Here is a 57,671-nt window from a genome sequence, read left to right as displayed (position 1 = left end):
GACCACCGCGATCGCGGCGATGAGGACGGCGAGGACCACGACGGTGCGCGGCCGGTCTCCGTCGACGATCGCCGTCACGACCCGGCCGGCGAGGACCGGGGTGGCGACCGCCAGGACGGCGCCCGCGACGCTGGTACCGAGGAACAGGAACAGCCAGCGGCGGTGCGGCCGGGCGAACCCGGCAATCCGGCGGACGGTGGCGCGCGAGAAGGGCCGCCGTTCCTGCCGGGAGTGCATCACCGAGTACAACGAGTTCCAGGCCGCGAACTCCATGCTCATGGCGCCACCACCGTGCTCATCGCTCCACCACCTTGTCCGGGCTGAGTTCCGCGCCGTCGCACGCATGGAAGCACGCCCCTGCGACAGTTCCGGGGCGCCCGCGTGGTCGCCGGCCGCCGCGGCGCCGCGGTGGCCGTTCCCTCCGGTCCGCGTGGCCGGGCACGGGCACCGACCGTAGGACCTGAACCTCACGTGAGGTCAAACATCGGGTCCGCGCCAACGCGAGCGGACGCGAGCGAGCATCGGCATCGGCGTCGGCTCGACCGCACAAAACGGACGTAATGCGGATGTGATGCGACCTTCGGCACTCGGTGGAAAAGATGATGGATCACAGCCCGCGGGCACGGAAGCGAAGGCCTGCGGAGGTCGGAGCAACCGAATGCGGCGAGATTCAGCGGGGGCTGGGCTCTGGCGGGGGAAACGACACCACGACGACCGGAGATCCAACAGCGGGCACAGACCCGGATTCAGGTGGGGGAACGAGGGAAGGGAAAACGGGGCGACGGGAGCCCGGCAGCGGATCCATGCGTCGCAGCACGGTCGGCGGGCGGAGGTGTGCCCGGTCGCCGTTGACCGGACGGACTTCCCTCACGCCAAGGAGTCTGCCCCGCTCAGGCGATGCGCACTGCTCGCCGGGACGTCACCGACGCGGCCCGCAGGGTCGCGACCGGATGATCCGCCATCCAGGCCACATCCGCCTCGGTGACCCGCATCCGGCGAGCCAGCTCGTCGGCGGTGGAACCGCCGTCGAGCGCCTGTCTGATCGCGGCCGCCCTGATACCGCGAAACGCGGAACGCTGCCGGCTCGCCGTCCACATCAGGGCGTCGGCGAGTGCCGCCCGTTCGACCGGGTCGGCCACTTGCAATACATCGTCACAGGTCACGGTGATAGATGGTTGCGCGCGCGGGAAGTCTTGGCAACACCTCGGGCAACAGTGATTCCCACGCAACAGCGCGCGCGACGAAGTACGTTCGCTCCATCTACGGTCAGTACACAAATGCAACCCAGGGTGCGCGGATTCTCGGTCTCGGTGTGCACCCGGGTACCGATCAGTTGTCGGTGGAGACCCCGAACCACGACACGACCTGCCCGCCGAACTTCAGGTCGCCGTCAATCTTGATCTTGCGGGTGAGATAGGCCTTGGCGGGGTTGGCCTGCCCGGTGACGATCCGGACCAGGCGGACGCGGTCCGTCCGGATGGTGACGGTGTGCCCGCCGGCCGGGGCGAGCTCACCGGGCGGATCGATGCCCAGGCCGCACTCCGCACCCCGCACGGTCAGCACATACGTGCGGGTCGCCCCGCCCGGGCCGCCGCCGAGCACGAACTGGACCAGAGCCTGCGCCTCGCCGTCAACGCCCTTGGCCTTCGCGGGCTCGTAGCTGTCCCGCATCCGGGCGAACAGCGCGTCGAGGACGGCGTCCCCGCCGGGGCCGTGCAGCAACTCCTCCGTCTGGGGCTCCGACAGCGAGCCCAGCTGGTCGACCAGCGTGGCCGGGTCGGCGTTCAGATCAACGGACAGGTCGGACATGGGTGCTCCCTGGTGCCGCGCCGATGCGGGTCGCCGGCAGATGCCGGTACGTCCCATAATGTCGCGCCCCTCGGACCACCCGCCCGAGACCCCGGGCAACCTCGGGCAACCTCGGATCACACCGACCGGATCATCGCTGCGCTCCGTGACGGCGCCCTCCCGGAGCTCGCCGCCCGGTCGGGCTACCGGTACACAGACCCGCAGGCTGCGCCATAATTTCTCCTGTTCAGGCCGATATGCACGATATGACCGGATCCTCGGGCGTCGTCACGGAGCGGAAGGGAGCGGGATGCCGGAGCCGGATCGCGTCCACCCGTCTCGTACCCGCGGTCGGCCCTTCCCGGCCCACCTGGCCGGCCCCGCGACGCGGCCTCGCAGCATGCCGAGCGAATCCCCGCGAACCGGCATGTGGTTACCTCTTACCAGCGCCGGCCGGGGTACAGGAGCGAGGGTGCCGTGAAAGTGGTGGCAGTCGTCAATTACAAGGGTGGGGTAGGAAAGACGACACTCACCGCGAACATCGGCGCGGACATCGCCCGCCTGGGAAAACGCGTCCTGATGATCGATCTGGATCCGCAGGCGAGCCTGACCTTCTCGTTCTACCGGCCTGACGAGTGGCGGGCGAATCTCGCCGACGACCGGACCGTCAAGGAGTGGTTCGAGGCCTGGCGCGGAGAGTCCTACGTGCCGCACCTGTCGCCGTTCATCACCTCTCCCCCGGTCGTCAACTCCTCCATTTCGTACAACGGCGGCGCACTCGGGCTGGTCGCGTCGCACCTCTCCCTCGGGGACGTCGAGATGAACCTGGCGGCGCGCCTGGGCGGAGCTCACGTCCAGCGGTCGACCCGGTACTACTTCGACGTCTACCAGCGGATCACCGCCGGCCTCGCGACGCTGCACCCGCAGGACTACGACCTGGTTCTCATCGACTGCCCGCCCAATTTCGGCGTCATCACCCGCACCGCGATCGCGGCCTGCGACCACCTGCTGATCCCGGCCCGGCCGGACGAGCTGTCGACGCTGGGCATCGAGCATCTACTCAGCCGCCTGCACCGCTTCACCTGGGAGTACAACCGGATCGCCGGGCTGCAGTCGGACCGCCACCCCGAGATCAAACGACTCGACCCACGGATCCTGGGCATCGTCTTCACCATGGTCCAGTACTACGGCGGCCGGCCGATCGCGGCCATGCAGCCGCACATCGACCTGGTCCGCAACCTCGACGTACCGGTTTTCGAGGCAATGGTCCGGGAGAGCAACACCTACTTCGCCGGCGCGGCCGGCACCCGCCTTCCGGTGGTCCTTTCCGAGCGCATTCCACGATCCCTCGCGCTGGAGCTGCGCGCACTCGTGGACGAGTTCCTCCGCCGGATCGGGGCGGCGAACCGTGGGTACTGAGGCCTCCGTGCGCGCCGTCCACGCCACCGGGGAGCCGGGCGACACGCCGCCGGCCCAGGCGCCGGCCGAGGGCGCGGCCAGCCCGGCGGCCGCCGCGTCCCTGCTTCTGGGTGCCCTCGCCGAGCTGCTCACCGGTCTCGACACCCAGCAGGTCACCGACCTCCTGGAGGGTCGGGCCCGCCTCGCGGTGGTGCCTGGGACGCCCGGCGGACCAGCAGGATCCGCCCGGCCGGAGCATGATCCGGTGCCGGCGGACCCGGTCCGCCCAGCGCTGCCTCCTCCCACCGGCACAGCCCGAGCCCAGCCGCCGGCGGGCTCCGCCGGCGGGCTCGCCACCGGGGTCCGCCGCCGCTCACGTGCGGCGGAGCGGGGCCCGGGCCGGAGCCGACCCGAACTGCCGTCCGGGCCTGCGCTGGAGGAACTGCGCCGTTCGCTGCGCGCGGCGCCGAGCCGCGGGGCCGCCGAGCAGATCCTCGACGGCCTGGGCCCGTTCACCGTGGTGGCCCTGCGTGAGCTGGCAGCCGGGCTGGGCGTCACCGGAGTCGGAAGCCGCGACCCCAGGCCCGCCGTCCGTCGCAAGATCGTGGACGGGACGGTCGGCCAGCGGCTGCGGACAGAGGCGATCTTCGGTGGAGGGTTCTGACCGCGGCTACCAGCCGGGCATCGTGATCCTGATCGCGGTCCGGCTCTCCTCCGGTCGCCGGCGCACCGCACGCATCGCCCGGGACGCGGCGGCGACCAGCGGCGCGGCGACCCGGTACCGGCGGTTCACCATGGCCCGCGCGGCACCGGTACGTTCCGGTAGCACCTCCGCCATCACCTCGATGGGGCTTTCCGACGACCGTCCCCTGGCGTCGCAGGGGGCGACTGTCGCGCGCGGCGAGTTCCGCAGCCGGCGGACCTTCCCGCTCCTCTCGTCAGTAAGTATCAGAAGTTCCGCTTCGTTCACCACGAACCACACCGGCGTCGAGACGGGGCGTCCGTCCTTGCGGAAGGTGGTCAGGGAGAGGTATTTCGACGTTTCGGTCCACGTGGGCAGTGTCACGACTGACGGCATGGCCGGAACCGTAGTGGTGGCCGGCCTCCGCGTCCCGGCCACTGACCGGTAGGCCCGGAAGGTCCCGCGCCGCTTCGGCCACTTGACAGCGATCGTTCCTTTGGCACAATCGGGCACCTCGAGAACATCTCCGCGCTGAGCTCATCCACACCGCGGCCTACCGGAACCGGATGTGTGGGAGTTCGGTCGAGTCACGCACCCGCGGTGCGGCCGGGTCCCGTGCCCGGTCCGCATGATGCCCGGCGGCGACCGGGTGACGCCCCGATAATCATCGATATCGTGTAAATATCCCGGCTCTCGGTCTGCGGAAGGACCCCCGCATTGTCCGGCCGGTCCCGATCGCGGTCACCGGGGGCGTTCAGCAAGCCCTGAGCGGCCGCACAATGTCCGATGCACCGGGCGTGTTCGCCGGCGCCCCGGACAACGACATCGCGGCGGCGCCGGCACGGCGCCGAGGGAAGGCACACCGATGGGACAGCAGAGCCGGAAGGAACGATCAGACAAAGGGTGCATCCGGATCAACGCACGGGACTTCCGGTGTCTGAGCTGGCTGTTGGAGATGGGCTCCGCCTACGAGGACGACCTGGCTGTCGTGCTCGACCCCGCCATGCGGACATCCCGTGACGCGGCTCGGGCGGTCGTGCGGCGCTGGCGGCAGGCCGATCTCGTCCAGGCGGACGGCCTGTTCGCCAACCGGGGCCGCATCGTGCGGCTCACCGAGGACGGCGCACGCCTGGTCGGCGAGGTCGACCGCGCCGCCGTGGCGCCGGTGACCGCCGCGGTGCACGCGGCTGAGACGGCCCGCACCCGCCTGCTGCTGGAACACCAGCCGCAGGCCGCGGGTTCACCGGTGGTCGGCTGGACCAGCGCTCACCGGTGGCGCGCGGAGAACCGCGCCGCGGTCAGCGCCGGTGCGTGCGTCCCGGATGGCGTCGCGCAGCTGGCGGACGGCTCATGCGCCGCCGTGCGGGTCGAACGGGTCTACCAGGGGACCACGTCGATGACCACCGCGGCCGCCGACCTGCTGCGGCGGTTCCCGCGGGCGATCTACGCCGTTCCGGGGATGAGCGGCGGCTTGGCGGACCTCGTCGAGGAGGCGCTGGCGCGGGCCGTCGGGCAGATCCGGGCGGGCGGGTCGGAGCCGGGTACGCCAGCGTTCGTCCACATCCCCGACCGCCTTGTCCCCGACCTGCCGGCCCTGGCCTTCCCCGCCGGGCAGGACAGCAGACGGGCCGGTCTGGCACCGGCGTGAACACGAGGCCGACATGAAAAGGCCGCCCGGGGTACGGGGGGATCCCCGGGCAGCTGGTACATGTTTGCACCCCTGAACCGCCGGACGCAATGGGATGCGCCCGCGGGATCGTCACACATGGTCCGGACCGGCTACCGGGACCGGGCGGGCCCGGAAGGGCTCACGCGGCCGCGGTAGCCGCGGCCAGCGGCAGGGCCACCCCCGGAAAGCGATGGATGAGGCTGGTCGACACTGTTCCCTCGGCGATCCCGTCGATCACGTCCAGCAGCGCCGCGGAGTACCGCGGGTCGAGGCGGCCGGCGCGGTGCAGACCGCGCAGGCGCAGCAGGCCCGGCAGGTGGGCTTCGATCGCAGGCTGGTCCGGCCGGGGCGCGCCGTCCAGCCAGGCGTCGAACCGCGCCTCGGTCATGACCTCCCAGACGACCGTGTCCGCGATCGCGCCGGTGGCATCGGTGACCGTGACCAGATGCGGGACGCGCACGAGCCCGGGCAGGCCGGTCAGGTCGGGGCGGGCGCCGGCGGTGATGACATACCCGGGCTGCCCGGCCTGCAGCAGGACAGCACGGAGATGGGACGCGAATGCGAGCGCCAGGGCGCTGCGTCCGGGCAGGCCGCTCTGCGCGTGCATGACAACGGCGTCCACACCGGGGCCGCGCACCCGGTCCGCGGCGGCACGGGCCAGCCAGCTCGGCTCCACCAGCTCGAAGCCCACCTGCGCCCGGCGGCGCTCGAGGACGGTGTCGACGCCGCCGGCGGACCACGCGCCCACCACCGCGGAGTCGGGAAGCCACCGGCAGATGATCAACCCGTCGGCCCTCGGCAGCGACAGGAGCGGAAGATCACCGGAGGTGAAGATCCGATCCGGGGTCTCGGTCGGCGTCGTCATGCGGCTCTCCGGTGCGCGTGCAGGGCGTGGCAGCGCTCGCGTCAGCCCCGGGCGGTCGAGGTCGGTTCGGTGCGGTGCGGGCGCCGGGCTCACCTTCCACGAGCGGGGCGGCGCACTCTGGCAGGAATCTGCCAGCATGCCGGAGTGCCGGTTCACACCATCAACCTCCAGACAGGGCCCACCGGCTCCGGAGAGCCGTGCCGGGTACAGGCGGACAAGGCGCCTGGCACTACGCCGGGCTCCCCTGGCAAAGGCCGGGACCGGACGCCGCTGTCCGGCCACGACCCGAAGCGGGTCGGACTACATCGAGCCCAGCTGGACGTCAGCGGGACCTCGTCGTAGCGCCGAACAGTCGGCTGGCCCGGTGCGATCCGGTAACCCGCTCGTCGGCGTTGGTGCGATGTGCCCGGCGAAAGCGCCGAGCTGTGACTGCATGCGGCCCCCTCGGGGACCGCGCCATCTGATGGCGGGGCGGTCAGACCGTTCCCTGTCAGATGAGCAGGTTGTCGAAATCCCCGTCCTTCGCGCCCAGGATCAGCGCCTCAATCTCGGCCCGCGTGTAGACGAGGGCGGGCCCGTCGGGATGCCTGGAGTTCCGGACGGCCACCGCGTCACCCGGCAGTCGCGCCATCTCGACGCAGTTGCCCTGTGAGTTGCTCCGCCGGCTCTTCTGCCACGTGACCCATTGCAGGGCCGTGGCCGGCATACCACTGTAGATCTTGGACAAGGTTGGTCTCCTGAAGTTTCTTTACGTCCGGAGCCAGGCGTTCGCTGCCGCGGGCTGGACCCCTTCCACCCTGGCCGCTCACGGCTCGTCCGCAGCTACGAAACCACCCGCCGCACTGGGGCTCGGCCGACGAGAGACCTCGTCCAACCTCCCTCCCAGGGGTGGGCTCGTGCGCTTGCACGGACTTCGGCTCACGATACAGCACGCGCGTGTGCACGTGCATCCGACCGGAGGCCATGTGCAAACGACATTCGACCGCCACACCCGGGTGCCGCCCACCGGCCCGCGCACGGTCCACCGAAGAACTCCGCACACCCACTATTCACACGCGAACCAAAAACATGACCGCTACCTGCCCGCCGCGCCACGCGCCCGCCCAGCACCCGTCCACCACGGGCAACCGGCCTTCACGCGCGTTCTCGTCACCGCACCCGCCCCCCGACGAGCAGGCCCCCGGCCCGGTAGATCACTGGTTGGGTTCGCGGTGACCTGACCGCCCGGCCGACAAAGGCCCGGGCCGGATGGCGCGACGCCGCACGCGGCCGCCCGGCCGCCCGGCTCCACGGCGGCCAGCTCCACGCCGGCCAGCTCCATGCGGCCATGGCAGAACGAGGCCGCACGACCCAGGCCCAGGCACGGCCCAGGCACAGGCGGAGCCGGAAGCGTGGCCTCGGGGTAGCCCGCGTGGCGGGCCAGCGGCCATGATCACCTGATCGTGCCGGTCCTCCGGATCGGGTGCCGGGGACGAACGGCTCCCCGGCGGCACCGTGCCACAGCCGTCCGCGGGGGCACCGAAAACCGGTCGACGGGTGCTCCGAGCTGCGTTCTCGCGGAATTCAGGGGCAGTACGGCGGTGGGTCGCACCCGCCCGCGAACCCGCCTTCCGGGCTGCGACGAAGGTCCCGTGACCCGGCAACACGCTCCCGGCGAAGCGGTACGGTCGACACGCTGTCCGATTCCGGCCCGCGCACACGGCGGCCGACGGGCCGGGCAAACAGCGGTGCCGCTCCTGCGGTGCCGCCGCCGAAGGACCTCGACGATGGCAGTGACGCGAATGAACAGCACACCGGGTGAACAACGGGGAACGTCGATGAGGGAGGGTGTGCCGCAGGCGGGCCGGCCCTGTTTCCGGTCCGTCGACGAGATCACCGACGCGCGGCCCAGGGCCGCACTGCGGCGGTGGGCAACCACTCGACCATGACGGTCCCTTCTGTCACAGTGACGTCCCGGTAACACCGATCGGGGCGAGGGGGTCCGGGCAGACAAGCACCTGGCTGCGCAGGCCGCTGGCGACGAAACGGTCCGCCGGGCGGCTCCCGGGCCGGAGGGAATCAGGGGCCGGGCGGGCTCTCCCCCGGCGCCGGCGCCCGCAGCGGATGACCCTCCCTGTCGCCGGCCCGTCGCGAGGCGCAATCAGCACCGTGCGCGGGGCGCATTGGCCGACCCGTATCCGGAGCGGCCTGATCCAGGCGGATCGCGGCCAATGGGAGTCGACAACGAACACGCTGCGTAAACCGTGTATACGTATCTGGTTCACCCGGCCGGAGCCGATCCCGTTGATGGGGCCAGGGAAGGCATGGGGTGAACCTGGGCCAAAGATCGAATGACATACTCTCCTATAGACCAATGACGAGGAGGCCGACAGTGATGACCACTCAACCGGGTGGCGGTCCGACAGTCCGTCGGATCCTGCTCGGTTCGCAGCTCCGTCGGCTTCGGGAGGAAAAGGGCATAAGCCGCGAAGATGCCGGTTACCACATCCGGGCCTCCGAATCGAAGATCAGCCGGATGGAGCTCGGCCGGGTGAGCTTCAAGGGGCGGGACGTCGAGGACCTCCTCACCCTCTACGGTGTGACGGACAGCGACGAACGCGAGCCCCTCCTCTCCCTCGTCCGGGAGGCCAACCGCCCGGGCTGGTGGCACGGCTACGGGGATGTACTGCCGAACTGGTTCCAGCCCTACATCGGGCTCGAGGAGGCGGCAGCGCTCATCCGGACCTATGAGCTCCAGTTCATTCCGGGCCTGCTGCAGACCGAGGACTACGCCCGGTCGGTCATCAACCTCGACAGCGGCGGGACGCCACCCGACGTCCTCGAGCGGCGCGTGAACGTCCGGATGAACCGGCAGAAGGTCCTGCACCGCGAGACACCCCTACGACTCTGGGTCGTGATCGACGAGGCCGCGCTGTGCCGGCCCATCGGTGGCCCCAAGGTCATGCGGGCGCAGCTCGAACACCTGATCGCGCTCTGCGCGCTCCCGAACCTGACGCTGCAGATCATGCCGTTCGCATTCGGCGGGCACGCGGCCGAGGGCGGCGCCTTCACCATCCTGCGGTTCCCGGAACAGGATCTGCCGGACGTCGTCTATCTGGAGCAGCTCACCGGCGCGGTCTATATGGACAAGCGGGAAGACGTGGATATCTACGCGCAGGCGATGAACCGGCTCACGGTTGACAGCCCGCAGCCGGCTTCCACTCCCGACCTCCTGAACCGCATCGTCGCCCAGCTCTGACCGACCCCGCCAGCACGGCTGGCTCGGCAAGCACGGCCGGCCCTGATCCGGCCACCCCGTGGTCGCCGGGCGGCACCAGCGCGCCGGTAAGACAGACAGCTCTTCCGCGCTTTCTCTGCAGCAGATCCGCAGGCCATTCCCGCCGGACCGGCCGGCGCCCCCGCCCAGGCCCGCTCGCCCGCGCCTGGTCCGGCGGCCCCCGACATCCCGCAGGGCCCGACCAGCCGTCGTGCGTCCCCCGCCGCGGTCGGCAGTGAGCGCCCATCCAGGCAGCTCCAAGCGCTCCATCAGGTGCACCCCGCCCCGCGAATGCAACTGCATATGCAATTGCACTCAACCCGCTGACCGAATTGCCAAATATCGCGCGAAAGGAACCTTGCGCAATACGGTGCGGCGTGACGCGGCTCTTGGTATGAATGCATCCCAGTCAGCCGCGTGCAGGATGGAGAGCCGGAGAATCATGGTCTCGGCACTCGTCGTGGTCTCCCTCGTTCTGACCGGACTCGTCGCGGGAACGATGACCGTCGGCCTGGTTGCCGTTCGGCCCGCCCTGCACTCCCTGCCCACCACCTCATATGTGCAGGTGAAGCAGGCCTTCGACATCAGCTACCCGAAGCTGATGAAGCCCCTGCAGATCGTCAGTCTGGTGGTCACCGCAGCTCTGGCCATCGCCGCGGGCGTCGACGGAGAGACCACCTGCGCCGTCCTCGCCGCGATCGCCACCGTCGCGGTGCTCACCAACATCATCGTCACCGTGCGCGGGGATCTCCCCATCAACAACGCGATGGCGACCTGGCAGCCGGCTGCCCCGCCCAGCGACTGGCAGGCCCAGCGGGCCCGCTGGGACTTCTTCAACACCATCCGGACGTCCGCCGCCGTCATCGCGCTGGTGCTGCTCGCCCTCGCGGCAACCACGGCCTGACCAGCACCGCCGCGACGTTGCCGCGGGCCGGCAGGCGCGAGGCTCCGGCGGGTACCAGGCCGCGGGCGGCGCCCGGCCGGAGGCGGCCTGAGGAGGGCGCGCGGCGGGACAGGCCGGACGGGAATGTGTGACGGCGGCCGGACGCTGCGAAAAGCAGGTGCCATCGCGCGGCGTCCGGGGCAGAATGCTCCCTCGGAGGCTCCCCCGGGAGTCCAGCCGCGCCGCGACGGCACCCGCCGCCACGGCCCGGGCAGGATGCGACCGGTCATGTACCTCCGGTTGTCACCCGGCCCGCCGGAGCACCCAGGAATCCGACGACCGCCCGGGAAAACACGCCGTCTGTGATCTCTCCAGCAGAATCGCCGCCACCGCGGCTGTCCGAGCTGCGCGGGCACCTGCCGCAGCTCATGGCACGCGACGCACACCGCCTGGCCAGGCGCCTCGACCGGGCCAGGGCGATGCGCGACGCCGCCTCCCGCGCCTCCTTGATCACCCGACTCGCCGCGGAGGTCGAGGCCGCCCAGGCACGGGTCGCGGCGCGGCAGGCCAGCGTGCCGGCCATCAGGTACCCGGAGGAGCTGCCGGTCAGCCAGCGCCGGGACGAGATCCTGGCCGCCATTCGCGACAACCAGGTCGTGATCATCGCCGGTGAGACCGGCTCGGGCAAGACGACGCAGCTGCCGAAGCTGTGCCTGGAACTGGGCCGGGGCGTGCTCGGCATGATCGGGCACACCCAGCCGCGCCGCATCGCCGCGCGGACGGTCGCCGAACGCATAGCGGAAGAGCTCGGCAGCCCCATCGCGGGCGGCGGCCAGGAGCCTTCCGGTCCGGCCGGCGGGCTGGTCGGCTACCAGATGCGGTTCACCGACCGGGTCGGGCCGACCACGCTCGTCAAGCTGATGACGGACGGCATCCTGCTCAACGAACTGACCGCCGACCGGCTGCTGCGCCAGTACGACACGCTCATCATCGACGAGGCGCACGAACGCAGCCTCAACATCGACTTCATCCTGGGCTACCTGCACGGGCTGCTGCCCCGCCGCCCGGACCTCAAGGTGATCATCACCTCGGCGACCATCGACCCGCACCGGTTCGCCCGGCACTTCCACGACGCACCGGTGATCGAGGTGTCGGGCCGCACCTACCCCGTCGAGATGCGCTACCGCCCGCTGACCGGCCCCGACTCGCCGGGTGGCTCCGCGGACGACGACCGACGCGGTGACCAGCGCGGCAACCAGCGGCGTGGCGACCAGCAGCGTGGCGACCAGCAGCGTGGCGGCGACCGGGGCGGCGACCGCGACAGCGAGCGGGACCAGGTCTCGGCGATCTGTACCGCGGTGGACGAACTGTGCGCCGAGGGCCCGGGCGACATCCTGGTGTTCCTCAGCGGCGAGCGGGAGATCCGCGACACCGCCGACGCGCTGGGCCGCCAGGACCGGCCGGCCACCGAGGTGGTCCCGCTGTACGCCCGGCTGTCGTCCGCGGAGCAGCACCGGGTGTTCACCCCGCACACCGGGCGCCGGATCGTGCTGGCGACGAACGTCGCGGAGACCTCGCTGACCGTTCCGGGCATCCGGTACGTGATCGACCCGGGGCTGGCCCGCGTCTCCCGGTACAGCCATCGGACGAAGGTCCAGCGGCTCCCGATCGAGCCGGTGTCCCAGGCCTCGGCGAACCAGCGGGCCGGGCGCTGCGGGCGGACGTCCGACGGCATCTGCATCCGGCTGTACGCCCAGGACGACTTCGACGCCCGGCCCGCGTTCACCGACCCGGAGATCCTGCGGACGAACCTCGCGTCGGTGATCCTCCAGATGGAGGCACTCGGTCTCGGTGAGATGGCGGACTTCCCGTTCCTCGACCCACCGGAGTCGCGGCAGATCGCCGACGGTGTGCGGCTGCTCGTCGAGCTGGGAGCCCTGGTCGAGGACGCCGAGCCGGGAAAGCGGCTCACCCCGACCGGCCGCAGCCTCGCCCAGCTGCCGGTCGACCCGCGGCTGGGCCGGATGGTGCTCGCCGCCGGGGAGCTGGGCTGCCTGTCCGAGGTCCTGGTGATCGCTTCGGCGCTCGCCATCCAGGACCCGCGCGAACGGCCGGTGGAGCAGCGCCCCGCGGCCGACCAGGCGCACGCGCGGTTCACCGACCCGACGTCCGACTTCCTGTCGATCCTGAACCTGTGGCGGCATCTGCGCAGCGCGCGGGAGGAACGGTCGTCCAACCAGTTCCGGCGGATGTGCCGCACCGAGTTCCTGAACTATCTGCGGATCCGGGAGTGGCAGGACGTCCACGGCCAGCTCCGCTCGATCGCCCGCGGGCTGGGGCTGGAGCCGAACGACAGCCCGGCGGACGCCCGGTCGGTGCACCAGGCGCTGCTCACCGGGCTGCTGTCGCACATCGGCCGGTACGAGCCGGAGAAGAAGGACTACCTGGGGGCACGGGGCGCCCGGTTCGCGATCTTCCCGGGCTCCGGGCTGGCGCGGCGGCGGGCGGCCCGGCCCGAGACGGCGGACGGCACCGGGGCGGCGGACGGCGGCGCCGGCACGGGCACCGGAGCCGACGGGGACCAGGGCGGCCGGCGCGGGCCGGGCATCCCGACCTGGGTGGTCGCCGCCGAGCTGGTCGAGACGTCCCGGCTGTGGGCCCGCACGGTGGCGCGCATCGAGCCCGACTGGGTGGAGCCGCTGGCCGAGCACCTGCTGCGGCGCACCTACAGCGAGCCGCACTGGTCGCGCCGGCAGGGCGCCGCGCTGGCCTACGAGAAGGTCACGCTGTACGGGGTCCCGCTGGTGACGGCACGGCTGGTGCAGTACGGCCGGATCGACCCGGTGGTGAGCCGGGAGCTGTTCATCCGGCACGCGCTGGTGGAGGGCGACTGGAACACCCGGCACGCGTTCTTCCAGACGAACCGCGAGCTGCTCGCCGACGTGGAGGAGCTGGAGCACCGTGCCCGGCGGCGCGACATCCTCGTCGACGACCAGACGCTCTACGAGTTCTACGACGAGCGGGTGCCGGCGGACGTCGTCTCCGGCCGCCATTTCGACTCCTGGTGGAAGGCGGCGCGGCGGACCGAGCCCGACCTGCTCGACTTCTCCGCCTCGATGCTGGTCAACGACCGCGCCGGCACGGTGCGCCAGCAGGACTACCCGGACGCCTGGGTTGCCGACGGGGTGGAGCTGCCGCTCACCTACCAGTTCACACCCGGGGACGCCGCGGACGGCGTGACCGTGCGGGTGCCGCTGCCTGCGCTCGGCGGGCTGCGCGCCGAGCCGTTCACCTGGCTGGTACCCGGGCTGCGCGAGGAACTGATCACCGCCATGATCCGCGGGCTGCCGAAGGTGGTGCGGCGCGGGTTCGTCCCGGCGCCGAACTACGCCCGGGCGGTGCTGGACCGCATCACCCCCGACGAGCGGCCGCTGGCGGACGCCGTCGCCGCCGAGCTGCACCGGATGAGCGGTTCCGCGCTGCCGACGGGGGTGTGGTCGCCGGCGCGCCTCGCCGAGGTGCTGCCACCGCACCTGCGGATCACCTTCCGCATCGTCGACGATCGCGGCGCGACGCTGGGCGAGGGCAAGGACCTCGCGGAGCTGCGGAACCGGCTGCGGCCGAAGACCCGGGCCGTGGTCTCCGCGGCGGCGGCCGGGGTGGAGCGCTCCGGCCTGCTCAGCTGGGACGTCGGAACGCTGCCGGCAGTGATCGAGCGGAGCCGGGGCGGGCATGTCGTACGGGCCCACCCGGCGCTGGTGGACGAGGGCGGCTCGGTGGCCGTCCGGGTCTTCGACGACCGGGACGAGGCCGACCGGGCCATGTGGGCGGGTACCCGCCGGCTCCTGCTGCTCGGTGTCCCCTCCCCCGTCCGGGGGATCATCGGGCGGCTGCCGAACGCGGCGAAGCTGGCCTTGAGCAACAACCCGCACCGCGACATCAGCGACCTGCTCGACGACTGTGTCGCCGCCGCCATGGACGTGCTCCTGCGCCGTGCGGGCGGTCCCGTGCGGGACGAGGCGGGGTTCCGGGTCCTGCTCGACACGGTGCGGGCGGAGCTGCCGGAGACCGCTCTGACGGTGGTCCGCGGCACCGAGCGGGTGCTCGCGCTGGCCCACCAGATCGACCGCGGCCTGCGCACGCTGACCAGCCCGGCTCTGCTGGCCACCGCCGCCGACCTGCGCGGGCAGCTCGACGAGCTGATCCACCGCGGTTTCGTGACCCGCACCGGGGTCGAGCGGCTGCCCGACCTGGAGCGCTACCTGACCGCGGCGCAGCGGCGGGTCGAACGGCTTCCCGGCGATGCCGCCCGTGACCGGCAGCTCACCACCCGGGTGGGCCATGTGCTGGCGGCGTTCCGCGAGCTGACCGACGAGCTGGGCCCGGAAGGATCGACGGCCGAGCCGGTGCGGGCGGTCCGGTGGATGATCGAGGAGCTGCGGGTGAGCCTGTTCGCGCAGGCCCTGCGCACGCCCTATCCGATCTCCGAGGAGCGGATCTACCGGGCGATCGACGGCCTGCGGCGCAGCTGAGACACGTCGGAGGCGCAGCCGGGGCACCCGCCCGGCGGTGAGACGCCCGGCCGGCGCGGCCTGTCCCTGGTGGGGCTACCGGCGTCTCCGGCCGGGCGCATTACGATGACCTCGGCAAGAAACCTGCGACCGAAGCAACGACGCATAAGTATCTGCCTGATCTATCTGATCTATCTGATTGTGGCCCGCTCGGGCCGCGCTCAGCTGTGTTGGCGTCGGTGGGACCCAGGTTCGCGCGGGGCCCGGGTGGGGGGGTGCGGTGGCGCCTGGCGGCAGGTATGTGATCATCCTCCTGGCCGCCCTGGGTCTGCCACTCGCGGCACTCGCCGCGGTACAGATGGCGCTGGGCTGGTCCACCGACCCCCACCCGGCCGCACGCTCCGCCGCACACCTGGTCGCCGCGGCGACGGCACCCCCGGGCGCGGCCACGAGCAGCCAGCAGGCCACAGCCGCCCCGGGGGCGGCTGATACGACGACCGCGGACCCGCCCGCCGCATCCGGATCGGTGCCCGGCGCCACGGACGAGAGCACCCTCACCTCCGAGCCCGGCTTCCCACCGGCGACCACTCCCCCGACAGGCGGCGGTGCCGCGAGCGGTGGCGCCACAGGCGGTGGCGCGGCGGATTCCGGCGGGCTCGGCGCGGCCGGGCCGGCAGGCAGCCACACCACGGAGATCACGCTGCGGTCGGGTCGCAGCTACGAGCTGCACACCACCGTCCGACCGGGCCAGCCGCGGCCCCTTGTGGTCCTCCTGCATGCCTATCGTCACGACGCGGCCGTCATGCGCGACATCAGCGGTGCCACCCCGTTCGCCGACGGGCACGGGTTCGCGCTGGCCTACGGCCATGCCGTGGGCGGGGCCTGGAACGCCGGCACCTGCTGCGCCGGGACGCACGGCGTGGACGACGTCGCCTACCTGCGCGACCTGGTGGCGGACGCGAGCCGGCGGACCTCGATCGACCCCGCCCGCGTCTACGTCTGGGGTTACTCCAACGGCGGGATGATGGCGGCGCGCGCCGTCTGCGAGGCACCGGACGTCTTCGCCGCAGCCGGGGTCGTCGCGGGCCACCTGCTCGTGCCCTGCGACCGGTCCCCCATCCGGATGATGCACATCCACGGAACCGAGGACACGACGGTGCCCTGGCGCGGCGGCTGGTCGGACTACGTCGACGTCTCGTTCCCCGACGCGCGCACCGAGTCCTCGCGGGTGACCAGCTCGTCAGTGGTGGTCGGCGTGCCCTGGCAGGGGGGGCACGAATGGCCCTGGTGGGCCGTCGGCCGACTCTGGGAGTTCTCCGCCGAGCAGCGGGCCGGCAGGCACGCGCTCGCCGGCACCCCCTGACCGGCCCGACCCACCACCCGAACGAACCACTGCGGGGCGCGGGTGGTGGCGGGTGAAACGCCCCGGCGGGTCTCGATCAGCCCGCTGCCACAGCCCCGCGAGGATCCCGCGTCACGGCCGCTCGCCGGTACTCGCCGCCCCCTCCGCGCGCCGTCGGGCGGCCCGCAGCCGCTCGGCGGCGTCCTCCGGGGTGATGTCCCGCTGCATGCCGGCGAACATGTCATACCCGACCACATGCTTGCGCACGGTGGACGACCGCAGCAACGGCGGATGGAAGTGCGCGTGCACCTGCCAGTGCTCCCCCTCCGGCTCAGCGCCGTCAGCGCGGTCGGCGCCATCGGCGCAGTCAGCGCCCGGGTGCGGGCCGGGCGCGGCGTGCCAGCCCATCGAGTAGGGGAAGGGCGTGTCGAACAGGGTGTCGTAGGTGCGGAGCAGGGTGCGCAACACCACCGTCAGCGCGTCGCGTTCGGCGTCGGTCAGCTGGTGCAGCAGCGGCACCGGGCGGCGCGGCAGCACCAGCGTCTCGAACGGCCAGAGCGCCCAGTACGGGACGACGACGACCCAGTGTTCGTTCGCCACGACCACCCGGCCGGGCCCAGCGGCACCAGCAGCACCGGCACCGGCACCGGCACCGGCGGGACTGGTAGCGGTGTCGAGGTCGGATTCCAGGGCCGCGTAGTCGACCAGCAGCGACGTCCCGTGTGAGCGCCGGTACTCGCGCTGGGACCGGTCCTCGGCGGCCGGCAGGTCGGGGAGGAAGGAGGAGGCCCAGATCTGGCCGTGGGGGTGCGGGTTGGAGGCGCCCATCGCCGCCCCGCGGTTCTCGAAGATCTGCACCCAGGTCCAGGTCCGGGCCAGCTCACGCTCCTGGTCGGCCCAGGTGTCGACCACCGCCCGGACCCGGTCGAGCGGCAGGCTGGCCAGTGTGTCGTCGTGGCGGGGATCGAAGCAGATGACACGGCACGTCCCCGTCCCCGGCTGGGCCCGCAGCAGGGCCGCGACCCGCGCGTCCGGATCATCACCCGCCCAGCCCACACCGTCCACCGCCGCCGGGGCGCCGGGGCGCAGCGCCGGAAAGTCGTTGTCGAAGACATAAACACCGTCATAGTCCGGATTAGTGATTCCGGAGGCACGCACGTTTCCCGGGCAGAGATGACATTCCCGGTCGTATGCGCCGTGCGTGGTGGTTACCTTTTCCTCACCGCCGCGCCATGGGCGCGCGACCCGCCCCGCCGACACCAGGACCCAGCGGCCGGTCAGCGGGTCGAAACGCCGGTGGGCGCCTTCCTCGGCCGGAAGTGTGAAGGCCCCGGGTGCCTCGACCTCGCCGGGCTGGCCCGCCACCTGCTCGACCACCTGCTCCGGCATCTGACCCGAATACCGGTCAGAGAAATCATCCGCAGCCGGGCCGTCAGCTGGTCGGGAGAACGAGGCCGCCACGGTCAGATCGTAGCGAGGCGGATTTCCCCGTTTCGCCGGGGATGGCCACCGGCCCACAGCACAACCGTCAGGACGTCTCACCGTGCCTGTGCTATCACTCGGTGCGACAGCCGCGCCACAGGTGGGCACGCCGGCTGCGAGGAGGTGCCGAGCATGGATCGACGGGCGCTGCTGCGCCTGGCCGCCACCGGTGTCGGAACCGCCGTCCTGTGCGGTACGAGCTGGCAGTCGGCGGTGGCGACCACCGCCCAGCCGGGCCGGGGCCCGTATGGCCCGTTGCGGGCCCCCGACTCCAACGGGGTCGCGCTGCCGGCGGGCTTCTCCAGCCGGGTGGTCGCGCGATCCCGCGAGATCGTGCCCGGCACCGGCCTGTCCTGGCATGACGCACCGGACGGTGGAGCCTGCTTCCCCGCCGGCAACGGCTGGATCTACGTCTCGAACTCCGAGACCATGCTGAACGGCGGCGCCTCGGCGCTGCGGTTCGACGCCGCTGGCACGATCATCTCCGCCAGCCGGATCCTGCGGCGCACGAACGCGAACTGCGCGGGCGGGGCGACACCGTGGGGCACCTGGCTGTCCTGCGAGGAGTACGCGTTCGGGCGGGTGCACGAGACCTGGCCGGACGGCAGCCGGCCGGCGGTGGCACGTCCCGCGATGGGCCGGTTCACTCACGAGGCGGCGGCCTGCGACCCCGACCGCCAGGTCGTCTATCTCACCGAGGATCGGCGCGACGGCTGCTTCTACCGGTTCCGCCCGACCCGGTGGGGCGACCTGTCCGACGGCACGCTGGAGGTGCTGCGGGCCCCCGCGGACGCCGTCTCCGGACCGGTGACCTGGGCCCTGGTGCCGGACCCGGACGGTTTTCCCCGCGCGACCCGGCGTCAGGCCGACGGCGCCCGCACCTTCAACGGCGGTGAGGGCTGCTACTACACGGCGGGCCGCTGCCTGTTCACGACGAAGGGCGACAACCGGATCTGGGCCTACGACGCTGTCGGCGAGCAGATCGCACTCCTTCATGATCCCGAGGCGGTCCCGCGCGGCGGCCTGACCATGGCGGGAGCCGACAACATCACCGGCTCGGCCCTGGGTGACCTGTTCGTGGCGGAGGACCGCCCGGGCCCCGCGCTGAACCTGATCACTCCGGACGGGACGTTCTCCCGCTTCCTGCAGCTGCCGGGCCACCGGGAATCCGAGATCACCGGCCCGGCGTTCAGCCCGGACGGCCGCCGCCTCTACGTCAGCTCGCAGCGTGGTACCCAGGGGCGTAGCCGGGCGGGGGTCACCTTCGAGATCACCGGCCCGTTCCGCCGACACCTGTAGTTGACGTGAGATTCAGGTTCGCTACCGTCGAACGATGAACGCCACGGACGTCCTGTCCCTCGGAGATGTGGTGCGCCGCAGCGGGTTCAGCGCCTCAGCCCTGCGCTTCTACGAACGGGAGGGGCTGCTGAGCGCAAGCCGCACGAGCGGCGGCCAGCGCCGCTACGCCCGTCATGTGCTCCGCCGGCTGGCCTTCATCCGAGCGGCCCGCAACATCGGGCTGAGCCTGGAGGAGATCCGCGAGGCGCTGCGCAGCCTGCCCGCCGAGCGGACCCCCACCCGGGCCGACTGGACGTCGATCTCCCGCGCCTGGCGGACCCGGCTGGACGAGCGGATCGAGGCGCTGGAGAAACTGCGCGACGGGCTCGACTCCTGCATCGGGTGCGGCTGCCTGTCCCTGCGGCGCTGCCACATCTCCAACCCGGGCGACCGGGCCGCGTCGTACGGCCCCGGCGCCGTCGTCCTGCCGGCCACACTGCGACGCATCCCGGAACGCCCCTGACGCAAGGGCCTACGCTTCCGTCGCATCTCACCCACGCCGTGCGGTAGTCACATGTCGCAGACACCGCACAGCGATGCATGAGGAGGAGTCGATGGTCGACGCGCACGGTGCGTATCCGGGGAACGGTGACAGCCGTCCGTACCCCGGCTCGGGGGAACCGCTGGCGCAACGCCGCGGACGCACCGGCCCACCACTCACCAGGCCCACGGACACCGGTCCGGGCGGCATCGCCGATCTGGCCGCGCTGGGCGTCATCGGCCCGCCGCCCACGCGGGCGGAGCGACGCCGCCGCCCCACCATCGTCGGCATCGGCGGGGCCACCCGGCCGGAGTCGACCACCCTGCGGGCGCTGGAGACGGTCCTGGGCTCGATGGCGGCCGCGGGCGCGGAGACCGTCCTGCTCGGCTCCGCCGACATCGACCTGCCGATGTACGTCCCGGGGCAGCGGGAGCGCACTCCGGCGGCCCGCCGGCTCCTCAGCGAGGTGGGCCGGGCGGACGGGGTCGTCATCGCCACTCCGGGCTACCACGGCGGTATGTCCGGTCTGGTGAAGAACGCCCTGGACTACCTGGAGGATCTTCGGGGAGCGCCCCGCCCCTACCTGGACGGCCGCGTGGTCGGCCTGATCGTCTGCGCGGACGGGCCGCAGACCGCCGGCACCACCCTCACAGCCCTGCGGTCCACGATCCACGCCCTGCGCGGCTGGCCGACTCCCCTCGGCGTCTCGATCGACACGTCCAGCGCCCCCTTCGGCCCGAACGGTGAGGTGCTCGACCGGCGGGCAGCGAGCCATCTGGAGACGCTCACCGATCAGGTCATGGGCTTCGCCTACGCCTGGTCGCAGGTGATCTGACCAGGCGCGACCGACTCCGTCGACGCAGTGCGCGCAAGGGTGCGCACGGCGCCGGCGCCGGCCGACGGACCGGCGCCGCGGTTGCGCAGCGGAGAGTCATTCCGGCGTCACACCAGCGAAGTACCGGATCACCCTGCCATCAGGGCCCGGCACCGACGGTCTACCGTGACGGGGCCGCAGGGCCTCGCGGGCGGGCAGTCACCGTCGCGCCGCCCGGTCGGCCCGTCGGCCCGCCAGGGGCTTGAGGCGCATCAGGAGGGACGAACCGGTGAGACGACGTCTGGGTCTGCGGCTCGGAGCCGCCTGCATCGGCGCCGTCACGGCGCTCGCCGCGTGCGGCGGGGGGAGCGACGAGCCGTCCGGTGGTTCCGCCACGAGCTCGGGCGACCCGACCAAGTTGATGATCATCGCTGCCGAGGGCGGCGTCGGCGTCGGGCATCCCGAGATGGTCGCCGCGGTCCGGGCCGCCGCCCGCGCGGTCAACGAGCGTGGCGGTATCAAGGGCCATCCGGTCGAGATCGTGCACTGCAACGAGCGGAACGACCCGGCGGCGGCCAAGGAGTGCGCCCAGCAGGCGGTCGACGAGAACGTCCTGGCCGTGGTCTCCGCAGTGTCCACCTCGGGCGGGATCATGCCGATCCTCGAGCAGGCGGGCATTCCCGCCATCGGGTCGGCCGGCATCGCCGTGGACCAGTCCGAGCTCAGCTCGGACGTCAGTTTCATGATCAGTCCGCTGACGTTCTACCCGACCGTCTGCCCGTCGCTGCTGCGCAGGGCCGGCGCGTCGAAGATCGGCCTGGTGGGTTACGACCTGGCGGCCAGCGACCGGCTGATCACGATGGCACAGGCCGGCGGGCGGGCGGCGGGCACACCGCTGTCCCCCGAGCTCCGCGTCCCGATCACCTCCAGCGACCTGACCCCGACGATCGCCCAGCTCACCCGGGCGAACGCCGACGGCGCCGTGCTCGTCGTGTTCGACCAGGCCGCCTATGCCGTGATCGGCGGCGGCGGCGGGGCGGGCCTGCGCACCTGCCACGCGGCGGGCACCCTGTCGGAGGAGTACCTCGATCGGCTCGGCCCAGCCGCCGACAACCTGGTCGTGGCCAGCGTGTTCCCCGAGTTCAGCCAGCGCGGCGAGTTCCCCGAGCTTGCCCGGATGCTGTCCGAGCTGGACGCCGAGGAGGCCGCCGGGAACACCGACGCGCGCGCCGAGATCCGTTCGTCGACGTCCTCCACCGCGGCCTGGCTGTCCGTCCAGATCGCGGAGAAGGTGGGCAACGCCGTGCCGGGCGAGCTGACGTCCCGCGCCCTGCTCGACCAGCTGCGCGGAACCAGCGGGCTCGACCTCGGCCTGATCCCGCCGCTGGACTTCACGAAGCCGAGCGCGTTTCCCGGTGTCTCCCGGGTGTTCAACACGACGATGCGCGGCGCCCGCTGGGACAGCGCCACCCACGGCTGGTTGCCGCTCGGGCCGGAGACCTACGAGGCGCTCTCGCTCCTCACCCGCGGCGCGTCCTGACCGACGGGCGCACGCTGGTCAGGCGAGGGGCAGGTAGGCGCCGACGAGCACGTCCGGATCGGCCCGCGCCTGCTCCGCCGGGCCGGACCAGGCGACCTGCCCGTGCCGCAGGACGATGACCCGGTCGGCGACGGCGAGCGCGCTGCGGACATGCTGCTCCACGAGGAGCACGGCCAGGCCACCGTCGGCCGCTGCCCGGACGACGCCCAGCAGCCGTTCGGCGATCTGGGGCGCGAGGCCGAGTGACAGCTCGTCGGCCAGCAGCGCGGCCGGCCGGCGAGCCAGAGCCCGGGCCAGGGCGACCATCTGCTGCTGACCGCCGGACAGCAGCCCGGCCCGCCGGTCCAGATGCCCGGCCAGTTCGGGGAAGGTCTCCAGGGCCAGGTCGGCGTCGGCCGCCCCCAGCCGCAGGTTCTCGCGGACGGTGAGTTCCATGATCACGGACCGGTCCTCGGGAACGAGGGCCAGGCCGGCGCGGGCCCGCTGGTGCAGCGGCGCGGTCGTCACCCGGCCGGCCCAGCGGACGACCCCGGTGCGCGGCCGCAGCGCCCCGCTCAGCGCGAGCAGCGTCGTCGTCTTGCCGGCTCCGTTCGGCCCGAGCAGCGTCACGATCTCGCCCGGGCACAGGTCCAGGTCGAGGTCACGCACTGCGGGCCCGCCCTCGCCGTAGCCGGCCGACAGCCCGCGCGCTGTCAGCACCGGCACCGGCACCCCGGGCCCGGGGCCCGCCGGCGTCGCCCCCGTTCCAGGAGCCGCCCTGGTCTGCCTGGGCATGGCCTGACGGGAGGCCGGTACGGCCGCCTCCGGCGTCGGTACGGTCGCGGCGCGGGCCTGCCGCCGCCACGGTGCCGGGCTCACTGCCGTGTCCTGCCCACCGCGGCGGCGACGGGTGCGGACGTCCCCAGGTAGGCGCTGCGCACCCGCGGGTCGACCCGGATCTGACCGGGGGTGCCGCGTGCGATCACCTCGCCACCGTCGAGAACCACGATCTGGTCACAGATCCGCATCACCACCTCCATGTCGTGTTCGTTCAGCAGGATCCCCAGGTTCCAGTGGTCCGCGAGCCGGCGCAGCAGGGCCGCGACCCCGGCGCTCTCCGTCTCGTCGAGTCCCGCGCACGGCTCGTCCAGGAGGAGGACGGACGGGCAGGTCGCCACGGCGCGGGCGATCGCCAGCAGCCGGCGGCGGCCGTACGACAGCTCCGAGACGGTGCGCAGCAGGTCCTCCCGCAGCCCGAACGCCTCCACCGCGGCGGCCGCCGCGGCCGGCAGCGGTCGGGATCGCGGGAACACCAGATCGCCGAGGTAGGCACGGGCGTCGCGCGGGTCGCAGGCGGCCTGGATGTTCTCCAGGACGGTCAGGTCCTCGAAGAGCTCGAGGTTCTGGAACGACCTGCTGATGCCGGCGCGGGCCCGCAGGTGCGGCGGCAGCCGGTCGAGGCGGGTCTCGCCGAGCATCAGGGAGCTCGACACGGATGACGTGTAGCCGGTGATCGCGTCGATGACCGTGGTCTTTCCGGCACCGTTCGGCCCGATGACCCCGACGATCTGGCCGGGCTCCACCCGCAGGTCCACCGAGCGGATCGCCTCCACGGCGCCGAACCGCACCGAAAGCCCCCAGACGGACAGGGTCGCCGGGCGCGCCGGATACGCGACCGCGCCCACCTGCCGCAGTGGGCCCGTCGCCGGCCCAGCCGGCAGGTCGGCCCCCCGCGCCGGCACAGCAGGCGCAACAGGTGCGGCCGGTGCGGCCGGTGCGGCCGGGCCGAGCAGGCGGGAGACCCGCACGCCGTCGGCGGCCAGCCGTCGCTCGACGGCCCGGGGGAAATGGCGATCGAGGACCCGCCGGGCGTTGCGGGCGTTCTCCGGCGCCATGCCGCCACCCGACCGGGACAGGACCACGACGAGGACCAGGCCGCCGATCAGCGGCACGTACCGATCGAGGTCGGCGAGCCAGTCGATGACCCGTCCGCCCAGCGCGAGGGCGACGCCCGCGAAGACGGCGGCGCACAGCCAGGGCAGCAGCCGGCCGATCCGGTGGGCCGCGCCCCGCCGCGCGGACCCGCCCGCCGCTGCGGCGCTCGCGAGGTGCGGCTGCTCCCGCGGCGCGGCCGCCCGGCCGACCACCAGCCCCACCAGCGCGGCCACCGCGGCGAGGAGCACCCGCAGCACAGCGCCCACCCGCTCCAGCAGGCTGCCCGCCCAGGCCCCGAACCTGGTCGCCAGCGCCTCCGCGGCCATCGTCGCGCCGGCGAAGGCACCACTGATCCAGCCGACACCCCCGACCACCGCGTAGGCGATCAGCAGGATCGAGGCGAACGGGGAGAACAGACCGGCGCCGTAGTCGATGTTGCCGCGCTCACCGAAGGCGTAGAACGCGTAGAGCACTCCCCCGAAGCCCGCGATCGCCGCGGACAGCGCGAAGGCGTAGATCTTGGCCCCGACCACGCTGATGCCGAGTGCCGCCGCGGCCCGCTCGTTGGTACGGACCGCGATCAGCCGCCGCCCCGCCCGCCCTCGCCGCAGGTTGGCCACGATCAGGCCGAGCAGGACGAACGAGAGCAGCGACAGGGTCGCGAAACCGCGGGGGTGCGCCACCTTGTCCAGGCTGATGCCGAAGAGGGTGGTGTCGCCGACCTCCGTCCCCTCCAGCCGGGCGAGATCACCGAACAGGTCACCGAACGGGCTCGGCGGGGCCGGCGAGTGGTAGCCGCGCTGGAACAGCAGGGCGTCCACCGCGGCCCCCAGGCCGAGTGTGACCACCGCGAGCTGCAGCCCGCGGGTGCGCAGCGCGGGCAGCGCGAACAGCACCCCGACGACGGCGGTGCCGGCGACGCCCACCACGAGCGCCGCCTCGAGCGGCCAGCCCTGGATGGCGACGAGCCGCCCGGCGATGAGCGCGGCCGTGCCGGAGAAGGCGAGTTGCGCCAGCGAGAGCTGGCCGGTGAAGCCGACCAGCACCACCACCGAGATGATGATCGTCGCCCAGATCGCGTTCGCGTTCAGCGCGTTCACCCACGCTGCCGGCAGCAGCCACCAGAGCGCCGCCAGGGCGGCGGCGACGGTGATGCCGAGCGCCCGCCAGTGCACCCGCCCGCTGCCCAGCGACGGGTGCCGGTCGGCGACATGGCCGCGGTCCGGGATGCCGCGCCCGCGCACCGCCAGGTAGAACACGATCACCGCCAGCGGAACCGCGCGGTCCAGGCCCCGCCAGGCGGGATGGTCGGCGATCAGGTTGACCTGGATCTCCAGCTCGACCACGGCGAGTGCCAGGGCGGCGCCGAGCACCACCGGCAGCGACCGGAACCGGGCGACCAGCGCGACCGCCAGCCCCGGGACGATCAGCAGCATCAGCCCACCGGCCGACAGCGGGTTCTGCAGCGGCGCCAGCAGGACCCCGCCGAGCCCGGCGAGCGCCGAACCGGCCAGCCAGGCCCAGCTCGCGACGGTGTCGGGCGACCAGCCGAGCGTGGCCGCGGCACGCGCGTTCTCCGTCACCGCCGTGGCCGCGAGCCCGAGCGTGGTGAACCGGAACACCGCCCACAGCCCGGCCACGACCGCCGCCACCACCGCGAGGCGGACGAAGACGTCCAGGCCGACCGCGGTGTCGAACAGCGTCACCTTGGACGTCGGCAGAACCGTCGGCGAGTTCCGGACCTCCCCGCCGTACATCAGGGTGAGCGAGGACTGGATGACGATGAGCAGGCCCAGGGTGGCCATGAGCCGCAGCACCGCCGTCGCCTGCCGCATCGGGCGCAGGACCAGGTGGTGGAAGACCAGGCCGATCGCCATCGTCGACCCGACGGCGAGCACGGCCGCCAGGGCGACCGGCAGGCCCCAGGTGGTGTGCGCGCCGTGGAAGGCGTAGGCCGACCAGGCCAGCAGCGCACCCTGTGCCATGTTCAGGACGCCGGCGCCGCGCTGCACCGCCACCACGCCGGTGGCGACGAGCGCGTAGAGCGCACCGGTGCCCAGGCTCAACAGGGCGTAGCCCATGATTTCGTCCACGGCGCCCACCTCACGTCGCACCGTGGCCGGTGCCTGGCTGTGCTCGGGAAGGACCGCGGACGTCTCCCCGGCGGCCCGCGGCGCAACGCGGACCCCTCTGCTCACCGCCGAGAGCTGATCACGGTGATCTGTGGGAACGTACGGTCACGAACACGGGTGGAGCAAGCAAACCATCCACAACGTCGACACTGACTACCAGGTAAAACGAGTCAATTGGTCGAACGGGTCATCGGATCTGCGGTCAGCTGCGGGGTCAGCGCGGAGTCCCGAAAACCTGCGTCCAGTAGACGCCGTACTCCCCGCCCTCCGCCCGGCCGACGCCCAGCTGGCGCACCTCGGGCCGCAGGACGTTCGCCCGGTGGCCGGGGCTGTCCATCCAGCCCGCGACGACCTCGCGGGCGGTCCGCTGGCCGGCGGCGATGTTCTCGGCGACCACCGCGTAGGCGTAGCCACAGGCAACGACACGGTTGGCCACACCGACACCTTCCGGCGTCTCATGGGCGAAGAAGCCACGGGCGGCCATGTCGGCGCTGTGCCGCGCGGCGGCCGCGGCCAGGCGCGGCTCGGCGGACAGCGGCGCCAGTCCGAAGCGGGCCCGCTCGGCGTTGGTGAGCTCCAGAACCTCCAGGAGGACGTCGCCGGCGGGCCCCGGCGCGGGCACCATGCGGCCCGGAGCCGGGGCTGGTGTCGACGCCCGAGGAACCGCCGGCGCCGGCGGTTCCTCGACCTCGATACCGAAGTCGCGGGCCAGCCCGGCCAGCCCGTCGGCATAGCCCTGGCCCAGCGCCCGGATCTTCCACCGCCCGCCGCGGCGGTAGCACTCGGCGATCTGCAGGGCGGTCTGCGTGTCCAGGCGGGGCGGGCGCAGGGTCGCCACCGGGCGGCCGGCGGCGCGCACGGTCGCGAGCGGCGGTGGCAGCCTCCCGAAGGAGCTGGCGCCGTCCGCCGGGCTGGCCACGAGGACGACCCGCTCGGCACCCGGGCGCAGCCGGGCCAGGTTCAGGTCGATGACACGGGCCTCGGGGGTGTCCCGCAGGGTGACACCGGCGGCGTTCGGCTGGTTGTAGAAGATCATGTCACGGTCGCCGGAGACGCGCCCATCGGCCCCGAGTACCAGGGCGGACAGGTCGAACGGTCCCGGCAGCGACAACGAGAGCTCGCTGCCGGCCAGGTCGGTGTTGGCCCCGGACACCAGCTCCACCATCGCGGCCTCCGCGCTCGCGCGGCCACCGCGTCACCACCCTGTCACCGGCGGGCCGCTGCGCCGGAGGCTTCACCAGCTGACAACGAGCAGCACGCACAGAGGTTCCGCGAGGGCCGCCAGGGCGAGCCGGCCCAGCCGGCCCGGCGGACGTCTAGTAGACCTCACCGCGCAGGACGATCAGCTCGGGGGCCCGCAGCACCCGCACGTCGAGCCGCGGGTCGGCCGGGTACACGACGAGGTCGGCCGACTCGCCCTCCGCCAGTCCCGGCCGGCCGAGCCAGCGGCGGGCGTCCCAGCAGGCGGCGCCCAGGGCGGCCTGCGGCGGCATCCCGGCCGCGACCAGCTCGGCGACCTCGTCGGCCACCAGCCCGTGCGGCAGTGAGCCGCCGGCGTCCGTCCCGACGTAGATCGGGATGCCGGCCTCGAACGCGGTGGCGACGGTGTCGTACCGGCGCGCGTGCAGGTCGCGCATGTGGCGGGCGTAGGTGGGGAACTTCGCCTCCGCGCCGGCGGCGATCTCCTCGAAGGTCGCGATGTTCACCAGGGTGGGAACGATGGCGATCTCCCGCTGGGCGAAGAGCCCGACAGTCACGTCGGTGAGACCGGTGGCGTGCTCGACGCAGTCGATACCGGCGTGGGCGAGGTCGGCCAGCGAGCTCTCCGCGAAGCAGTGGGCCGTGACCCGGGCGCCGAGGGCGTGAGCGGTGTCGATGGCCGCACGTGCCGCGTCGGCCGGCCAGCACGGGGCGAGGTCGCCCGTCGCCCGGTCGATCCAGTCGCCGACGAGCTTGACCCAGCCGTCGCCCCGGCGGGCCTGCTCGGCGACCTGGGCGGTCAGCTCGTCGGGCTCCACCTCGGCCGCGTACCCGCGCAGGTACCGCTTCGGGCGGGCGATGTGCCGGCCGGCGCGGATCAGGCGGGGCAGGTCCGCCCGCTCGTCGATCCACCGGGTGTCGGACGGCGACCCGGCGTCACGCAGCAGCAGGGCACCGGTGCCGCGGTCGGCCAGGATCTGCTCCTCGGCCGTCCGCGTGTCGGTCGCGCCGGTGGAGACGAGACCGACGTGGCAGTGCGCGTCGACGAGACCGGGGATCACCCAGCCCGTGACCGTCCGGACCTCGCGGGCGGCGGCACCGGTCGGGGCGGTGAAGGTCACCCGCCCGCCGACCACCCAGACCTCGCCCCGGACGTCGTCCGGCCCGACCAGGACCCGCCCGGTGATCCGCAGCGTCGGCGTGCCCGCCGTCGCGGTATCCGTCGTGGATGTGTCGGTCATGCGCGGGTCGGTCATGCGCGGGTCCGTCGTCGCGTACCTGTCGTCGGCGTGCTCGTCACGACGTCCATCATTCACCCGTGCAGCGTTCCGGACACGCGCGTCGGTCGGCGCCGCCGCCGGCGCCGACCGCGCGCCACCGGCGGTGCCCTGGATGCCGTGTACGCGATGTATGCCGTGGATGCCGGCAGGGGCGGCGCCTTAGATGTCGAGCTGCGATTCGATGGAGCGCAGACGGTGACGCGCCATGGCGAGGTTGGCGCGACCCTTGTCCAGGACCAGGTAGAGGAACAGGCCCCGCCCGGTGTGACTCTGCAGCAGGCGAACCAGGTGGTACTGCCGCCCCAGGGTGATCAGGATGTCCTCGATGGTGTCGGCCAGCCCCAGGCTTTCCATCGTGCGGATCTTCGCCCGGATGACTTCGGTGTTACCGGCCGCAGCCACTTCCAGATCGAAAGAGGGGTTGCTGCCCAGGGTTCCCAGGGTCATTCCGCTGGTGAAGTCCACCAGCGCGACACCAGTCGCGCCGTCGATCTCCATCGCTTCCTTGAGAGCAAGGTCGACGCTGTTCACAGTTCCTCCTGCACGAATGTGCGGAGCGTTCGGAGCAGCATGCTCCGATAGCTCCGGCAGATTTTTCGGCCGCGCGGGCGCGACGTCTTCTGGTCGCTCGAACCAGGAGCTCTCGGCACGCCTACGCATCTCGGACCAGAGTCCCATGCGGTCCGCACGGTCACCGAGCACCGTCACGACCACCCACCCACTCCCCGCGGGGCGCCGTGAAGCCCACCGGAAAACCGCTGGTCAGCGATGCTCCCGGTCTGCTGGTGGCGCAGGTCGTGGACAGGCGGCCCCAGCCGCCGGCCGCGGTGAGCCGAATCCCCCGGGCGGCAGGCCGCCAGTGTCCGGCGGGTCGCCGGGCGCCGGTGACCCGCCGGACGGGGAGATCGCGAAATAATATTCCGCACAGCACAGCACAGCACGAACGACATCGCGCCAACCCCCGTTTCGGCGCCGGCACCTGCCCGGGAAACACCGCATCGCGACACGCGCGGCACCGCTCCCCCGCAGCCACCGGACAAAAATCCTTGCTCCAGCCCTATTTCACCGCCGCCAGCACTACTGAGCACCGACCACGGACAATAGGGCCGCTCGGGCCACGCTAACCAGGAAAATACCTCTCGTCAGTGTGACGTAAATCATATGCCCTTTTTGTCGTACTCGAAGTGACCCTCCGAACAGCGCGGAGTCACTCGGGGACGAGATCGGTTCCGGGCGGGAGGGTGCCGGCGGCGGCGGTGCTCTTCAAATAGGCGCGGAGACTGCGGCGGAGTTCCTTGGCGGCCTGCGGCGGCTCGACGTCACGCCGGTGCGCGAGACCGATCGTCCGGTGCAGGCCGGGCGGCACGAAGCCGGTGCTTCGCAGGCGCTGGCGCCGGGCGACCATGCTCGGGATCACCGCCGCGCCCAGACCCGCCTCGACGAATCCCACCACCGCGTCCATCTCGCCGCCCTCGATAGCGAAGGTCGGCTCGAAACCGGCCATCCGACAGGCGCCGACGGTGAACTCGCGCAGGTCGTAGCCCCGTCTGAACATCACCATGGGGCGGTTCCGGAGGTCTGTCACCCGCAGCTGACCATCCCGCGCCGGCGGCGGGGAGTTCTCCGAGGTGACGAGGACGAGGTCCTCCCGCAGCAGCGGCATGGTCGCCAGCGCCGGATCGGTGCTGTGCAGGGGAAGGATGATGAGCGCCAGATCGAGGTGCCCCTGCGCGAGGTCGCGGACGAGATCGCGGGAGCCCCCCTCCTCGACGACGAGGTGGATGCCCGGGTACTCCCGGTGGAAGGCGTACAGCACCTCAGGGAGGAACCCGGTACACAGGCTGGGCGTCGCCCCCAGCCGCACAGTTCCCCGGCGCAGGTCGAGCAGCTCCTGCACCTGCCGGCGGGCCGTCTCGGTGTCGGCGAGGATCCGACGTGCCAGCGGCAGCAGAGTCTCCCCTGCCGGAGTGAGTGTGATGTTGCCCCTCATTCGGTTGAAGAGGGGACTACCCAGCTCCTGTTCCAGTGCACGGATCTGTTGCGAGAGGGAGGGCTGCGCCACGTGCTCGCGCTCGGCCGCATGGGTGAAGTGCCTGGTCTCGGCGACGGCGACAAAGTACGCAAGCTGATGAAGCTGCACACCTTAGGGTAACTGACGATAGGCGCAGCCTATCGAGCTGAGGCCCAGCATGTCTTGGACCGATGAGGAAGTTGTCCCTAGGGTTCGCAGCGTGGCTGTAACGAACGACGCGCGGCCTACGTCCCCCGTAGGCATCTTCTGGCGGTCCACCATCGGCAAGAAGGCTGTGATGGCCGTCACCGGGGGGGTGATGCTGCTTTATCTCCTCGTCCATATGCTCGGCAACCTGAAGATCTTCTACGGCCGCGAGAGCTTCGACGAGTACGCGCACTGGCTGCGCACGATCGGGGTCCCCGCGCTCCACGGAGCCTGGTTCCTGTGGATCATGCGGGCCCTGCTGCTCGTCGCGATCGTGCTGCACGCCACCACGGCGTACCAGCTCAGCCGACGGGATCTGAAGGCCCGGCCGCAGAAGTACGCTCACCGGCAGCGACTCGAGGCGAGCTACGCCGTCAACACGATGCGTTACGGCGGCATCATCATCGCCCTTTTCGTCATCTACCACCTCCTGGACTTCACGACCCTGACGGTGAACCGGCACGGAGTCGAAGGCGCCGCCTACGACAACATCGTGTCCAGCTTCTCCGTGTGGTGGGTCACACTTTTCTACATCATCGCGATGCTGGCGCTCGGTTTGCACATTCACCATGGCTTCTGGAGCGCTGCTCGCACCCTCGGCGTGCACAGCGCGGCTCGGGAGAAGAACCTGAAGATCGCCGCGACCGTTCTGGCGGTCCTCATCTCGGCGGGCTTCGTGACCGTTCCCATCGCCGTGCTGGCCGGATTGGTGGACTGAGATGCCCGAGACGAATTCCCTCGGCTCTGGCGGAAGCGCCTACTGGACCGTCGGCGACGACATCGCCGACACCGCAGCGCCGGACGGCCCCATCGAGACCCGCTGGGACCGCCGCAAGTTCTCCGCCAAGCTGGTCAACCCCGCCAACCGCCGCAAGCACACCGTCATCGTGGTCGGCACCGGCCTCGCCGGCGGTGCCGCCGGCGCGACACTGGCCGAGCAGGGCTACAACGTCATCCAGTTCTGCTTCCAGGACTCGCCCCGGCGCGCGCACTCGATCGCCGCGCAGGGCGGCATCAACGCGGCGAAGAACTACCGCAACGACGGCGACTCCGTCTACCGGCTGTTCTACGACACGGTCAAGGGCGGCGACTTCCGCGCCCGGGAGTCGAACGTCTACCGGCTCGCCCAGATCTCGACGCAGATCATCGACCAGTGCGTCGCGCAGGGTGTGCCGTTCGCCCGCGAGTACTCCGGCCTGCTCGACACCCGCTCCTTCGGCGGTGTGCAGGTCCAGCGGACGTTCTACGCGCGGGGCCAGACAGGGCAGCAGCTGCTGATCGGCGCCTACCAGGCGCTGTCGCGCCAGATCGACGCCGGCAACGTGGAGATCCACCCCCGGACCGAGATGCTCGACCTGATCGTCATCGACGGGCGGGCCCGCGGCATCGTCGCCCGTGACCTGGTCACCGGCAAGATCACCCCGTATCTGGCGGACGCGGTCGTGCTCGCCACCGGCGGCTACGGCAACGTCTTCTTCCTCTCCACCAACGCCAAGGGCTCCAACACCACGGCGACGTGGCGGGCCCACCGGCGCGGGGCGCACTTCGCGAACCCCTGCTACACGCAGATCCACCCGACCTGCATCCCCCGCTCCGGGGAGTACCAGGGCAAGCTCACGCTGATGAGCGAGTCGCTGCGCAACGACGGCCGTATCTGGGTGCCCAAGAAGAAGGGCGACACCCGCTCGCCGGACCAGATCCCCGAGGCCGAGCGCGACTACTACCTGGAGCGCATCTACCCGGCCTTCGGCAACCTCGTCCCGCGTGACATCGCGTCACGCGCGGCGAAGTACCAGTGCGACGACGGCCGCGGCGTCGGCCCGGGTGGGCTCGGTGTGTACCTCGACTTCGCCGACGCCATCAAGCGCATGGGCGAGGACAAGGTCCGCGAGAAGTACGGCAACCTGTTCGAGATGTACGACCGGATCACCGGTGAGGACCCGTACAAGGTCCCGATGCGGATCTACCCGGCCGTCCACTACACGATGGGCGGGCTGTGGGTCGACTACGACCTGCAGAGCAGCATCCCCGGGATGTTCGTCATCGGCGAGGCCAACTTCTCCGACCACGGCGCGAACCGCCTCGGTGCCAGCGCCCTCATGCAGGGCCTGGCCGACGGCTACTTCGTCCTGCCGCCCATGCTCGGCAACTACATCGCCAGCACCAAGCTGGGCTCGGTCAGCCTGGACGACCCCGCGGTGACGTCGGTGGTCGGCGAGGTCACCGGCCGACTCGGCCGGCTGCTGGAGATCAACGGCGACCGCACGCCCGACTCGTTCCACCGCGAGCTCGGCGAGCTCATCTGGGACGAGTGCGGCATGGGCCGCACCGACGCGGGCCTGCGCAAGGCGCTCGCCCGCATCCCGGAGCTGCGCGAGGAGTTCTGGCGGCGGGTGAAGGTGCCGGGCGACTCCGGCGAGCTGAACCAGTCGCTGGAGAAGGCGAACCGGATCGCGGACTTCCTCGAGTTCGGCGAGCTGCTGTGCATCGACGCCCTGCACCGTGCCGAGTCCTGCGGCGGTCACTTCCGTGAGGAGAGCCAGACCCCGGACGGCGAGGCGCTGCGCGACGACGAGCACTTCGCGTACGCGGCGGCGTGGGAGTACACCGGCGGGGCCCCGGTGCTGCACCGGGAGCCGCTCCAGTTCGACTACGTCCACCTGGCCCAGCGCAACTACTCGTGACCCCGATGGCCGGCCGCCGCCCGCACGCCCCCACCCCGGGGGCTCCGCGGCGGCGGCCGGCTCCGGGGGCACTGTCCGCCGGGGAGCCACCCGCCGGGGAGCCACCTGCCGCCCGCCGGGGAGTCGGCCGGTTCCCCGGCAGCCCCGCTCCCGTACTCCCGCCATCCGCTTTCCCAGCGCCGCATGCGGCGGCGCGAGCACGGACGTCCGCGCGCCGCGCGACGAGCCCACAGCACTCGAAGGAGCCCCGACCGTGAACCTCACCCTTCGGATCTGGCGGCAGCGCGGCCCGGAGGACCGCGGTGCCATGGTCACCTACGAGCTGGCGGACGTCAGCCCGGACATGTCCTTCCTCGAGATGCTCGACGTGCTCAACGAACGGCTGATCCTCGAGGGCGAGGACCCGGTGGCGTTCGACCACGACTGCCGCGAGGGCATCTGCGGCATGTGCGGGGTGGTCATCAACGGCCAGGCACACGGCCCCCGCGACCGGACCACCACCTGCCAGCTGCACATGCGCGAGTTCACCGACGGCGAGACGATCGACATCGAGCCGTGGCGCGCGGCGGCCTTCCCGGTCGTACGCGACCTGGTCGTCGACCGCTCCGGCTTCGACCGGATCATCGGCTCCGGCGGCTACATCTCCGTGGTCACCGGCAGCGCGCCGGAGGCGCACGCCACTCCCGTCCCCAAGGACATCGCCGACGCCGCGTTCGACAACGCGACCTGCATCGGCTGCGGGGCCTGCGTCGCGGCCTGCCCGAACGGCTCGGCGATGCTGTTCACCTCGGCCAAGGTCACCCACCTCAACCTGCTGCCGCAGGGCGCCCCGGAGCGCGAGACCCGGGTGCGCGACATGGTCGGGGCGATGGACGACGAGGGCTTCGGTGGCTGCACCAACACCGGCGAGTGCACCGTTGCCTGCCCCAAGGGCATCCCGCTGACGAGCATCGGCAACCTCAACCGCGAGTACTTGCGGTCCCTCACCCGGCGGTAGCCCGTCTCTCCCGCCCGGGCGCCCCCGCCCGGGCGGGCCCCGAGGTGCCCGGCGGACGGCCGGTTCGCGGCTCTGGGGGCTGAACCCGCCCGGGCGGGGGAACATGTCGGGGCGTGGACTCCGTGGACCCTCGTCCCGCAACCGGCTCGTCCGCTCGCCCGTCCGACCGGCCCTGGACGCGGCCCGACCGGCCCTCGGGGCAGCCCGGCCCTGACCAGGTGGCCGTCATCGGCGGCGGCATGGTCGGCCTGTGCACCGCCTGGTACCTCCAGGAACACGGGGTGGGCGTCACCGTCTTCGAACGGGACCAGGTGACCTCCGGCCCGGTCGGGGCCGGGGCCGGGGCCTCCTGGGGCAGCGCCGGCTGGCTCACACCGGGGCTGGCCACCCCGCTGCCCGAACCGGCGGTGCTGGGCTACGGCCTGCGGATGGTGCTGCGCCCGGACTCCCCGGTCTACCTGCCGCCCGCCGCCGATCCGCGGCTCGCCCGGTTCCTCGCCGGCTTCGTCCGGCACAGCACCCACCGGCGGTGGCGCGAGGCGATGCGGGCGCTCGCCCCCCTCACCCGCCGCAGCCTGGACGCCTTCGACGAGCTCGCGAACGGCGGGGTCGCCGCCCCCACCCGGGCCGCCGCTCCGTTCCTGGCCTGCTACCGCGACCGGCGCGGCGCCGACGCACTGCTCGCCGAACTCGACGAGGTGCGTACCTGCGGGCAGCCGGTCGACGCCGAGGTCCTGGACCCGCTGGCGGCCCGGGACCTCGCGCCGCTGCTCTCCGAGCAGATCACCCACGTCGTCCAGGTGCACGGCCAGCGGTACTGCGACCCCGGCCGGTTCGTCGCCGCGCTCGCCGACGCGGTCCGCGAGCGCGGCGGTCTCATCCGCGAGGGTGCCGCCGTCGACAAAGTGATCGACCTGGGTTCACGGGTGGTGCTCACGATGGCCGACCACACCAGCCCGCCCGCGCCGTTCGACGCCGTGGTGCTGGCGACCGGAGCCTGGCTGCCCCGCCTGGCCGCCCGGTTCGGGGTGCGCACGACCGTGCAGGCCGGCCGCGGCTACAGCTTCAGCGTCCCGGTGAAGGAGCCGCCCGCCGGCCCGCTCTACTTCCCGGCGTCCCGGGTGGCCTGCACGCCGATCGGCACCGGGCTGCGGATCGCCGGGATGATGGAGTTCCGCCGCCCCGACGCGCCGCCCGACCCACGGCGGATCGACGCGATCGCCGCCGCGGCCCGTGAACTGCTGCGCGGCGTCGACCTGCACGCCCGCACCCTGGAGTGGGTGGGCCCGCGGCCGTGCACGCCGGACGGGCTGCCCCTCATCGGGCCGACCGCCTCCGCACGGGTGCACGTCGCCGGCGGCCACGGGATGTGGGGCATCACGCTGGGTCCCGTCACCGGGCGGCTGGTCGCCTCCGCGCTGGTCAGCGGGCACACACCGGCGGAGCTCGCGCCGTTCGACCCGCTGCGCCGCTCGGCCGCCTGACAGCGCTCGGCCGCCTGACGGACGGCCACCTGCCGACATGGCCACATCGCCCCATGGCGACGGGCCGTCCGCGTGGGTACGCGGACGGCCCGTGCCTTTCATGGGTGGCGCCGGATCACCGTGTCGTCACGGCTCCGGATCTCCTGACCACGGTTCGCGGCGAGGTGTGTACCCCAGCCACGACGCCGGACGCTCTCGTCGTCCGCCGGGTCGGACGCCCACCCCGGGTGTGGTCCGCACGGATGTCCGGACCAGTGGCTACGGCTGACCAGTGAGGTCAGCCCTGCGCCCGGCCGGCGAGCCGGCGGCGACGGGCGGCGACGCGGAGCAGGACACCGCCACCGAGCAGGGCGATGGCGATGGAGGCCATGGCACCGGTCTCCACACCGGTGAAGGGCAGCGCGCCGGCACCGGCACCCGCGCCGGCACCACCGACACCGGCACCGGCACCGGCACCGCCGACGCCGACACCGACCACGCCACCGGCGATGATGCAGTCACCGTCGCGGTCGCGGTCGCGGTCCTTGTCACCGAACAGGTCGTCCTTGTCGTCCTTGTCGTCGAACCTGTCGTCACCGTCAGCCAGCGCAGTGGGGACCGGCGCGGCCAGACCCCGCTGCTCGCCGAACCTGTCGTCCTTCACGGTGTCGACGCGGTCCTTGTCCTTGTCGATGCCGTCCCGGTCCTTGTCGAAGTTGTCCTTGTCCTTGTCGAAGCCGTCACCGAAGCAGGACCCGTCCCGGCCGTCCCGGTCCTTGTCGTGCTTGTCGTGCTTGTCGTCCCAGTTACCCCAGTTGCCGATCCAGCTGGCGATCAGGCCCGGGTCGATCGGCAGGCCGGTGATTCCGCCCTGGCCGATCCCGATGACGGTGATGGTGGCGGTGACGACCCGCGACCCGAAGGGTCCCTGGGCCGGCGTGATGGCGCTGGCGAGCCTGCCCGGGACCTCCGGAGCCGGGTTGGTCGCACCATCGGCCGGCAGCGCACCGGTGGTTGGCACGTCGGTCACAGGCGCCTCGACCGCCGGCACGTCGACCGCGGGGCCGCCCACGGCCGGGAGCGACGGGTCGGCGACGACGGCGTCGCGCTCCGGCACCTCCGGCACGACCGGCACGACCGGCACAGCCTCGTCGGCGACCTTGTCGTCGAAGAGCCCGCCTTCCTCACCGGTCTTGTCCGCGAACCAGTCGCCCTCCTCGGGCAGACCCGTGTCCTGCGCGGTGCTCGTCGTGCCCGGGGCACCGGCCACACCTGTGGCGACCAGCGTCTGGATGCCCACGGTGGTCGGGACGACCGGCGCGCTGAACCGGCCGGCGCCGTCCGCGCTGACGGTGCCCTGCCCGACACCGCCGAGCTCGATCGTCACGGTGGATCCGGGGAGGAATCCGCACCCTCCGAAGACGGTGGCTTCCCCCAAAAGCAGCAGTGATTTGGTGACGCTTCCTTCCCCGCTCGCGCCCGAGCAGCCCACCGGAGGGTAGGGCACGGGCTTGTCATCAAAGGCCGCCGCCGGGGAAGCCGGCAGCGCCGCGAGCGCCAGCCCGCCGCCCGCCACCAGCGCGACGCCGAGAGTTCGGAACTTCATTCAGACACTCTCCCTGCGGGTGATCCGTATAACCAGTCGGATGATTGCTACGGGCAGAGTACAGAGAGTCACTCTGAGTGTCTACAACCTTCAGTCACCATCACCTAACTCTACGCGACCATGGGTGCTGGATAGACAGACCCTCTATCACGAGGTGCTCCGGGAATGTTAGAGGCTGACTACGGAGAGTTAGATACGGACCGGACGACGGCTCCAGAACCCGGAGCCGCAACGTCCGCGTCTGCCCGCGGTCCACTGTCAGATATGTCGAGAGGACAGGGCGCCCCAACTCCGCCCCTACCGCCATCGAGACCGGCTCGCCATCGAGTTCGGCGTCCACGAGCGCACTTCCGCGGCCGGTGTAGACCGACAGCCACAGCCGGTTCTGGGCCTGTTCATTCCGCCAGCCGGGGATGTCGACGTCTCCGCGGTTACGGACGTAGTCGCTCAGACCCTCCGGTGCTGCGTTCACCAGCGTCACGGTGATCGTCGCCGTCCCGGAACCGTCCGGCCGACGCTGCATCCGGTAGTCGGTGCGGCGGCGCATCCAGTAGTCGAGCTTGCTCGCCGTCGCGTTCTGCGTCACCACACCCAGGAACGGGCCGGGCACGTCCAGCAGCGCGCCGCCGAGTGCGGTCGACGAAAGAACACGCTGCTCATCGGCGTGGTTGCTTGACACCTGAAGCCGCCCTTCCCTTGTCGCCCGCGCCAGCGCCCGCATCAGGTCCGCGGTATCCCCCGCGGAACCGCCCCCGGTGACCACTGACTGGTACACGGCTTCGCCGACCGAGGCGAAGAAGGCGTCCCGCGCGCCGACGTCGGCGATCTCCGCATACACCCGGGACTCGACCAGCTCGGCCAGCTCCCCGGCGTCGACGGAACGGCCGTCCGGCAGAACCGCCGGGCCGGTCGCGGCCAGCAGGTAGGACAGCGTCGTCGGGTCCAGGCTGATCGTCCCGTCGACGCCCCGCCCCGCCCCGGCCCGGTAGAGCGCGGAGTAGAGGCGGCCCGCCGTCGGGTAGTCCGGCGTCAGATTGGCGTTCGCCCACACCCGTGCCGGCCAGAACGAGCCGTAGCGCGCGGCGAACTCCGGGGACAGGTTCGCCGCCGGCCGGGTCTGCGTCGCGGTGCCGGGCAGCGCGTCGTTGCCGGAGATGTCGTCGAGTTCCAGCTGGCCGTCATCCGCCGTCAGCACGCCGAACCCGCCGATGATGCCGCCGTTCGCGCGCGACTCCGACGGGTTCTGCACCACCAGGAGGTAGCGGCGGGGCCCGCCCGCACCGAGCATGTCCGGCCCGAGACGGGTGGCGAGGACCAGGGTGTCCAGGACGCCGTGCAGGCGCTCGCCGGTGGCGACGGCCTCCTGCTGCGCCGCGCCGACCCCCAGACGGCGGCCGAGCGCGCCGCACGGCGACGCCCGTCGGGCCGACGCCTCGAACGCAGCGACCGCCGCGCGCGCCTGCTCGGCCGGCCCACGGGCGGCGGCCAGCGCGGCCACGTTGACCGCGGTTCCCGTACGCAGGGTTGCCGGGGAAAGCTGGTCACTCAGTTCGGCGACCGACGGCAGTGCGCCGCTCGCCACCCCGTCCAGCGCCGTGGCCAGCTCCGCGCTGGTGCGCAGCGGACAGCCCGCGAACGGCAGGTGGCCCGCCATCGACCAGATCGGATCGGAGGTCAGCGACCGGGCCGAGCTCGTCGCGGCGGCGATGTCGTCCATGGTCCGGCGCAGGTCCGACGGCTCGGGCACGTCCCCGCGCGAGACCGCTGCCTGCAGCTGCGCGATCTGCGCCCGGGCCCCCTCCAGTTCGGACCGGGCCAGCAGCCCGCGCACGGCGATCCATGCAGCGACCGCCACCAGGATGACGACCACCGCCCCGCCGACCGTGACGAGGCGCCGGCCGCGAATACGCCCGGGTAGCTGGCCTGCGCGCGCCTGGGTTGGCAGCTTCCTGGCCGGCGACGCCGCGCCCTGCGGTGCCCCGGCCTGCTGCGCCGGAGCACCGCGATCAACGTCCGTTCCCCCCGTGGTCCGCTCCGTCACCGGCCCGCGGGACGGTCCGGGTGATCGGCCCCGCCGTAGCTCAGCGGGGCCGTGGGATCATCCGGCTGCCGTTGGGAGGCGATCTCGATGACCGGCAGGTCCCCGGTGCGTTCCGGGTCCTTGCCGCCCGCACTGCTGGTGCCCTCGGCGCGGGCGGCAGCCGCCTCGCGGACGGTGGCCGGCGTCCCGTCCACCGGGCTGTTGACCGGCCGCGGCCGCGCACCGCTCCCGTCGGCCAGCCGGCCGCCCGCCTCCGCAGCGCCCCGGGTCGCCGCCTTGCGCGAGGCGGCCCGCACGTCGGACGTCGAGCCCCCGCCGGATGCGGTGACGGCGCCCGAGCCCGCCGCCGGGCCGGTGGCGACGGAGGCCGTGGCGACTGGCCGGGTGGTGACCAGCGTTCCGCTGATCGGGGGAGAACTGTCCCTGGCGCCGGCCGGCGTGCCGGCCGTGGCGGTTCGAGTGCTGCCAGACTTCCCCTTCCCCTTCCCGGACCCGGCCGCGCTGCGGCCGGCGACGGGGCGCAGGCCCCGGTCGCCCGCCGCTGGCTGCGCTGAGCCGCCGCGCTCTGACCGCGTGTGCTGCGGGTGCGGGGCGTAGGTGCCGTACTTGCCGTAGTAGTGGGCGTTCGCGCCCTTCGTCGGCATCATGGTGAGGACGGTCCCGAGCAGCTTGGCGTCCACGGCCCGCAGGTTCTCGGTGGCACGGCGCAGCTGCTCGCGCCGGGTCCGCCCGGAACGCGCGACGAGCAGCACTCCGTCCATCCGGGTCGACAGGACGGCGGCGTCGGTCACCGGCAGCAGCGGCGGCGCGTCGACGAGGATGATGTCGAACCGGCTGTCGAGCACCTGGAGCAGCTCGGCCATGTGGCGCGACCCGAGCAGCTCGCTGGGGTTCGGCGGGACGGGGCCGCTCGGCAGGATCTCGATCCGCCCGTCACCGACCCGGCCCTCCCCCCAGTGCTGGAGGACGTCGTCCAGGTCGGCGGCGCCGATGAGCACCGAGGTCAGCCCAGCCGCGGACTCGATCCCCAGATAGTCGCCGAAGGAGGGCCGCCGCAGGTCTCCCTCGACCAGGCAGACCCGGGCACCGCCCTGGGCGAGGGTGATGGCGAGGTTGCAGGCGGTGGTGGTCTTGCCCTCCTCGGACACCGAGCTGGTGACGAGAATCGAGCGCGGGCCGCCGTCGACATCCACGAACTGCAGGTTGGTGCGCAGCTGCCGGAACGCCTCGGCGCGCCGCGAGTGCGGGCTGAGGTGGACGATCAGCGGACGCCGCACGGCGGCGGAATCGTAGGCGATCATGCCGATGGTCGCGAGACCGGTGACGCTGTTCGCGTCGGCGTCACCGCCGACGCTGGTGTCCAGCCGGTACCGGACGAACGCAGCGGCGATGCTCATCAGCAGGCCGAGCAGGACGCCGAGCGCGATGTTGCGGACGGGCTGCGGCGAGATCGGCGTGGTGGGCAGCTTGGCGTCCTCCCAGACCCGCACTCGCACCGATGGCGGCTCGTCCTCGGCCGGCCGCTCGATCTGGTCGACCGCGCTGGAGAAGACCTCGCCGATCCCGTCGGCGATCTCCTGGGCGCGCCGCGGATCGGCGTCGCGTACGACGGCACGCAGCAGGACGGTCTCCGGCACCGCCTGGGCCTCGATCCGGCTGCGCAGCGCCGCCGGGCTCTCGTCCAGCTGCAGCTTGTCGATCACGGCGGCCGCGACGCGCTCACTGGCGACGAGACTGGCGTAGGACGTCACACGCTGCTGGGACAGCAGGCCGCCCTGGTACGCCGAGGCCGCGCCGGCGGCGTCGGCGTCCGAGGCGGACACAAGCATCGTGACGGACGCCGCGTAGATCTTCGTCTGCCGCCAGCTTGCCGTCGCCGCAAGGAGACCACCCAGCAGCGCACAGGTCAGCACCAGCAACCAGCTTCGACGCAGGACGCGCACGTAGTCGCGCAGTTCCATTCGCCGACCACCCTCCCGGGACCTTCTCCCGACCACTCACCGTGACACTCGACATACTCAACGTACCGCACTCGTAGTCGGTCATTTACTCACAGTGGAAATTACTCTTTGGACTCATGTGGAGACGTAGAGTAGACGGACCACGTCACGGTCTGTGGATGACAGCGGTCGCCCAGCGCGTGTCGCGGCTCAATCTCCGCCAGCGGGTCGGGCTGCAGATCACCTTGGACGTCTGCGCGCTGGCATTCGGGCTCATCGCGGCGCAGGTCGGGCGGTTCGACTTCGATCCGGGCGCACTCGCCGACCTGGGATTCTGGGTCATTCTGTTTCTCGCCGTATGCCTGTTGCACTTCTCGGGCACGGCGCTGCACCTTTACCTGGGGCGTTACCGGTTCGGCGGCTTCGACGAGGTTCTGGGGATTCTCATCTCGGTCGTCGTCACCGTCGCCGGCGTTCTGGTCGTCATCCTGGCCTTCGGCCAGCCGCGGGCGGTGCCGCTCAGCGTGCCGGTACTGGGCGGCGCGGTCACTCTGGTCCTGATGTTCGGCGTCCGCTACCTGTGGCGGCTGCTCGAGGAGCGGCTGCGCCGCCCGACCCTGGAGGCCGCCGAGCCACTGATCGTGTTCGGGGCCGGCGACGGCGGGCAGCGGGTGATCAGCGCGATGCTGCGCACCCCGGACAGCCCCTACCTGCCGGTCGCGCTGCTCGACGACGACCCGGGCACCTGGAACCTGCAGCTGTCCGGAGTCCGGGTCCGCGGCGGACGGGACGCCATCGCGGGCGTCGCCGCGTCGACCGGCGCGCGCACGTTGCTGGTCGCCATCCCCAGCGCGGACGGCTCGCTGCTCCGCGAGATCAGCGCGCTGGCCGAACCCGCCGGGCTCGCCGTGAAGGTGCTCCCCCGGGTCATGGATCTCGCCGACGGGACGGTCGGGGTCGCCGACATCCGCGATCTCGACCTTGCCGACCTGCTCGGACGCCGCCAGGTACGGACCGACATGACAGCCGCCCGGGTCTACCTGGCCGGCCGCCGGATTCTGGTGACCGGTGCGGGTGGCTCGATCGGCTCCGAGCTGTGCCGGCAGATCCACTCCTTCGGCCCGGCAGAGCTGATCATGCTCGACCGGGACGAGTCCGCGCTGCGGGCCGTCCAGCTCTCCCTGCACGGCCGGGCGATGCTCGACGACGACACGATCGTGCTCGCCGACATCCGCGATGCCCGGGCGATGGCCGAGCTGTTCGCGCAGCGCCGGCCGGAGGTCGTGTTCCACGCCGCCGCGCTCAAGCACCTGCCGCTGTTGGAGCGCTTCCCCGGCGAGTCCGTGAAGACGAACCTGTGGGGAACGCTGAACGTCCTGGAGGCCGCGGTCGCCTGCGGGGTCGAGCGGCTCGTCAACATCTCCACCGACAAGGCCGCCAACCCGGGCAGTGTGCTCGGCTACTCGAAGCGGATCACCGAGCGGCTCACCGCCCATGTCGCCGCGACCGCACCCGGTGTGCTGGTCAGCGTCCGCTTCGGCAACGTGCTCGGCAGCAACGGCTCGGTGTTGACGGTCTTCGCCGGGCAGCTGGCCGCCGGCGGGCCACTCACTGTCACCGATCCACGGGTCACCCGGTACTTCATGACCATCCAGGAGGCGGTGCAGCTCGTCCTGCAGGCCGGGGCGCTCGGCTCCGCCGGTGAGGCTCTCGTCCTCGACATGGGCGAACCGGTGCGCATCGCGGATGTCGCCCGGCGTCTCGCGGCACGGGCGCCCACACCAATCGACATCGTCTACACCGGCCTCGGCGCCGGCGAGAAGCTGCACGAGGTGCTCCTCGGCGCGGACGAGCTCGACAATCGGCCGCGGCACCCGCTGATCTCCCAGGTCCCGGTGCCCCCGCTGGACCCGGTGGCCGCCCGCGCACTCGACCCGTACGCCGAACCGACGGTGATCCGCACGGCGCTGCACCGGCTGACCCGGTCCACCCCGCCGGCGCCGGTCGTGCCCGCCACGCCTGCCGTGCCCGCGCCCGTCGTGCCGAGCCAGGGCGGCCCGGCGCCGGACGACGTCCGTACCGGATGACCGGCAGGAGTCAGCGGCGCGCGTCGACGGCCCGGCCCGGCTCGGCGGTCACCCATTCCGACTACACAGAGTGTCCGATTGAACGGGGAGGGTCGTCGCTCTACGGTCGCCCGGTGCCAGCCGACCGACGCCAGCTCGTCATCGTGGGAGCCGGCGGCCATGGCCGCGAGCTCCTGGACCTCGTGGAGGCGATCAATGCCGCCGCCGGCGGGGCCGCCTACCGCTTCCTGGGCTTCCTCGACGACGGCCAGGTCGATCCCGAACCCCTGGCCCGGCGCGGGTCCGCCGTCCTCGGCGGCCTCGATCTGCTCGCCGGCCTGGAGGCCGACTACCTGATCGGGGTCGGCGCCGCCGCCTCCCGGGAACGGATCGACCGCTACGCCAGCGCGTACGGGCGCCGCCCGGCGACGCTCGTGCATCCCCGCGCCTACCTCGGCGGGGACGTCAAGCTCGGGCCGGGCACCGTCGTCTGCGCGCTCGCGAGCCTCACCACCAACATCGAGACGGGCCGGCACGTGCTGGTGAACATCGGTGCGGGGGTGGCCCACGACTGCCGTCTCGGCGACTACGCGACAGTCGCCCCCGGAGCCCGGATCGGTGGCGCTGTCGAGGTCGGGCAAGGGGCCTGGGTGGGCATGCAGGCGAGTGTCGTCCGCAGCACCCGGATCGGCGCCGGCGCTGTGGTGGGCGCCGGCGCGGTCGTCACCGGCGACGTCGCCCCCGGGCTCGTCGTGGCCGGTGTGCCGGCCCGCCCGATCGACCGGTCGGGGGCCGACGCCCCCCGCCCGCCGGTCGTCACACCCCGAATGCGCGAACCCGAGCCGAGGGCCCAGCGCCCGGACCTATGATCGGCAGGTGCACCGCTGGTTCGACCTCGCAGGCACCGACAACACCCGTGACCTGGGCGGCATCCCCACCGTCGACGGCGGGCTGACGCGGCCCGGCGTGCTGCTGCGCAGCGACACGCTGCAGGAGCTCACCACGGCGGACGTCACCCGACTGCGCCAGGCCTTCGGGCTGCGCACCGTCCTCGACCTGCGGGCCGAGGAGGAGGCGGGGCGGGAGGGCCGCGGGCCGCTGGAGCACGAGCCGGTCGATTACCACAACCTGTCGTTTCTCCCCGCGGCGCAGTGGGTCATGCCGGACGACCCGCGCTACCCGACGATCGTCACGGACCTGGAGTCACGCGACCGCGTCGAGCACTACCTGGACTACCTGCGGCTCGCCGGTGGCGCGGCGGCCCGGGCCGTCCACCTGCTCGCCCAGCCGGACACCGGGCCGGCGCTGTTCCACTGCGCCGCCGGCAAGGACCGTACCGGGGTGCTCGCCGCGCTCGTCCTGGGCATCGTCGGGGTCGACCGGGAGGAGATCGTCGAGGACTACGCCCTCACCAACGAGCGCATCGCCCTGGTCGACGCCCGACTGGTCCGCCTCCCCTCCTACAACCGGCCGAACAACCCGCTCACGGTGGACAAGATGCTCTGCCGCCGGGAGGTCATGCACGGGTTCCTGGACGGCGTGGACCGCATCTGGGGGGGTCCGGCGGCCTGGGCACGGTCCGCGGGCGTCTCTGCCGACGACCTGCGCTCCCTGCGGGCCCGGCTGCTCGCGTGACCCGGCGTGTGCCCGCCCCGGCGATCCTGGCCCTGGTCTGTGTACTCGGCCTGATCTCCGGGTGCTCGCACATCTTCGACCGGGCGTTCGAGAACGTCCCGGACGAGCTCGTGCCGCTGTTCCAGGCAGCGGCCGCGACCCACGGGGTACTCAGCGCGGCACAGCTCGCCGCCCAGGCCCGGGTCGAGAGCAGCTTCGACCCGTCCGCCGTCTCCCCCGCGGGCGCCCGCGGGCTGATGCAGTTCCTCCCCACCACCTGGGCGCAGTTCGGCGTCGACGGGAACGGTGACGGCCGGGCCGACCCGCTGGAGCCACGCGACGCCATCCCGTCCGCCGCGCGGTACGAGGCACACCTTGCCAGCTCGCTGGCCGACGTGCCCGGCGACCGCACCTCCCTGATTCTCGCCGCCTACAACGCCGGGCCGCAGGCCGTCCGCACCGCCGGCGGCATCCCGGACTTCCACGAGACCCGGGCCTACGTGGCCCGGGTCCATGACTGGGCAGCCACCTACCGGAACCAGCTCTGAGGCCGTGACATCCTGGATGCCGTGGCGGATGACGAGGTAGGGGCGGCCAGTCGGGCCATCGGAGCGCCACCCGACCACCCACCGCTGCCGCCGTCGCTCTCCCCGGCCACCGCGGCCTCCTTCTCCTCCTCCACCCCGGTCCCGTCCTCGTCGTCCCGCGGCAGGGGAACCGCGCCGGCCGGGCCGGCCGGCGACGCCGCCGCCGCCGACAGCGCCCCCCGGGGGAGCGCCGGGGACGCCGCGACCGGTCCGGCCGGCGCCGAGCCCGCCGCCGGCCCGGGAGCCGGACCAGCTCTCGGCACGACCGACGAGGTGATGCGTCGGGTCGAGCTGGCCAGCGGCCGGCTCGCCACGCGGGCCGCCACCCGGATGACCGAGGTCCTCCCCTGGTATCCGGGAATGTCGGCACGGCACCGGGCCGACATCCAGCTCGTCGTCCAGGCCGGCATCTCCTCCTTCGTCGAGTGGTGCCGGCGCCCCCAGCACGCCCGCGAGCTGTCCGGCGATGTGTTCCGGGTGGCCCCGCGCGAACTTGTCCGCGCGGTCACCTTCCGCCGTCTCGTCGACCTCGTGCGGGTCGCCGTCGAGGCCATCGAGGACGAGGTGCCCACCCTCGCCGGCCCGGAGCACGAGCAGCGCCTGCTCGCGGACGTCCTTCGCTACTCCCGGGACATCGCGTTCGCCGGCGCGGTCGTGTACGCGCGGGCAGCCGAGGAGCGGGGCGCCTGGGACGCCCGGCTGGAGGCCCTGGTCGTCGACCACGTGGTGCGCGGCGAGGTCGACCGCGGGCTGCCGTCACGCGCGGCGGCGGTCGGCTGGCGCAACCCGCCGGCGGTCACCGTCGTCGTCGGGTCGGCGCCGCCGACCTCACCGGAGGCCGCCGTCGACGAGGTGCACCGCTGCGCCCGCGCCGCCGGACTGGAGGTCCTGGCCGGCGTCCACCACGACCGGCTCGTGATGGTCGTCGGCGGAGCCTTCGGCCCGGCGGACAGCGACCCGCCGGTGACCGCGGCCGCGGGCGCCTCGCCGGCGGCCGGCGCCGCGGGCACGGGCACCGGGCCGGCCGCGGGCGGCACACCTCCCACAGGCAGCGCCGAGACGGCACTGGACGCGGCCCGCGCCCTGCTGCCGTCCTGCGGGCCCGGGCCGGTCGTCGTCGGGCCGATCGCGGCGGATCTCACCGGCGCGCCGCGCAGCGCCCGCGCCGCCCTCGCCGCCGCCGACGTGGTGGGTGCCTGGCCGGCCGCACCTCGCCCGGTGCCGGCCAGCGCACTGCTGCCGGAGCTGGCCCTGGCCGGAGACGCGGACGCGCGGCAGAGCCTGATCAACAAGGTCTACCTGCCACTGCGCAACGCGGGGAGCCCGCTGCTGGAGACCGCGGGCGCCTACCTCGACTTCGGCGCGTCACTGGAGGCGACCGCCCGCGCGCTCTACCTTCATCCCAACACGGTGCGTTACCGGCTACGCAAGGCCGCCGACGTCTGCGGGCTCGACCCCGCCGATCACCGGGAGCGATTCATCCTGCACATCGCCCTGGTACTCGGCCGTTTGGACGGTGCGCAACCTACAGATCGATCCGGACCCGAACCCCGTCCGTAGGTCACTCGACGGGCCCTCGCCCGCGGTGCGAGAACGGTCACACCAAGCAGATTTACCGTCCAGTCACCACATTTCAACCAGGTGACCCGCCGGGGGACTAACGTACCGTCGGCGCCAGCCTTTTGTAGGGCATCAACAACGAGCCGTCGAGACATCGGTGACTCAGCGCCAGCGACAACGACCAGCCGCACGGGGTTAGGTGGAGACGTGCTCGCGATCCTCGCACCGGGACAGGGTGCCCAGACGCCCGGACAGCTACGTCCGTGGCTGGAGCTCGACGGCGTCGAGTCCCGGCTGCGGTGGTGGTCGACCGCCGTCGGCCTGGACCTCATCGACCTCGGCTGCGAGGCACCCGCGGAGACGATCCGGGACACCGCCGTCGCCCAGCCACTGATCGTCGCGACCGGCCTGCTGGCCGCCGAACAGCTCGGCCTGCTGCCGGTCACCCCCGCCGCCGCTTCCGGTGCGCGCGCGGTGCTCGCCGGCCACAGCGTCGGCGAGATCACGGCCGCGGCGATCACCGGCTCGCTCACTCCGGAGGCGGCGCTGCTGTTCGTCGGCCTGCGCGGCCGGGCGATGGCCCAGGCGGCGGCCGTCACTCCCACCGGTATGACCGCCCTGCTCGGTGGCGACGCGGAGGAGGTCACCGCCGCGCTGGAGGCGCTGGGGCTGACCGCGGCGAACCGCAACGGCGCCGGCCAGATCGTCGCCGCCGGCACCCTCGACGACCTCGCGAAGCTGGCCGAGGCGCCTCCCGCCGGCGCGAAGCTGCGCCCGCTGTCGGTCGCCGGCGCCTTCCACACCCGCCACATGGCCCCGGCCGGTGACGCGCTGCGCGCCGTCGCCGGCGGGATCGTGCCGGGCACCCCGGCGCTGGGCCAGCTCTCCAACGCCGACGGCGCGCTCGTCCACGACGGCGCGGACCTCGTCGCCCGGCTCGTCACCCAGGTCGCCGCCCCGGTCCGTTGGGACCTGTGCCTCGCCGCCATGCGGGAGGCCGGCGTGACCGCGGTCATCGAGCTTCCGCCGGCGGGCACGCTGGCCGGCATCGCCCGCCGCGAGCTGCGCGGCACGAAGATCGTCGCCGTGAAGACCCCGGCCGACCTCGACGCGGCGCGTGCCCTCGTCGCCGAGTACCTGCCACCGCCGGCCGTGCCGGCTCAGGCGGCCACACTCGTCGGGGCGGTCTCATGAGCCCTGCTGGCGCGGGCCTGCTCGGCCTCGGCACCTACCGCCCGGCCCGGCTGGTCACCAACGAGGAGCTCATCGGCGTGATCGACACGTCCGACTCCTGGATCCGCACCCGGACCGGGATCGCGACGCGGCGCATCGCCGACGAGGAGGAGTCCACCGTCGCGATGGGGACCAGCGCGGCGGAGAAGGCCCTGGCCTCCGCGGGGCTCACCGCCACCGATGTCGACGCGGTCATCGGCGCCACCTGTACCGCGCCGTCCCAGATCCCGGGCACCGCCCCGCAGATCGCCGCGCGGCTGGGGGCGTCCACCGCCGGCACCTTCGACATCAACGGCGGCTGCGCCGGCTTCTGCTACGCCGTCGCCACCGCTGCCGACATGGTCCGCGCCGGCAGCGTGCGGCACGCGCTGGTCGTCGCGACCGAGCGGCTCTCCGACTACACCGACTGGAGCGACCGCTCCACCTGCGTCCTGCTCGCCGACGGCGCGGGCGCGGTGGTCGTCGGCCCCGCGGAGAGCGGGATCGGCCCCGCGGTCTGGGGTCACGACGGCTCCCGGCCGGAGGCCATCCAGGTACCCGGGCGGGGCGACAACGCCTTCCGCATGGAGGGCCCGGCAGTGTTCCGCTGGGCGATCTCCCTCGTCCCCACCCTGCGGACGGTCTGCGAGCGGGCCGGTGTCGAGCCGACCGAGCTGGCCGCGATCGTGCCGCACCAGGCGAACCTGCGTATCGTCGAGGCGCTCGCCGGCGGCCTCGGCGTGCCCGACATTCCCATCGCCCGCGATGTGGTGGACTCCGGCAACACGTCCGCCGCCAGCATTCCGCTCGCACTCGACCGGATGATGGAAGCCGGTGAGGTGGTGTCTGGCGACCCGGTGCTGCTCTTCGGGTTCGGCGCCGGCCTCACCTACTGCGGGCAGGTGGTCCGTTGCCCCTGAGCACCCGGACCCCCGCCCGGATCCCGGGTACCGGGATCCCCGGCACCCGCCTCAGCATGGCGGCCGGACGGTGCCATGCTCCTGCACCACGACAGTCCGGACCGGCCCCCAGCGGGCCATCCGCCCCGCCCCGCCCCAGCTACCGGCCCGGCCGGGACGCTGACCCCGCATCCTGCACAGGAGGAACCCCCATGTCGCAAGCCGATATCCTTTCCGGCCTCGCCGCCATCCTCGAGGAGGTTGCCGGCGTCGACCCGGCCGACGTCACCGCGGACAAGACCTTCATCGACGACCTGGACGTCGACTCGCTGTCCATGGTCGAGGTCGTGGTCGCCGCCGAGGAGAAGTTCGGTGTGAAGATCCCGGACGAGGACGTCAAGACCCTCAAGACCGTCGGCGACGCCGTCTCCTACATCCAGCGGGCGGGTGTCGCCGCGTGACGGCCTCCCCCAGGCAGGTCGTCGTCACCGGCCTCGGGGCTACCACTCCCCTCGGCGGCGACGTGCCGTCCACGTGGGAGGGGCTGCTCTCCGGCCGCTCCGGCGCACGTCGCCTGACCGAGGACTGGGTCGAGCAGCTCCCCGTCCACATCGCCGCCCCGCTGGCGGTCGAGCCTCCGCTGGGCCGGGTCGAGGCGAGAACCCTCGACCGCAGCCAGCAGATGGCTCTGGTCGCCGCACGGGAGGCGTGGGCTGACGCGGGAACCCCGGACGTCGACGCCGAGCGGCTCGCGGTCTGCGTCGCCTCGGGGATCGGCGGGGTGCAGACCCTGCTGCAGCAGCACGACGTGCTGCGGGAGCGCGGGCCGCGGCGGGTCTCGCCGCACGTGGTCCCGATGCTGATGCCGAACGGCCCGGCGAGCACGGTCGGCCTGGCGTTCGGCGCCAAGGCCGGGGTGCACGCACCGGTCAGCGCCTGTGCCTCCGGCTCGGAGGCGATCGCGCTGGCGCTGGACATCATCCGCGCCGGCCGGGCGGACATTGTCATCGCCGGCGGAACGGAGGCGGCGATCGCCGCCCTGCCGATCGCCGGTTTCGCCCAGATGCAGGCCCTCTCCCGGCGCAACGACGCGCCGGAGACCGCGTCGCGGCCGTTCGACAAGGGCCGGGACGGCTTCGTCCTCGGTGAGGGCGCCGCCATCGTGGTGCTGGAGTCGGCGGAGCACGCACAGGCCCGGGGGGCCCGGGTCCACGGCGTCCTTGCCGGTGCCGGCATCAGCTCGGACGCCTACCACGTGGCGGCGACCGACCCGACCGGTGCGGGTGCTGCCCGCGCGGTCCGCGCCGCGTTGCGCTCGGCCTCGCTCGAGGCCGATGATGTGATCCACATCAATGCGCACGCGACGTCGACACCGACCGGCGACGTCGCCGAGTCGGTGGGTCTGCGGCTGGCGCTGGGTGACGCGCTCGATGCGATCGCGGTCACCTCGACCAAGTCGATGACAGGCCACCTGCTCGGCGCGGCCGGTGCGCTGGAGGCAGTGGTCACGCTCCTCTCGCTGCGCGAGCGTGTCGTTCCGGCGACGCGCAACCTTGACGCGCTCGACGACGAGATCGCTCTCGACGTCGTGCGTATCGACAACCGGAAGCTGGGCGCCGGCGCGGGCCTCTCGAACTCGTTCGGGTTCGGCGGGCACGACGTCTGCCTCGCCTTCACGGTCTAGGAGACAGACGCTTCCCAGGGCACTGTGCCGCCGCGACGGCGGCGGCACACCTGGGAACGCGGCACGACATGTTCGGCCCGGGCAGTAATCGACGTTCATGCTCTCAAGAGCTCACGGCGGGCATCTGCGTTACCGCCATCTGCGCAGGAGCAGACTGTTACCGCTCAACCGAGGAGACCTACGGTGAGTCTGTCCACCATCGATCGCACCGACCCACGCACGCCCGTGGCGCGGCTGAGCCGCTTCTTCGACCCGGACTCCCTGTCCCTGTTCGCCGCGGCCGACGGCTCCGGCGTGGTCGCCGGGCAGGGGCTCGTTGCCGGCAACGAGGTCGTCGCCTTCGCCACGGACCCGACTGTCCAGGGCGGCGCGATGGGCCGGGACGGCTGCGCACGCATCGTGCACGCGATCGAGTCGGCGGTCCGGATGGGCTGTCCGGTCATCGGCATCTGGCACTCCGGCGGCGCACGGCTGCAGGAGGGCGTGGCCTCACTCGACGGGGTCGGCCGCGTGTTCGCCGCGACGGTTCGCGCCTCCGGGCAGGTGCCCCAGCTCTCCCTCGTCCTGGGTGCTGCTGCCGGCGGCGCCGCGTACGGCCCGGCACTGACCGACCTGGTCATCACCGGCCCGGACGCGAAGGTGTTCGTCACCGGCCCCGACGTGGTCCGCTCGGTGACCGGTGAGGAGTGCACCGGGGACAGCCTCGGCGGGCCCGAGGTGCACTCGACCCGCAGCGGTGTCGTCCACCTCGCCTGCGACACCGACGACGCCGCCTTCGAGCAGACCCGCGCCATCACCGCACTGCTCGCCGACCAGGGTTCGATCGGCCCCGTCCCCGGGCGGGACCTCGGCCAGCTGCTGCCGGAGAACCCGCGCCGCGCGTACGACGTGCGCCCGCTGGTCGCCGGGCTGCTCGACGACGAGGTCGTGGAGCTGCACCCCAAGTGGGCACGCAACATCGTGACCGCTCTCGGCCGTCTTGGCGGCCGGACGGTGGGCGTGGTCGCCAACAACCCGCTGCGCCGCGGCGGCTGCCTCGACGCCCTCTCGGCGGAGAAGGCGTCCCGCTTCGTGCGCATGTGTGACTCCTTCGGGATTCCGCTGGTGGTGCTGGTCGACGTGCCCGGCTACCTACCGGGTGTCGGCCAGGAGTGGGAGGGTGTGGTCCGCCGGGGGGCGAAGCTGCTCTACGCCTTCTCCGAGTGCACCGTCCCCCGGGTCACCGTGGTGACACGCAAGGCCTACGGCGGCGCGTACATCGCGATGAACGCCCGCTGCCTCGGCGCGACCGCCGTCTACGCCTGGCCGACCGCGCAGCTCGCGGTCATGGGCGCCGAGGCCGCGGTCGGCATCCTGCACCGCCGCCGGCTCGCCGAGGTGCCCGCGCAGCGCCGCCCGGACGTGGTGGTTGAGCTGGCCGAGGAGCACGTGCGCACTGTCGGCGGTGTGGAGCGCGCGGTCGAGCTTGGCGTGGTGGACGCGGTCGTCGCTCCCGCCGAGACCCGCGGGGCCGTGGCCACCGCGCTCGCGGAGGCGCTGGCTGCCGCCCGCCCGGACAAGAACGTGCACGGCAACATCCCGCTGTAGCCAGCGGTGCCGGGCGGCCGGGTGGGTCCTGCGTGGGACCCGCCCGGCCGCCCCGTTTCCGGCGGCCGGGCACGGCTCACGGCCCACGCCCGCCTCGCCGTTCGGGCGGTTCGGGACGCTCGGAGTCCGTCAGCCGGATCCAGGTGCGCACGACGTTGCCCATCTGGCGCGGGTTCATCCACAGCGCGGCGCGCGCGAAGATCGGGTCCGCGTTGCGCACCAGGTCGGCCCGGCCGCCCTCGGCCGCGGGCGCGATCGCCCGGACGTGCTCGAAGCTGATCGACCCCGACCGGAACGCCTCCGCCGTCACCGGCAGGAACCGCAGCACGCCCGCCACCAGCAGGGCGGCCGTCGTCGCGGGATGCACCAGCCGGCACTCCCGGCGCAGCCAGGCCGCCGCCGAGCGCGCGCCGTCGAGCTGCCAAAGCCCCCGCCGGTCGAACTCGGCGAGCAGCCGGATCCAGCTGGCCTCCGTCGCGTCGACGAGCCGGCGCATGTCGATCACGAGCAGCGCCAGCTCGCTGTCCGGCAGCCCGCCCGGATCGACTGTGGCAAGCCTGGCCACCTGCGCGTCGATGTCATCCACCGCCACCCCCTTGATCGGCATCCGTGCTCCGCCACATCCGTTCACTGCCACGCCTGTTCACTGCCGCCCGCAGCTCACCGCACCTCACTCTTCGAACGTGTGTTCGATAGTAGTCGGCGAGATCTTCCAGCACCAGCCCACGACGGCCACCACCACCCGCGGAGCACACGCGGACCGCGCGACCGGCGACCGGCGACCGGCGACCGGCGACCGGCGACCGGCGACCGGCGACCGAAAAATACTTAGCCTTGCGAAATAAATTCCGGTGGGCACGCGTTGTCGAGGGCGGAGGTACCGCATGAGACGCATGGTCACGTCACTGGCGCACGGATCTGTCACCCCCGGCACCGCGGAGTCACGAACCGGGACGTTCGCCGCGCTGCAGGTGCCGAACTTCCGCCTCTTCCTGGGCGGCCAGGTGGTCTCGCTGTGCGGGACCTGGATGCAGACCATCGCCCTCGGCTGGCTGGTGCTCTCCCTCGGCGCCTCCGGTACCGAGCTCGGCCTGGTGACGGCGGCCCAGTTCCTGCCGGTCCTGCTGTTCGGCGCCTACGGCGGCCTGATCGCCGACCGCTCGGACTCGCGGCGACTGCTGATCACCACCCAGATCATGCTCGCCACGCTCGCGGTCCTGCTCGGCGTCCTGGATGCCACCGGCACCGCCGAGCTGTGGATGGTCGCGGCCGTGGCGGCGGCGATCGGTCTGATCAGCGCGGTCGACAACCCGACCCGCCAGAGCTTCGTCCAGGAGATGGTCAGCGCCGACCATCTCCCGAATGCCGTCACCCTGAACTCGGTGACGATGAACGCCGCCCGCGTCGTCGGGCCGGGCATCGCCGGCATCCTGATCAGCCTGGTCGGGACGAGCGGCTGCTTCCTGCTCAACGGAGCCTCGTTCGTGGCCGTCGTCCTCGCCCTGCGGCGCATGGACGTCGGTGCTCTGATCCCCTACCGCCCGGTGCCTCGGGCGCCCGGCCAGGTGCGTTCCGGTTTCGCCTACGTGGTGCGGACCCCGGAGCTGCGGATCCCGCTGCTGATGATGGCCGTGATCGGCGCCCTGTCGTACGAGTTCCAGGTGGTGCTGCCCCTGGTGGCCCGCGAGACCTTCGACGGTTCGGCAGCCACCTACAGCCTGTTCACCGGCGCGATGGGGGCCGGGGCCGTCGCCGGCGGCCTGTTCGTGGCCCGGCGTCGCCGGATCGGTGTCGGTGCCCTCGCGCTGACATCGGGCCTGTTCGGAGCGGTTCTCCTGCTCGCGGCGGCCGCCCCGACGCTGGCGCTCGAGGTCGCCGCACTGGTCGTCGTCGGCGCGGCGAGCGTCGCGTTCATCTCCACCGGCAATGCGACCGTGCAGCTGGCCGCGGCGCCGGAGATGCGCGGCCGGGTGATGGCCCTCTGGTCGGTGGCGTTCCTCGGCTCGACGCCGGTGGGCGGGCCGATCGCGGGCTGGGTGGCGGAGACGTTCGGTGCCCGCGCCGGCCTGCTGCTGGCCGGCGCCGCCGCCCTCGCCGGCTCCTTCTACGCGGTGTCGTCGCTGCGCCGCGGTGCCCGTGCGGCGCAGAAGAGCACTGCCGCGGACCAGCCCGTCGCCCGCCACGCGCCCATGGCCGAGCTCGCGCCCATGGCCGAGCTCGCGCCCACGGCCGCACTGGTGCCCACCGCCGTGCCGTTGCCCACGGCCGCGGCGCTGGCACCCGCCGACGGGATCGAGCCCACCGCCGCGCTGGAGCCGGCGGTCACACCGTCGAGGATCTGAGCGCCGCCCTGGGCCTGAGCCTCACTTCGTGGTGGACGGGCCCTCGGGCAGCGCGCGCGGGGTGGTCGGTGCCTCCTGGGCCGCGGCCTTGCCGAGCTCGGGCAGTTCGCGCAGGCCGTCGTTCTCGTACATCCCCCGGTGGGCGAGTACCTCCGAGCGGTGGTAGGCCTCGGCGACGTCCAGGAAGCCGGGTTCCAGGTAGCGGCGGCCGTCGATGGTCGGGCCGACGGTCCCCTCCATGATGGCTTCGACGTCCTCGCCGGTGAGCGTCTTGTGGGTCTCCAGCGCGTGGGTCAGCGACAGCACCTCACGCCGGTTCGCGGCCAGGACGCCCTCGGTGCGCTCGTAGAGCTCCCGCAGTTTGGCCTCGACCTGCTCGCCGAACGGCCGGTCCGCGTCGATGGACGCCTGGCCCATCTGGTGCTCGATCATGCTGAGCCGGGAGGCGAGCGTCTCCCCCATCGCCGCCGAGGAGATGTTGCCCGAGACCAGCAGAGTGGCGCTGCGCAGGTCGCCGCCGACACCGACGGTGTTGTCGCCGTCGAAGAACATCCGTTCGCCGGCCAGCGAGGCGAGCGACACCATGACCTGGATCTCGATCTCCGACTTCCACATGAACATGCGGTCCTCGACGGCGACGTGCGCGACGAAGCCGCCGACTCCCCCGCGGCGCTCGATGGTCGCCAGGTCGATGACGCGGCCACGCTGGGTGCGGTAGGCGACGACGGCGTGGCAGGCCTCGTGCAGCGCGATGCTGTGCCGCTCGCGGGCGATGTGCTCGTGGTCGTCGGCGAGGCCGTACTCCTTGATCACCCGGGCGCGAAGGATGTCCTGCCAGGTGATGACCTCGCGGCCATCCTTGATCGCCTGGACGAGAGCCTCGTTGACCGTGTCCTTGATGGTGGCGCCGGTCGCCTCGGGGCTCATGATCGCGAGCCGCTCGATCTGCTCGGCCGTCAGCTCGTGGTTCACCTTGGCCAGATAGCCCTCGAAAGTGCGGATCCGGCCTTCCTTGCTGGGGTAGCCGACCTTGTAGATCCGGTCGATGCGGCCGGGGCGCAGCAGGGCCTCGTCCAGCGACTGGGGCATGTTCGTCGCCATCATGACCAGGATGCGGTACTTCGGCGGCGGCTTCGGGCGCATGCCGAGGGTGCGCCGCACGACCCGGTTCAGGAAGCCGCGCGGCTTCTTCAGGCCCGACATCTCGGTGAGCAGCGCCTGCAGGGTCCCGTCCATGTTTCCCCCGCCGCCACCCATTCCGCCCATGACGAAGTTGTCCCGCTGCGCGTGGTCGCGGGCGATCTGCGCCTGGGCGAAGGTGTCGAGGTAGGAGAAGCCGTTGCAGGCGTCCACCGACGCCGCGCCCGCCGGCACCCCGAAGGCGGCGTGCCCGGTGGAGAAGACGTCGCGGCCGCCGCCGGACCCGCCCCTGCGGGCGGCACCGGCGGCAAACGGGGTCACGCCGCCGAGCTTCCCCCCGAAGCCGGTGGCGAGCTGGCCACGGTTGCCCAGGGTGTCGGCCTCGTCGAAGAACACGATCACGCCGCCGTACCGCAGCGACAGTTTCCGCAGTTTGCGGAACAGCGACTTCACCTTCAGAATGCCGACGCCGACGAACATCGCAGAGAAGGCACCCGGGTCGACGAAGACATAGGGTTTGCCGGTCTCGCCGGCGACCGCCTCCGCGATCAGCGTCTTACCGGTTCCCGGCGGGCCCCACAACAGGATGCCGCCCGGAACGTAACCGCCCCGGTCCTCGATCTCCTCCGGGCGTTCAAGGTAGAACACGTTCTCCCGGACCCGCCCGACGACGTGGTCCTGGCCCCACACGTCGGCGAACCGTGTCCTGATGTCCTCCGGGAAGTAGACCTCGACGCCGCCCTTGGACAGGAACCAGAAGATCGCAACGAACTGGCCGACGACGACCAGCATCAGCATCACGATCTGCAGCACGTAGGGAATCGCGCCCCAGGCCGCGCCGGGCAGCCCGACCGTCGCCTCGAAGAGGGACTCGTCGACGATCCGCGCGTAGATGAACAGGAACAGCGCCAGCGTCACGACGATCTTAAGTGCGCGGCTGACCCGGTACCGGTTCCAGTCGTTCAGGCGCTGCAGACGGCGCTCGGCGCGCCCGAAGACCTTCTCCATCCAGAAGCGGTAGTAACCCGCGGACCGCTCGCCGAGAAAGATGTGGATCTGGTGGACGACCTCGAGGCCGAACAGCGCCAGGATCCACCAGCTCGACTCCGCCTGGATGCGAATCGCGTCGCCCCACGTCATCAGTGGGTTGCCCGAGACGTCCGCGGCCACCACGAAGGCGAAGAGCGCCCCGAGCAGAAGCAGGAACTTCACCCTGTCCCAGAGCGCCGCGGGGCGGCGGCGCTGCGACTCGCCCGGCCTCGCGTCGCCGCCCTCGGCCACGGGCCCCGTCACGGTGGAGGATCCCGGCCGTCCCGCCCGGTCGCGTGTGCTCACTGGTGCACCTTCCTCGTGTCGGAACTCGCGAATGGGAGAGTTCGGACACGCCCCTGGTCCCCACCGGGCCATCGCCCTGCTCGCTCGACCGTGAAGGTCCGGCATGAGTTCCGCGAGGCCC

44 protein-coding genes (1 of these 44 running past the window's edge) are annotated in these 57,671 nt (G+C 72.5%); 26 read left to right on the top strand and 18 right to left on the bottom strand.

Going from position 1 to position 57,671, the window contains the following annotated elements; genetic code table 11:
* The 3 genes from AB1460_RS04035 to AB1460_RS04025 all read right to left on the bottom strand — a co-directional run.
* On the bottom strand, positions 1–279 hold the 5' end (the start) of the coding sequence (locus AB1460_RS04035) for an ABC transporter ATP-binding protein (RefSeq protein WP_368959207.1). It extends 1,662 nt beyond the left edge of the window; 279 of the gene's 1,941 nt are visible here — the first part of the coding sequence; its start codon is at positions 277–279; its stop codon lies beyond the left edge, outside the window.
* 611 nt (positions 280–890) lie between these two features.
* On the bottom strand, positions 891–1,139 hold the full coding sequence (locus tag AB1460_RS04030) for a hypothetical protein (RefSeq protein ID WP_368959206.1): 249 nt from the start codon (positions 1,137–1,139) through the stop codon (positions 891–893).
* Between the two features lie 190 nt (positions 1,140–1,329).
* Complete coding sequence (locus AB1460_RS04025) at positions 1,330–1,809, bottom strand: SCP2 sterol-binding domain-containing protein (RefSeq protein WP_368959205.1); 480 nt, start codon at positions 1,807–1,809, stop codon at positions 1,330–1,332.
* A 456-nt stretch (positions 1,810–2,265) separates the two neighbouring features.
* Here AB1460_RS04025 and AB1460_RS04020 point away from each other — a divergent pair, with 456 nt between their 5' ends.
* Together AB1460_RS04020 and AB1460_RS04015 are read left to right on the top strand one after the other, a co-directional pair.
* Complete coding sequence (locus AB1460_RS04020) at positions 2,266–3,207, top strand: ParA family protein (RefSeq protein ID WP_368959204.1); 942 nt, start codon at positions 2,266–2,268, stop codon at positions 3,205–3,207.
* Positions 3,208–3,214: 7 nt separating this feature from the next.
* Positions 3,215–3,850, top strand: a complete 636-nt coding sequence (locus AB1460_RS04015) for an oxidoreductase (protein ID WP_368959202.1) — start codon at positions 3,215–3,217, stop codon at positions 3,848–3,850.
* 6 nt (positions 3,851–3,856) lie between these two features.
* Here AB1460_RS04015 and AB1460_RS04010 read toward each other — a convergent pair whose 3' ends face one another.
* Complete coding sequence (locus AB1460_RS04010) at positions 3,857–4,264, bottom strand: PPOX class F420-dependent oxidoreductase (protein ID WP_368959201.1); 408 nt, start codon at positions 4,262–4,264, stop codon at positions 3,857–3,859.
* Positions 4,265–4,733: 469 nt separating this feature from the next.
* On the opposite strand from AB1460_RS04010, the gene AB1460_RS04005 reads away from it, so the two are divergent.
* Positions 4,734–5,516 carry a hypothetical protein gene (locus AB1460_RS04005; protein ID WP_368959200.1) on the top strand — a complete coding sequence of 261 codons (783 nt, stop codon included), beginning with the start codon at positions 4,734–4,736 and terminating at the stop codon, positions 5,514–5,516.
* A 160-nt stretch (positions 5,517–5,676) separates the two neighbouring features.
* On the opposite strand, the gene AB1460_RS04000 is transcribed toward AB1460_RS04005, so the two are convergent.
* On the bottom strand, positions 5,677–6,402 hold the full coding sequence (locus AB1460_RS04000) for a hypothetical protein (protein ID WP_368959199.1): 726 nt from the start codon (positions 6,400–6,402) through the stop codon (positions 5,677–5,679).
* A gap of 490 nt (positions 6,403–6,892) precedes the next feature.
* Positions 6,893–7,129, bottom strand: a complete 237-nt coding sequence (locus tag AB1460_RS03995; RefSeq protein ID WP_006545546.1) for a DUF397 domain-containing protein — start codon at positions 7,127–7,129, stop codon at positions 6,893–6,895.
* A gap of 1,644 nt (positions 7,130–8,773) precedes the next feature.
* Here AB1460_RS03995 and AB1460_RS03990 point away from each other — a divergent pair.
* The 4 genes from AB1460_RS03990 (at position 8,774) to AB1460_RS03975 (ending at position 16,415) form a co-directional block, all read left to right on the top strand.
* Complete coding sequence (locus AB1460_RS03990; RefSeq protein WP_026311000.1) at positions 8,774–9,640, top strand: helix-turn-helix domain-containing protein; 867 nt, start codon at positions 8,774–8,776, stop codon at positions 9,638–9,640.
* Positions 9,641–10,100: 460 nt separating this feature from the next.
* Positions 10,101–10,562: an anthrone oxygenase family protein gene (locus AB1460_RS03985; RefSeq protein ID WP_368959198.1), complete on the top strand. Its 462-nt coding sequence runs from the start codon at positions 10,101–10,103 to the stop codon at positions 10,560–10,562.
* A gap of 407 nt (positions 10,563–10,969) precedes the next feature.
* Entirely contained in the window at positions 10,970–15,073 is a 4,104-nt protein-coding gene (gene hrpA, locus AB1460_RS03980) for an ATP-dependent RNA helicase HrpA (RefSeq protein ID WP_368959255.1), read from the top strand.
* Positions 15,074–15,353: 280 nt separating this feature from the next.
* Entirely contained in the window at positions 15,354–16,415 is a 1,062-nt protein-coding gene (locus AB1460_RS03975; RefSeq protein WP_368959197.1) for an alpha/beta hydrolase family esterase, read from the top strand.
* 111 nt (positions 16,416–16,526) lie between these two features.
* Here the strand turns inward: AB1460_RS03975 and AB1460_RS03970 are convergent, their stop codons facing one another.
* Positions 16,527–17,783: a UDP-glucose--hexose-1-phosphate uridylyltransferase gene (locus AB1460_RS03970; RefSeq protein WP_368959196.1), complete on the bottom strand. Its 1,257-nt coding sequence runs from the start codon at positions 17,781–17,783 to the stop codon at positions 16,527–16,529.
* A 225-nt stretch (positions 17,784–18,008) separates the two neighbouring features.
* On the opposite strand from AB1460_RS03970, the gene AB1460_RS03965 reads away from it, so the two are divergent.
* From AB1460_RS03965 to AB1460_RS03950, 4 genes are all read left to right on the top strand, one after another.
* Positions 18,009–19,175, top strand: coding sequence for an alkaline phosphatase PhoX (locus tag AB1460_RS03965; RefSeq protein WP_368959194.1), 1,167 nt, complete (start codon positions 18,009–18,011; stop codon positions 19,173–19,175).
* A gap of 34 nt (positions 19,176–19,209) precedes the next feature.
* Positions 19,210–19,677 (top strand): redox-sensitive transcriptional activator SoxR, encoded by a 468-nt coding sequence (soxR, locus tag AB1460_RS03960; protein WP_368959192.1) that lies wholly within the window; start codon positions 19,210–19,212, stop codon positions 19,675–19,677.
* A 91-nt stretch (positions 19,678–19,768) separates the two neighbouring features.
* Entirely contained in the window at positions 19,769–20,530 is a 762-nt protein-coding gene (locus AB1460_RS03955) for an NADPH-dependent FMN reductase (RefSeq protein WP_368959191.1), read from the top strand.
* A 268-nt stretch (positions 20,531–20,798) separates the two neighbouring features.
* On the top strand, positions 20,799–22,049 hold the full coding sequence (locus AB1460_RS03950) for an ABC transporter substrate-binding protein (RefSeq protein WP_368959190.1): 1,251 nt from the start codon (positions 20,799–20,801) through the stop codon (positions 22,047–22,049).
* A gap of 18 nt (positions 22,050–22,067) precedes the next feature.
* Here the strand turns inward: AB1460_RS03950 and AB1460_RS03945 are convergent, their stop codons facing one another.
* From AB1460_RS03945 to AB1460_RS03920, 6 genes are all read right to left on the bottom strand, one after another.
* Positions 22,068–22,907 (bottom strand): ABC transporter ATP-binding protein, encoded by an 840-nt coding sequence (locus tag AB1460_RS03945; protein ID WP_368959189.1) that lies wholly within the window; start codon positions 22,905–22,907, stop codon positions 22,068–22,070.
* Complete coding sequence (locus tag AB1460_RS03940) at positions 22,904–26,056, bottom strand: ABC transporter permease subunit (RefSeq protein WP_368959254.1); 3,153 nt, start codon at positions 26,054–26,056, stop codon at positions 22,904–22,906. Before AB1460_RS03940 ends, AB1460_RS03945 begins: the two co-directional genes overlap by 4 nt.
* A gap of 253 nt (positions 26,057–26,309) precedes the next feature.
* A complete protein-coding gene (locus tag AB1460_RS03935; protein ID WP_368959188.1) occupies positions 26,310–27,260 on the bottom strand; it encodes a CAP domain-containing protein in 951 nt (316 codons plus the stop codon).
* 151 nt (positions 27,261–27,411) lie between these two features.
* Entirely contained in the window at positions 27,412–28,536 is a 1,125-nt protein-coding gene (locus AB1460_RS03930; RefSeq protein WP_368959253.1) for an amidohydrolase family protein, read from the bottom strand.
* Between the two features lie 198 nt (positions 28,537–28,734).
* Positions 28,735–29,073 (bottom strand): hypothetical protein, encoded by a 339-nt coding sequence (locus AB1460_RS03925; protein WP_420497187.1) that lies wholly within the window; start codon positions 29,071–29,073, stop codon positions 28,735–28,737.
* Positions 29,074–29,782: 709 nt separating this feature from the next.
* On the bottom strand, positions 29,783–30,715 hold the full coding sequence (locus AB1460_RS03920) for a LysR family transcriptional regulator (RefSeq protein ID WP_368959186.1): 933 nt from the start codon (positions 30,713–30,715) through the stop codon (positions 29,783–29,785).
* A 91-nt stretch (positions 30,716–30,806) separates the two neighbouring features.
* Here AB1460_RS03920 and AB1460_RS03915 point away from each other — a divergent pair, with 91 nt between their 5' ends.
* The 4 genes from AB1460_RS03915 to AB1460_RS03900 all read left to right on the top strand — a co-directional run bounded on the left by AB1460_RS03915 (position 30,807) and on the right by AB1460_RS03900 (position 35,958).
* Positions 30,807–31,511, top strand: a complete 705-nt coding sequence (locus tag AB1460_RS03915; RefSeq protein WP_084131546.1) for a succinate dehydrogenase cytochrome b subunit — start codon at positions 30,807–30,809, stop codon at positions 31,509–31,511.
* Between the two features lies 1 nt (position 31,512).
* Entirely contained in the window at positions 31,513–33,477 is a 1,965-nt protein-coding gene (locus AB1460_RS03910) for a fumarate reductase/succinate dehydrogenase flavoprotein subunit (protein ID WP_368959185.1), read from the top strand.
* A gap of 253 nt (positions 33,478–33,730) precedes the next feature.
* Positions 33,731–34,474, top strand: a complete 744-nt coding sequence (locus tag AB1460_RS03905) for a succinate dehydrogenase/fumarate reductase iron-sulfur subunit (protein ID WP_368959184.1) — start codon at positions 33,731–33,733, stop codon at positions 34,472–34,474.
* 218 nt (positions 34,475–34,692) lie between these two features.
* On the top strand, positions 34,693–35,958 hold the full coding sequence (locus tag AB1460_RS03900) for an NAD(P)/FAD-dependent oxidoreductase (RefSeq protein WP_368959252.1): 1,266 nt from the start codon (positions 34,693–34,695) through the stop codon (positions 35,956–35,958).
* A 277-nt stretch (positions 35,959–36,235) separates the two neighbouring features.
* Here AB1460_RS03900 and AB1460_RS03895 read toward each other — a convergent pair whose 3' ends face one another.
* The 3 genes from AB1460_RS03895 to AB1460_RS03885 form a co-directional block, all read right to left on the bottom strand.
* On the bottom strand, positions 36,236–37,543 hold the full coding sequence (locus tag AB1460_RS03895; RefSeq protein WP_368959183.1) for a hypothetical protein: 1,308 nt from the start codon (positions 37,541–37,543) through the stop codon (positions 36,236–36,238).
* A gap of 100 nt (positions 37,544–37,643) precedes the next feature.
* Positions 37,644–39,584: a DUF4012 domain-containing protein gene (locus AB1460_RS03890; protein ID WP_368959181.1), complete on the bottom strand. Its 1,941-nt coding sequence runs from the start codon at positions 39,582–39,584 to the stop codon at positions 37,644–37,646.
* Positions 39,581–41,545 (bottom strand): polysaccharide biosynthesis tyrosine autokinase, encoded by a 1,965-nt coding sequence (locus tag AB1460_RS03885; protein WP_368959180.1) that lies wholly within the window; start codon positions 41,543–41,545, stop codon positions 39,581–39,583. The genes AB1460_RS03890 and AB1460_RS03885 overlap by 4 nt, the downstream gene beginning before the upstream one ends.
* A 158-nt stretch (positions 41,546–41,703) precedes the next feature.
* Here AB1460_RS03885 and AB1460_RS03880 point away from each other — a divergent pair, with 158 nt between their 5' ends.
* The 10 genes from AB1460_RS03880 (at position 41,704) to AB1460_RS03835 (ending at position 52,733) form a co-directional block, all read left to right on the top strand.
* Positions 41,704–43,611 carry a polysaccharide biosynthesis protein gene (locus tag AB1460_RS03880; RefSeq protein WP_368959178.1) on the top strand — a complete coding sequence of 636 codons (1,908 nt, stop codon included), beginning with the start codon at positions 41,704–41,706 and terminating at the stop codon, positions 43,609–43,611.
* 113 nt (positions 43,612–43,724) lie between these two features.
* The gene (locus AB1460_RS03875; RefSeq protein WP_368959177.1) at positions 43,725–44,459 is read left to right on the top strand and encodes a NeuD/PglB/VioB family sugar acetyltransferase; all 735 of its coding nucleotides are present in this window, start codon (positions 43,725–43,727) and stop codon (positions 44,457–44,459) included.
* 7 nt (positions 44,460–44,466) lie between these two features.
* A complete protein-coding gene (locus AB1460_RS03870) occupies positions 44,467–45,225 on the top strand; it encodes a tyrosine-protein phosphatase (RefSeq protein WP_368959176.1) in 759 nt (252 codons plus the stop codon).
* Positions 45,222–45,752: a lytic transglycosylase domain-containing protein gene (locus AB1460_RS03865; RefSeq protein ID WP_368959175.1), complete on the top strand. Its 531-nt coding sequence runs from the start codon at positions 45,222–45,224 to the stop codon at positions 45,750–45,752. The genes AB1460_RS03870 and AB1460_RS03865 overlap by 4 nt, the downstream gene beginning before the upstream one ends.
* A 21-nt stretch (positions 45,753–45,773) precedes the next feature.
* Positions 45,774–47,351: a PucR family transcriptional regulator gene (locus tag AB1460_RS03860; RefSeq protein WP_368959174.1), complete on the top strand. Its 1,578-nt coding sequence runs from the start codon at positions 45,774–45,776 to the stop codon at positions 47,349–47,351.
* 207 nt (positions 47,352–47,558) lie between these two features.
* Entirely contained in the window at positions 47,559–48,545 is a 987-nt protein-coding gene (locus tag AB1460_RS03855) for an ACP S-malonyltransferase (protein ID WP_368959173.1), read from the top strand.
* Positions 48,542–49,483 (top strand): beta-ketoacyl-ACP synthase III, encoded by a 942-nt coding sequence (locus tag AB1460_RS03850; RefSeq protein ID WP_368959172.1) that lies wholly within the window; start codon positions 48,542–48,544, stop codon positions 49,481–49,483. Before AB1460_RS03855 ends, AB1460_RS03850 begins: the two co-directional genes overlap by 4 nt.
* Before the next feature lie 191 nt (positions 49,484–49,674).
* Positions 49,675–49,923 carry an acyl carrier protein gene (locus tag AB1460_RS03845; protein WP_368959171.1) on the top strand — a complete coding sequence of 83 codons (249 nt, stop codon included), beginning with the start codon at positions 49,675–49,677 and terminating at the stop codon, positions 49,921–49,923.
* On the top strand, positions 49,920–51,146 hold the full coding sequence (gene fabF, locus AB1460_RS03840) for a beta-ketoacyl-ACP synthase II (protein ID WP_368959170.1): 1,227 nt from the start codon (positions 49,920–49,922) through the stop codon (positions 51,144–51,146). Before AB1460_RS03845 ends, fabF begins: the two co-directional genes overlap by 4 nt.
* Before the next feature lie 183 nt (positions 51,147–51,329).
* Positions 51,330–52,733: an acyl-CoA carboxylase subunit beta gene (locus AB1460_RS03835; RefSeq protein WP_368959169.1), complete on the top strand. Its 1,404-nt coding sequence runs from the start codon at positions 51,330–51,332 to the stop codon at positions 52,731–52,733.
* Between the two features lie 76 nt (positions 52,734–52,809).
* On the opposite strand, the gene AB1460_RS03830 is transcribed toward AB1460_RS03835, so the two are convergent.
* A complete protein-coding gene (locus AB1460_RS03830) occupies positions 52,810–53,340 on the bottom strand; it encodes a DUF222 domain-containing protein (protein ID WP_368959168.1) in 531 nt (176 codons plus the stop codon).
* Between the two features lie 286 nt (positions 53,341–53,626).
* Here AB1460_RS03830 and AB1460_RS03825 point away from each other — a divergent pair, with 286 nt between their 5' ends.
* Entirely contained in the window at positions 53,627–55,075 is a 1,449-nt protein-coding gene (locus AB1460_RS03825) for an MFS transporter (protein ID WP_368959251.1), read from the top strand.
* A 21-nt stretch (positions 55,076–55,096) separates the two neighbouring features.
* Here the strand turns inward: AB1460_RS03825 and AB1460_RS03820 are convergent, their stop codons facing one another.
* Positions 55,097–57,550 carry an AAA family ATPase gene (locus tag AB1460_RS03820; RefSeq protein WP_420497185.1) on the bottom strand — a complete coding sequence of 818 codons (2,454 nt, stop codon included), beginning with the start codon at positions 57,548–57,550 and terminating at the stop codon, positions 55,097–55,099.
* Between the last annotated feature and the right edge of the window lie 121 nt (positions 57,551–57,671).

The organism is Parafrankia sp. FMc2 (assembly GCF_041008525.1).
In the GTDB taxonomy this organism is placed as follows: Bacteria; Actinomycetota; Actinomycetes; order Frankiales; family Frankiaceae; genus Parafrankia.
The sequence above is the reverse complement of the archived record's forward strand: the minus strand, read 5'-3'. Positions and strand labels throughout refer to the sequence as shown.

What these genes read in the sequence shown, in the direction of transcription:
- AB1460_RS04025 (WP_368959205.1), bottom strand. Translation starts at nt 1,809, where the DNA reads ATGTCCGACCTGTCCGTTGATCTGAACGCCGACCCGGCCACGCTGGTC.
- AB1460_RS04010 (WP_368959201.1), bottom strand. Translation starts at nt 4,264, where the DNA reads ATGCCGTCAGTCGTGACACTGCCCACGTGGACCGAAACGTCGAAATAC.
- AB1460_RS04005 (WP_368959200.1), top strand. Translation starts at nt 4,734, where the DNA reads ATGGGACAGCAGAGCCGGAAGGAACGATCAGACAAAGGGTGCATCCGG.
- AB1460_RS04000 (WP_368959199.1), bottom strand. Translation starts at nt 6,402, where the DNA reads ATGACGACGCCGACCGAGACCCCGGATCGGATCTTCACCTCCGGTGAT.
- AB1460_RS03985 (WP_368959198.1), top strand. Translation starts at nt 10,101, where the DNA reads ATGGTCTCGGCACTCGTCGTGGTCTCCCTCGTTCTGACCGGACTCGTC.
- hrpA (WP_368959255.1), top strand. Translation starts at nt 10,970, where the DNA reads ATGGCACGCGACGCACACCGCCTGGCCAGGCGCCTCGACCGGGCCAGG.
- AB1460_RS03970 (WP_368959196.1), bottom strand. Translation starts at nt 17,783, where the DNA reads ATGCCGGAGCAGGTGGTCGAGCAGGTGGCGGGCCAGCCCGGCGAGGTC.
- AB1460_RS03965 (WP_368959194.1), top strand. Translation starts at nt 18,009, where the DNA reads ATGGATCGACGGGCGCTGCTGCGCCTGGCCGCCACCGGTGTCGGAACC.
- soxR (WP_368959192.1), top strand. Translation starts at nt 19,210, where the DNA reads ATGAACGCCACGGACGTCCTGTCCCTCGGAGATGTGGTGCGCCGCAGC.
- AB1460_RS03955 (WP_368959191.1), top strand. Translation starts at nt 19,769, where the DNA reads ATGGTCGACGCGCACGGTGCGTATCCGGGGAACGGTGACAGCCGTCCG.
- AB1460_RS03935 (WP_368959188.1), bottom strand. Translation starts at nt 27,260, where the DNA reads ATGGTGGAGCTGGTGTCCGGGGCCAACACCGACCTGGCCGGCAGCGAG.
- AB1460_RS03930 (WP_368959253.1), bottom strand. Translation starts at nt 28,536, where the DNA reads ATGACCGACACATCCACGACGGATACCGCGACGGCGGGCACGCCGACG.
- AB1460_RS03925 (WP_420497187.1), bottom strand. Translation starts at nt 29,073, where the DNA reads ATGGAGATCGACGGCGCGACTGGTGTCGCGCTGGTGGACTTCACCAGC.
- AB1460_RS03910 (WP_368959185.1), top strand. Translation starts at nt 31,513, where the DNA reads ATGCCCGAGACGAATTCCCTCGGCTCTGGCGGAAGCGCCTACTGGACC.
- AB1460_RS03895 (WP_368959183.1), bottom strand. Translation starts at nt 37,543, where the DNA reads ATGAAGTTCCGAACTCTCGGCGTCGCGCTGGTGGCGGGCGGCGGGCTG.
- AB1460_RS03885 (WP_368959180.1), bottom strand. Translation starts at nt 41,545, where the DNA reads ATGGAACTGCGCGACTACGTGCGCGTCCTGCGTCGAAGCTGGTTGCTG.
- AB1460_RS03880 (WP_368959178.1), top strand. Translation starts at nt 41,704, where the DNA reads ATGACAGCGGTCGCCCAGCGCGTGTCGCGGCTCAATCTCCGCCAGCGG.
- AB1460_RS03850 (WP_368959172.1), top strand. Translation starts at nt 48,542, where the DNA reads ATGAGCCCTGCTGGCGCGGGCCTGCTCGGCCTCGGCACCTACCGCCCG.
- AB1460_RS03845 (WP_368959171.1), top strand. Translation starts at nt 49,675, where the DNA reads ATGTCGCAAGCCGATATCCTTTCCGGCCTCGCCGCCATCCTCGAGGAG.
- AB1460_RS03830 (WP_368959168.1), bottom strand. Translation starts at nt 53,340, where the DNA reads ATGCCGATCAAGGGGGTGGCGGTGGATGACATCGACGCGCAGGTGGCC.
- AB1460_RS03825 (WP_368959251.1), top strand. Translation starts at nt 53,627, where the DNA reads ATGGTCACGTCACTGGCGCACGGATCTGTCACCCCCGGCACCGCGGAG.